This is a genomic window from Anaeromyxobacter terrae, assembly GCF_022690685.1.
GTDB classification, from domain to species: Bacteria; Myxococcota; Myxococcia; order Myxococcales; family Anaeromyxobacteraceae; genus Anaeromyxobacter; species Anaeromyxobacter terrae.
This window is the reverse complement of record NZ_JALCYY010000017.1, coordinates 1-56,853: the sequence shown is the minus strand read 5'-3', so window position 1 is coordinate 56,853 and position 56,853 is coordinate 1. Positions and strand designations below refer to the sequence as shown.

Here is a 56,853-nt window from a genome sequence, read left to right as displayed (position 1 = left end):
GTGCTCTCGGCGGGCGCGCGGGTCGGGCTCACCTTCCTCGGCCGCAGCTTCCCGGCGCGCGAGGAGCTGCCGAGCCAGACCTTCTTCACCGTGACGCCCGGGCTCGTGGGCGGCGCCGCCTGGCGCCTCACGCCGCGCCTCGCCGCCCTCGCGCGCCTGCGGGTCTCGTACCTCTTCTACAACGTCGACGAGAACCGGAGCCTCGGGTTCGTCGAGGGGATGCTGGGGGTGGAATATGCGCTCGGTGAATAGGGCGATCGTTCCCGCGCTGTGCCTCGGGCTCTGCGCCGCCTGCGGCGACTACTCGACCGAGGACCTCCGCTTCCTCGCCGCCGTGCCGAGCCGCGCCGACCTGCGCGTGGAGGTCCCGGCGGACGCGCAGGCCAGCGCCGGCGCCTCGGCGCAGGTCGCCGCCTGCCCCACGCGCCCCGCCGCCACGTGGCTGCGCGCGAAGCCCGAGTCGGACCGGCTGAACGGCGCGATCGAGTTCCTGCTCGGACTCGTGGACGTCGTCCGGAAGGAGCCGCCGTCGTGGCGGCAGGTGGACGCCCGCGGCTGGGGGCCGTTCCCGGACGATCGCCACCCGGGCCGCGAGCTCCGGGTGACGATCCTGCGGCAGTTCCCGAACGGCGCCGAGGCGCCGCCCACGTTCGCGTACGCGTTCGACGCCCGCGTCACGTCCGGCGGCGCCTGGACCACGGTGCTCGCCGGCTCGTTCGAGGGCGCGTCCGCCTCGAGGGGGAAGGGGACGCTCGGGCTCGACTTCGACGCGCTCTGGACGCTCGGCATGGCCGACGCGACCACGCCGCGCGGACGGATGGGGGTGGAGTACGACCGGTCCGCCGATCCGGTGACGATCGGCCTCGTGCTCGACCAGGACGGCTTCGGGCTCGCGCAGTTCGGCTACCGCTTCGAGGGTTACGCGGACCGCAGCGGCAAGTTCACGTACGCGTTCCGGAACGCCCAGGGCGACCTGCTCGTGGTGACCGCCTCGTTCGACGCCGCGTCGGCGGGCCGCGCCGCGGTCGGCTTCCGCACCGTGGGCGGGGTGACGGGCGGCTTCCGCGAGTGCTGGGACCCCACCGCCTGCCTCGTCTACGTGGACGACCCCGCCGCGTTCAGCTGCGGCGGCGCCTTGCCCTGCTCGCTGGGCGACGTCTCGGCGTGTCCGGCCGTGCCCTCGCCGCCGTTCTGATCGCGAGGGCGAGCGTCAGCCTCGATCCGAGACGGTGAGATAGACCATCGTCTGGTTCAGGAGCTGGTACGCGATCTCGCCGAAGGTGGCGGGGCCGACGATGTCTCCCGTGGTCCTGCCCTCCAGCGACGAGTTGACGAAGTTCACGACGCAGTTGCACGAGAGCGCGACACGCTCGGCGATCCCGGTGGGGAGCGCCGAGACGAACGCGTCCACGTAGTCCTCGACCGGCCGGGCGTGGTGGTAGCGGACCCCGGCGAACACCGGAGCGTAGAACCGGACCTCGCCCCGCGCTCGATCGACGGCCTGGAAGCTCACGTTGATCGCCGCGCCGAAGTAGTCGGCGACGAGGGGCAGGCGCGCGTCGAGGCCCGCCTCCTCGACATACTCGGCGAAGTTGCGCTCCCGGCCGTCGATCTCCGCGGTGCTCGCGGAGAAGCCGGTCGCCGGGAAGGTGATGGCGGGCCCGGTCCCCTTCTCGAAGATGTTGAGGATCGCCACCTCCGCGCGCACGCCCGGGGGGAAGGCGACGTGCATCACGACGGCCTGGTCCTCCAGCGCCTCGGCCGTGGTGCCGTCGAACACCTTGGGCCGCGTCTTGCCGAGCTCGGAGAGGTCGACCCCCGAGATCCAGCCGAAGAGCGGGGCGGTGGCGAACTTCTCGTACCTGGGCGCGTTCATCGCGAAGGCGAGGTGCACGCGGCTCGCGTACGGGGCGATGACGACGCCCATCGCGCTTGGCGGCAGCTCGGAATACACCCGCGCGATCCCGGTCTCGTCGTAGCGGCGGATCCCCGCGTACTCCGAGCGCGCGGGGATCCTGTCGACGAAGACGCGCCGGCGGTCCACCACGCCGCCTTCCTCGCTCATGAAGTACGGGATGGTCCCCGCGATCCACTTCCCCCGGGGCAGCAGGCTGAGCCTGCCCTCGTCGCCGGCGAGCAGCAGCGTCTCCCCGCCGCGGATCAGCGCCGCGACCTCGTCCACCTCGAGGAGATGCCGTTGCACCACCTCGACCATATACCCGAAGCAGCGGCGGGAGCCGTCGCGGTCCCCGCGCCCTCTCTCCGCCCGAGGGCGGGTGCGCCGGCTGCCGGACGGAGCGTCCGGGCGCGCGGTCGCGCGGCACGCGCGTCGCGGCCGCCCCGGCGCAGGAGCGAGAGGCGGACGGAGGCACGGCAGCAGACATGAGCCTGCTCGCTCAGCAGCTCCGGCTCAGCGCGATCGAGGCGGAGGTGAGCCGCTTCCAGCGGTTCGCCAACGACGCCCCGATCGGCATCCTCTTCATCAGCAGAGACGCCACCGTTCAGTTCGCGAACGACGAGTACCTCCGCATCGTCGGCCGTTCGCGGGCGGAGTTCGAGGCCGAGCGGTTCCGGGTCGGTGCCGCCCGGCCGCCCGAGTGGTTGCATCCCGAGCTCGCCGGGCGGCACGAGAGCGAGTGCGTCCGGCCCGACGGTACACGGGTCCCGATCCTCGTCGGCCTCTCGATCCAGCAGGATGGCGTCGCCGCGTTCGTCGTCGACCTCACCTCCGAGAAGGCGGCGGAGCGCGCGCGACAGGAGAGCGAGGAGCGCCTTCGCGCGATCGCCGAGCAGCTCGCGGAGGCGGACCGGCGCAAGGACGAGTTCTTCAGGATCCTGTCGCACGAGCTCCGCAACCCCCTCGCGCCCATCCGGAACGCGCTGCACCTCCTCGGCCGCGCGCCGGACGACCCCGTGCGTTCCGCGCGGGCTCGCGCGGTCATGGAGCGCCAGATCGGGCATCTCTCGCGCATCGTCGACGACCTGCTCGACGTCTCGCGGATCACGCACGGGCGCATCCAGCTCCGCCGCGAGCCGCTGGATCTCGCGCGGGTGGTCCACGACGCGGTCGAGGACCACCGCGCCGGGTTCGACGCGATCGGTGTCGCCCTCGTCCTGCAGCTGCCGCCAGGGCCGGTCGCGGTGGAGGGCGACGAGACGAGGATCGCGCAGGTCGTGGGAAACCTGCTCGCCAACTCGGCGAAGTTCACGCCGCGCGGCGGCGCGGTCACGGTGCGCGTCGAAGAAGGGCCCGGGCGCGCCGCGCTCCTCCAGGTCTGCGACACGGGGGAGGGGATCGAGGCGGACGTCCTCCCGCGGCTGTTCGAGCCGTTCTCGCAGGCCGACCGCAGCCTCGCACGCTCCCGCGGCGGGCTCGGCCTCGGGCTCAGCGTCGTGAAGCGCCTCGTCGAGCTGCACGGCGGGACGGTCGCCGCCACGAGCGCCGGCAAGGGGGCAGGGACGGAGGTCGCGGTGCGCCTGCCGCTCGCCGCGGCGCCGCGCGCGCCCGCGCCGCGGGAGGCGCCCGGTGTCGCGGCGTGCGCCGCGCACGTGCTCATCGTCGAGGACAACGCGGACGCGGCGGAGACGTTGCGCGACGCACTCGAGCTCGAGGGGGTGGTCGTCACGGTCGCGCCCGACGGCGAAGCAGGGCTCGCGGCCGCCCGGCGGCGGCCGCCGGACCTCGTCATCTGCGACATCGGGCTCCCGGGTGAGCTCGACGGCTACGGCGTCGCGCGCGCGGTCCGCGCCGATCCCGCCCTGCGCCACCTGCCGCTCGTGGCGCTGACCGGCTACGCCGGCCCGGAGGATCGGGCGCGGGCGCGGGAGGCCGGCTTCGACCAGCACCTGGGCAAGCCCACCTCGCTCGGCGACCTGCTCGGCGCGATCCGCTCGCTCATCCGCGCGTGATCGCGCGCGGCGTCGCGTCCGCAGGGCTCGGCGCCACTCGCGGCTCACCGCCCTCACTCATTACTACCCGGAAAGTTGCCAGGTCCGATCGGACGCTGCCGCGGCGGTGATCGCGACCACGCAAGTTGAGGGAGCGATCGGAGTTATTGCAGCGGAAACCATGGCAGCCGCAGGGTATTCTTTGAATCGCTCCGAGTCGGAGCGCGCGGCGGGCCTCACTGGGATGTCCAAGATCCGGATGAAGAGAGATCGAGCCGTGGTGCTGATCGCTGAAAGCGTCGCATTCCTTTCAGACGGCGACGAGAGATCCTTCTTCGGATGGGTCGAGAGCGTCCCTGGCGTGAAGAGCGTGCAAGGTCGCGGCCGAGCCTTGCTGATCACTTTCGCGGGCAAGCGCCTGCCCGACGAGTCTTTACGTGAAGTGATTGCCCTGTTCTTCCGTTATGGCGTCGAGATGACTCAGCTTGCCGACCTGCTCACTGAAGGGAATAGAGCGTGGTTTGCGAACCCAAAAGCCTACTGGTACCGCAACGTCTTCAAGGGGCGTGTTCGGGCCCGCCGTGCGGATGCTGATTGACCGGTCGGGGAGGCATGGCTGGCGAGCGTAGCCGTGGCAGCGACCCTCCGTGCACTCACGGAGGACGTCGCCATTGGGCGTAGGCGAGCACCGGAACGTCCTGAGTGCGTTGCGGCCGCGAGCCGATAGGACGCGGGCATGAAGCGGTCGCGCCGCTGGCGTATCCGTCCGGCGATGCCTTCGGTCGCAGTCTCCCCCGCTAACGCCCGCGCCGCTCGCAGAAGCTCGCGTGGAAGCGGCCGATCCGCTCCACCACCGCCTCGAGCTTGTCGACGGGCGGCAGGATGGTGGTCCGGAAGTGCCAGGTGCCGGCCTGCTGGCCGAAGCCGGAGCCGGGCACCACGCAGATGCCGGTCTCCTCGAGCAGGGCGAGGCACCACTCGTCGTCGGTCGCGCCCTCGGGCAGGGTGATCCGCGGGAACGCGTACATCGCGCCCGCCACCCGGTTGCACGAGATCCCCGCGATGCGGTTGAGGCCGCGCTCCACGAGCCCGGCGCGGCGGCGGAGGCTCTCGAGGACCTCGCCCCGCTCGCGCACGAACGTCGCGTGGGACGGCTCGCCCGGCCGCGGCGGCCGCACGAGCAGGTAGGTCACGATCTGCCCCACCGTGTTCGCGCACAGCGCGATCGACTGCAGCTTCGTGATCTCGTCCATCACCGGCGCGGGGACGTTGCGGCACTCGAGGTAGCCGCCGCGGTGCCCGCACTCGCCCAGATAGCCCTTCGAGACGGAGTGGAAGCTGAAGAGCGAGACGTCGCGCAGGCCGAGCCGCTCCAGCACGCTCGCGAACGAGACGAACCGGTCGCCGGGGAGGTAGACGTTGGCCTGGTAGACCTCGTCGGCCAGCACCGCGAGCCCGCGCTCGCGCGCGAAGCGGAGCACGCCCTCGACGTTCTTCTCGTCGAGCACCGCGCCGGTCGGGTTGCCCGGGTTGATGACGCAGATGGCCCGCGGGCGGATCCCGCGCGCCCGGGCCTCGTCGTACGCGCGCTCGAGGTCGCCGAGCGAGAGCCCCCAGTCCGCGCTCTCGTCGAGCGGGTAGGGCACCGCCGCACCGCCGTAGAGCGTGAGGGTCGCCGAGTAGAGCGGGTACTGCGGGGTGGGGATGAGCGCGCCGTCGCGGCCGTCGGCGATGAGGAGCCGGAGCACCGACTGGACGCCCTTGCTCGCGCCGTCGGTGAGGAAGATCGCCTCGGGATCCGAGGCGATGCCGTCGCGCGCGCGGATGAAGTCCGCCACCGCCTCGCGCACGAAGCGTAAGCCCTTGCTCTCGGTGTACGCGCCCAGGCCGTGCTGGGAGGCGCGCAGCACCTCGCGGGCGACCTCGACGGCGTCGGCAGGGAAGGTCCCGGCGGGCACGCGCTCGAGGAGCTCCGGGTACTCCGCGAGCGCCAGCACCTGACGAACCCACGAGAGCGGCCGCTGCCCGAGGGCCTGCGGGTTCCCGATGTTGCAGTAGATGACCTCGCGGCCCTGGCGCTCGAGCTCCTGCGCGCGGGCGACGATCGGGCCTCGGACGGCGTACTGCGCCTCGCGCACCACCGGCGCGACGTCTTCGATTCGGACGACCATGCCGGCGCAGGATACGACGCCCCGGCCGGAGCCGCGAGCCCACGGGCGCTCGCCGACGGCGTGCGCCGGGAAAAGGCTGGATGACAGCGCTTCTCGTGCGGCGGGAGCTCGTGCTCCGGCCGGCAGTCGGTACGGCGAGCGCGCGGGGCGGCGCCCGACCCGGCGATCCTCCCGCGACGCGCGTCGCGATGCGTCATGCCGGCGGGCCGATGAGCACAATTTGGTCCCGGAGCAGGATTCCCCAAAATTCCGCGACCTTCTGCCGCAGCCGGCGAGAGCATTCGTGGACGGCACTAGGGGCGATCCCGGAGACCCTCCATGAACCTGTCTCGACGCCAGTTTCTCAAGCTCACCACGTCGGGGATCGGGGCCACGAGCCTCGGCGCGCTCGGGTTCGCCCCCGACCGCGTCCTCGCCGACGTTCGCAACTTCAAGCTCGCCTCGACGACGCAGACGCGGAACACCTGCCCGTACTGCTCGGTCAGCTGCGGCGTCATCATGTACGGCCTCGGCGATCGGTCGAAGAACGCGCACCTCAAGCTCGTGCACATCGAGGGTGATCCGGATCACCCCGTGAACCGCGGCACGCTCTGTCCGAAGGGCGCGAGCCTCATCGACTTCGTGAACAGCCCGCACCGGCTCAAGTTCCCCGAGTACCGCGCGCCCGGCGCCAGCGAATGGCAGCGCGTCACCTGGGAGTGGGCGCTCGACCGCATCGCGCGCCTCATGAAGGACGATCGCGACAAGAACTTCGTCGCGAAGAACGCCGCGGGCGTGACGGTGAATCGCTGGACCACCGTCGGGTTGCTGGCGGCGAGCGCCTCGTCCAACGAGACGGGCTACCTCACGCACAAGATCTTCCGGTCCATGGGCATGACCGCCATGGATAACCAAGCACGTGTTTGACACGGCCCCACGGTGGCCGGTCTGGCCCCCTCGTTTGGCCGTGGCGCGATGACGAACCACTGGGCGGACATCAAGAACGCCAACGTCATCGTCGTGATGGGCGGCAACCCCGCGGAGGCGCACCCCTGCGGCTTCAAGTGGGTGACGGAGGCGAAGGCGCACAACAAGGCGCGGCTCATCGTGATCGATCCGCGCTTCACCCGGACGGCCGCCGTCGCCGATCAGTTCGTCCAGATCCGCCCCGGGACCGACATCGCGTTCCTGGGCGGCGTCATGAACTACCTGCTCTCGAACGACGCCATCCAGCACGAGTACGTGAAGTCGTACACGAACGCGGCGTTCATCGTGCGCGCCGACTTCCACTTCGACGACGGGCTCTTCTCCGGCTACGACGAGGCCGGCCGCAAGTACGACAAGTCGACCTGGGTGTACGAGCTCGGGCCGGACGGCTACGCCAAGGTGGATCCCACGCTCCAGGATCCGCGCTGCGTCTACCAGCTCCTCAAGAAGCACTACTCCCGCTACACGCCGGAGGTCGTCTCCTCGATCACGGGCGCCAGGAAGGAGGAGTTCCTCGAGGTCTGCAAGACGATCGCGTCCACCGCGCCCGCCGACCGGACCATGACGAGCCTCTACGCGCTCGGCTGGACCCAGCACACCGTCGGGACCCAGAACATCCGCGCGATGGCGATGATCCAGCTCCTCCTCGGCAACGTGGGGATGGCGGGGGGCGGCGTGAACGCGCTGCGCGGCCACTCGAACATCCAGGGGCTCACGGACGTGGGAGTCCTCTCCGACCTGCTCCCCGGCTACCTGACGGTGCCGAAGGAGGCGGACAAGGACGTGGACACCTACCTCGCCGCGCGCACGCTGAAGCCGCTGCGTCCGGGGCAGATGAGCTACTGGCAGAACTACCCCAAGTTCTTCGTGTCGCTGCAGAAGGCGTGGTGGGGAGGCGCCGCGACGAAGGACAACCAGTGGGCCTACGAGTACCTGCCGAAGCTGGACAAGGTCTACGACATCCTCACCGTCTTCGAGCTCATGCACCAGGGGAAGGTGAACGGCTACATCTGCCAGGGCTTCAACATCCTCGCCTCGGCGCCGCACAAGGCGAAAAACCTCGAGGCGCTCTCGAAGCTCAAGTTCCTCGTGGTGATCGACCCGCTCGTCACCGAGACCTCCACGTTCTGGAGGAACGCGGGCGAGCTCAACCCGGTGGACCCCGCGAAGATCGAGACGGAGGTGTTCCGCCTGCCGTCCGGCTGCTTCGCCGAGGAGGACGGCTCGCTGACGAACTCGGGCCGCTGGCTGCAGTGGCACTACAAGGGCGCGGAGCCGCCGGGCGATGCGAAGACGGATCTCGAGATCCTCGGCGAGCTCTTCCACCGGATCCGGACCCTCTACGCGAAAGAGGGCGGCGCGTTCCCGGACCCCATGGTGAAGCTGGCCTGGCCGTACGCGGTCGCGAGCCGACCGTCGGCCGAGGAGCTCGCGCGCGAGTACAACGGCTGGGCGCTGGCCGACCTCCCCGATCCGAAGGACAAGACGAAGATCGTGGTCAAGCGCGGTGACCAGCTCACCACGTTCGGCCAGCTCACCGACGACGGCTCCACCGCGGCGGGCTGCTGGATCTACACGGGCAGCTACACCGACAAGAACAACATGGCGCGCCGGGAGACCGCCGATCCCAGCGGGCTCGGGCTCACGCCCTCGTGGGCGTGGTCGTGGCCGGCCAACCGGCGGGTCCTCTACAACGGCGCATCGTGCGATCCCACGGGCAAGCCCTGGGATCCGCGCCGCGCGCTCGTGAAGTGGAACGGCGAGAAGTGGGTCGGCCCCGACGTGCCCGACTTCAAGGTGGACCAGCCTCCCGCATCCGAGTCGGGGATGGCGCCGTTCATCATGAACCCGGAGGGCGTCGGGCGCCTGTTCGGCGCGGACAAGCTGACCGACGGCCCGTTCCCGGAGCACTACGAGCCCTTCGAGAGCCCACTCGCGAAGAACCCGCTCCACGAGCGGGCCGTCGCGAGCACGAACCCTGCGGCGCGCATCTTCGCGGGGGACAAGGCGGCGCTCGGCACCTCGGAGAAGTTCCCGTACGCCGCGACGACGTACCGGCTCACCGAGCACTTCCACTTCTGGACGAAGCACGCGCGCATCCCGGCCATCCTCCAACCCGAGCAGTTCGTGGAGATCGGGGAGGCGCTCGCGAAGGAGAAGGGGATCCGCGACGGGGAGCGGATCCGCGTGCGCTCGAACCGCGGCGAGATCGTGGCGAAGGCGGTGGTGACGAAGCGGATCCGGCCGCTCACGGTGGCGGGGAGGACGATCCACACGGTGGGCATCCCCATCCACTGGGGGTTCGAGGGGCTCACCAAACCCGGGTACCTCGCCAACACGCTCACGCCCGCGGTGGGAGACGCGAACGTCCAGACCCCCGAGTTCAAGGCGTTCACGGTGAACGTCGAGAAGCTCGGGGTGGCGTGAGGAGGCGGCCATGGCGCTCGAATCGCTCGACATCCGCCGCCGTTCCGCGAGCCAGACGCGGGCTCCCGACGTGCGCAAGCACACCGAGGTCGCGAAGCTCATCGACATCTCGCGCTGCATCGGCTGCAAGGCCTGCCAGGCCGCGTGCATGGAGTGGAACGACCTCCGCGACGAGGTCGGCCTCACGAACGGCACGTACAACAACCCCATCGAGCTCACCGACCGCTCCTGGACGGTGATGCGCTTCTACGAGGAGGAGCTCGCGGACAAGGGCCTGCAGTGGCTCATCGTGAAGGACGGGTGCCTCCACTGCGCGGACCCCGGCTGCCTGAAGGCGTGTCCCGCGCCGGGCGCGATCGTGCAGTACTCGAACGGCATCGTCGACTTCCAGCAGGACAACTGCATCGGCTGTGGCTACTGCCAGACCGGCTGCCCGTTCAACATCCCGCGCTACGGCGTGACGGACGGCAAGGCCTACAAGTGCACGCTCTGCTCCGACCGCGTCGGGGTCGGGCTCGAGCCGGCCTGCATCAAGACCTGTCCGACCCAGGCGCTCAGCTTCGGGACGAAGGAGGACATGATCGACATCGCGAACGCGCGGCTCGTGGATCTGAAGGAGCGCGGCTTCGACAAGGCGGCCGTGTACGATCCCTCGGGGGTGGGCGGGACGCACGTCGTATACGTGATGCCGCACGGCGATCCGGCGCTGTACCGGATGCCGCGCGAGGCGAGCATCTCGCCGCTCGTCGGCCTCTGGCGCAGCGGCTTCGCCCGTACGCTCGGCGTGCTCACGATGGTGTCCGTCGTGGTCGCCGGATTCTTCCACTGGATGAAGGTCGGGCCGGTCGATCCGGACGCCCTGCCGCCGCGCGAGGGGGAGTAGGCCATGGCGAACGAGACGCAGCGTTCCGTGACGTCCACGCCCGTGGGGGCCCGGCCTCCCGAGCGGGCCCCGCGCCACGAGTTCGCGACGACGCGCCCGCCGGACGCGGTGCAGCGCTACTCCACCGGCGAGCGGCTCACGCACTGGGCGGTGGCGCTCGCGTATACCGTGCTGTTCCTCTCCGGCCTCGCGCTGTTCCACCCGTTCTTCTACTGGATCTCGTTCCTGTTCGGGACGCCGACGTTCATGCGGATCCTGCACCCGTTCATCGGCGTCGCGCTCGGGATCCTGTTCTTCGCGTACGCGGCGCGGCTCTGGCGCGAGAACCTGTTCTCCGCCGCGGATCGGCTCTGGCTGCGCCGCATGTTCGCGTACATGAACGGGCGCGAGGAGGCGCGCGTAGAGGGCAAGTACAACGCCGGGCAGAAGGCGATGTACTGGTCGATGATCATCATGGTCGTCGGCCTGCTCGTGACCGGCATCTTCATCTGGCGCCCGTACATCGCCCCGGCGGTCCCGCTCCTCGGCCGGCGCATCGCGGCGGTGATCCACGTGATCTTCGCCTTCATCATGTTCGTCGGGATCGGGATCCACATCTACGCGGCGGTCTGGACGCGCGGATCGATGCGGGCCATGACGCAGGGCTGGGTCTCGCGCCGCTGGGCCCGCTACCACCACCCCGGCTGGTACGACAGGGTCGCGCGCAAGGAGACGGTGCGTTGAGCTCCACCGCGCTCCCGATCACGCCGGGCGATGCGCCGCCGCCGCTCCGGCTGCCGGAGCCGGCGCTCGTCTTCCGCACCCGGGCCGAGCGCCTCGAGGCGCTCGCGAAGGATCACGCCGCGGGCGACTGGCTCCGGTTCCTCGCCCGTATCGCGCGCGGCCAGGACCGGGCGCTGCGGGAGGTCCGCCCGGGCGCGGCGCCTCGTCCGGCGGGCGGAGGCGGATCGCCGCTCGCGGAGGCCGCCGCGCGGCGCGATCCGTCGTGGCGCGCCATGCTCCGCGTCGTGCTGGCTTCCGCGCGAGACGGCGCGCTCCCGGCCGCGGCCGCCGACGCGATCGCCCGGCTCGAGGCCGCGCCGCCCGACGTGATCGAGGCGCTCGCGGACGACCTGCTCGCCGGCGCGCCGGCCGACCTCGCCGCGGCGCCGTTCGTGGGCGGGGCGCTCCAGGCGCACCTCACCCGCCTCGCCGCCGCGGTCGAGCCGACGGCGGTCGCGCCGGGCGGCGCCGCCTGCCCGGTCTGCGGCGGGACCCCGGTCGCGAGCGTGGTCCTCGGCGACGCGCGCGTACGCTACGTCGTGTGCGGCCTCTGCAGCGCGGAGTGGCACCTGCCCCGCGCCCAGTGCGCGGTGTGCCGCGAGGCGGGAAAGCTCTCGTATCTCAGCGTCGAGGACGGCCCGCGCGGCGTCGCCGCCGAGGCGTGCGAGGGCTGTCGCGCCTACCTCAAGGTCTTCGATCTCGCCGAGGCGCACGGCGCGGACGTGGTGGCCGACGACGCCGCGTCGCTGGTGCTCGATCTCCTCGTGGGCGAGCGCGGGTTCCTGCGCGCGGGGGCGAACCCGCTCGCGCCGGGCGGCGAGCGAGCCTGACCCGCGGCGGAGTCCTGCCTTGCGGCCGAGCGGGCTGGCGTCGCGCGCCGCCGGTCGTCACCTTTTCCGGAGGGAGGAGAAGTCATGCAGCTCAGGACGATCGCGCTCGCGGCGGTGCTCCTCGCAGGGCCCGCGGCGGCGCAGGAGACGAAGTCGCAGTCGCAGCAGAAGTCCGAGACGAAGCAGCAGGAGCAGCCGGGAGAGGAGAAGGCGAAGGGCGCGAAGGACGCCGACACCCAGAAGGCGGAGCCCGGGAGCATGAAGGGCTACGGCTACGGGACGCCGTCCGGCGTGGAGACGGAGAGCACGGGCCAGGCCTCCGCCCAGAAGCGCAAGACGCCGAAGACGCCGCAGCAGGAGGAGGGCGCGAGCGTGACCCAGCCGCACGCGCGCGCAGAGCAGCCGATCCTCAGCGGGGAGATCGTGAGCACCGGGAAGAACCGGCTCACGATCCAGGCGCCCGACGGGATGCGGGACATCCAGGTCACCGGCAAGACCGAGGTGCGCGGCGCGGGGCGGAAGAGCGTCGCGCAGCTGAAGCGCGGCGACCAGGTCCGCGTGTCGTTCGATCCAAAGGCGGGCGTCTCCGTCGCGAAGCGGATCGAGGTCCGCGAGGACGGTGCGGCCCGGAGCGGCAAGGGCGCGGAGCTCACGCCGCCGCCGGGGAGCTCGACGCCTCCCGGCTCGACGACGACGCCGAGCGGGACGCCGGCGGGGCCGGCGCCCGGGACCTCGACCCAGGGCGGAACGACCGCGCCGGGCGGCGAGGGGCGGAAGTAGAGGGGCCTCGGCCCACCGAGGCAGCGATCCGGGAGGGGACGCGGCGCAGGCGTCCCCTCCTCGAAGAGCGCAGCTTTGGTCAGAGGTCGAGCTGGCCGTCGTCCACGAGCCGGCAGACCGCCTCGATGTCGCAATGCAGCTCGCGGTCCTCGTCGAGCCGGGGGACGACCGCCCGGATCCGGCGGTGCGCCTCCGCCACCTTCACGGAGGGCCGGAGCGGCGCGCGCAGATCGATGGCCTGCGCCGCGACGAGCAGCTCGATCGCGAGGCAGGTCCGGACGTTCTCGACGACCTGCCTCGCCTTGAGCGCCGCGGTCATGCCCATGGAGACGTGATCCTCGCGCCCGGCCGACGAGGGGATCGAGTCCACCGAGGCGGGGTGGGCGAGGACCTTGTTCTCCGAGACGAGCGCGGCGCTCGTGACCTGGGCGATCATGAACCCGGAGTTGAGGCCGTGCCGCGGCGCGAGGAAGGGAGGCAGCCCCGAGAGCGAGGGGTTCACGAGCTGCTCGACGCGCCGCTCGGAGATCGCCGCGAGGTGCGAGGCGGCCACGGCGAGGACGTCGAGCGCGAGCGCGACCGGCTGGCCGTGGAAGTTGCCGCCGGAGACGATCTCGCCCGAGTCCGGGAAGACGAGCGGGTTGTCCGTCGCCGCGTTCACCTCGGCCGCGAGCGTGGCGCGGCAGAAGCCGATCCCGTCGCGCGCCGCGCCGTGCACCTGCGGCATGCAGCGGAGCGAGTAGGGGTCCTGCACCTTGTGGCAGCCCGGCCCCTGGTGCGAGGCGTTGAGCTCGGATCCCGCGAGCAGCTCGCGCAGCCGCGCCGCCGCCGCGATCTGGCCCGGCTGGCCGCGCACCGCCTGGATCTCGGGCGCGAAGGGCCGATGCGAGCCGAGCAGCCCCTCGAGCGTCATCGCGCCGGCGAGGTCGGCGAGCGCCGCGAGCCGCTCGGCGCGGAGCACCGCGAGCGACCCCAGCGCCGCCATCGCCTGCGTCCCGTTCACGAGCGCGAGGCCCTCCTTCGCCTGAAGCACGGCGGGCGCGAGCCCCACCCGGCGCAGCGCCTCGCGCGAGGGCACGCGCTCTGCGAAGGCGCCAGGGTGGGGGAGCGGGGGCCTGGGGGGCGCAGCGTCATCGCGCCCCCCAGCAAGAAGGAACGCCTCGCCCTCGCCGATGAGCAGCAGCGCGAGGTGCGCGAGCGGCGCGAGGTCGCCGGACGCGCCCACCGAGCCGCGCTCCGGCACGACCGGCACGACGCCGCGATCGAGGAGCGCGAGCAGGAGATCGAGCGTCTCCTCGCGGATCCCGGAGACTCCCTTCGCGAGCACGTTCGCGCGGAGCAGCATGAGGGCCCGCGCCTCGACGATCGGGAGCGGCGCGCCGACGCCGGCCGCGTGGGAGAGGACGAGGTTCCGCTGGAGCCGCTCCAGGTCGGCGCGGTCGATGCGCACCTCCGCGAGCGTCCCGAACCCGGTGTTGATGCCGTAGTGCGGCTCGCCGTCCTCGAGCCGCGCCTCGACGAGCGCGCGGGCGCGCCGGACCCGCTCGCGCGCGTCGGGGGAGAGCTCCGCCCGCGCCCGGCCGAGGGCGACCGCCTGGACCTCCTCCAGCGTGAGGGTGTCGCCGTCGAGGAGGACGTGCTGCAGGACCCTGCCGCCGCTCGCGCCATGGCTCATGGAGGGCTTCCCTACACGGTGGGGACGCGCTTGTCCCGGCGACGGTCGGCGGACGCCCCCTGCGTGGCGCGTCCGGGACGCGAGGGGAGGGTGGGTGCGCGCGGACCGCACATCGGCGCGGCTCTTGCTCGGGCGCGGTGCATGGCCCGCCGGATCGCGCTGCTCCTCGCCCTCGCCGCCGCGCTCGCGGCCGCGCCGCTGCGAGATCTGCTCGAGACTCCGGCCGTCCCGACCCCCTGCGTGCCCTCCGGCCGCGGCCGGTTCCCGCGCCACTGGGTGGGCTGCGCCGCGGACCTCGGGGCCGCCCGGCCGCTCGCCTCCGAGGAGCGGCTCGCGCTCGGGGCCCGGGTGGATCCGAACCGCGCCTCCGCCCGCGAGCTCGCCTTCGTCCCCGGCCTCTCCCGGCGGCTCGCCGCCGAGGTGGTCGCCGACCGAGAGCGGAACGGCCCGTACCCGGACGTCGAGTCGCTCCTGCGCGTGCGCGGGGTCGGGCCGGGGCGGCTCGCCCAGGCGCGAGAGGCGCTCGTCGTGGAGCCGTAGCGACCTGGCGGGGAGCTGGGGTACCCTGTCGCGCGCCGACGGGAGGATTTGCTTTGGTCATCCGCTGTGAACGCTGCTCGACGCTGTACGAGCTCGACGAGACGCTGCTCGCGCCCGACGGCTCCCCGGTCCAGTGCACTCGCTGCGATCACGTGTTCACGGCGCGCCCACCCGCGCCGGAGGCCGCCGAGACGCGGGCGGCATCGGTCGGGCCCGCGCTCACTCCCGCCGAGCTCGAGCTCGCCGTCGCGCCCGCCTCGGGCGCAACGCTCGATCCGCCGACGCCCGACTCCGTCGCGGCGGGCGCCGTGCCGCCGCCGTCTTCGCGGGCCGAGTCGTCCGGGCCTCGCGCGCCCGCGCAAGACCCGCGGTACGCGCGCGGCACGAGCCCGGCCGTCTACCGCCCCACGCCGGGCCCCACCTCCGTGCGCGCCCACCCCGTCCTGCGCCGCGACACGGTCGGCGCCTTCGAGTCGCGGCTCCGCTGGAGCGCGCGCCTGCGCTGGCTCGTGCCCGCCGTGGCCCTCGGCCTCGTCGTGCTCGCCGCGGGTGGCTTCTTCCTCCTGCGCGGCCGCGTCGCTCCGGGCGCGGCGGGCGCTCGCGCCGAGGGGCTCGCGCTCCTCGCCCTCGACGACACCCACAGCCTCGACGAGGCGGTCGCGCGCCTCGACGACGCCCTCCGGCGCGCCCCGAGGCTGCACGCGGCGATCGCGGATCGCGCGCTCGTCCAGGCGATGCAGGCGACCGCGGTCGCGGAGCGCTCGCGAGCGCTCGCGGCGGCGCGCGGCGCGCGGCAGGTCGAGCGCGAGCGGCTCCTGCGCGAGCAGCCCCCGGGCTGGGAGGAGGCGGAGCGCGCCGCCTCGGGTGCCGCGAGCAAGCTCGAGGCGGAGGTTCGCGCCCTCGACGAGCGCGCGCGTTCGCTCGTGGCGTCGGCCCGCAGCGCGCTCACGCCGCTCGAGGCGGAGCTGCGGGGCGATCCCGCGCTCGTGCGCGCGCTCGCGGCCGTCCACCTCGCCGCCGGTGAGCGCGCCGCCGCGCTCGCGCTCGCGCGCACCGCGGGCACCGCTGACGATCGCGACCCGTGGATCGAGCTCGTCGACGCGGCGCTCGACGCGACGGAGGCGCACCGGGCGGCGCAGGAGCGGGCGGTCGTGAAGCTGACCGCGCTCTCGGCGCGGAGCCCCGAGCTCCTGCGCGCGCGCCACCTGCTCGCCGTCACGCAGGCGGCGCTCGGCCGGACCGACGAGGCGCGCGGCACCCTCGATCGCCTCCTCGCCGCGAACCCGCGGCACGAGTCGGCGCGCGCGCTCCGCGATTCGCTCTCCACGCGGCCGCCCGCCGCGTCGCCCGGGGAGTCACCCCCTGGGAACGTCACGCCACCGGCGAGGAAGACGATTGCCCAGCGGCCCCCCGCCGCGACCCCGGGCCCAGCCACGCCGGCACCGCCCGATGGGGCGAGCGGAGCGCAGGCTCCCGTGCCCCCCCAGGCGGGCGCCTCGCCGGCCGCCCCCTCGCTGGGCGGCGCACCCGCGACCGCGCGGGGACTGGCGCCGAGCGCCCTCATGCCCGCGAGCATCCCCGACGTCGCCCCAACCTCCGGGATGCCCCAGATCGCGCCCCCCGGCGCGAGCGACGGCTCCCGGCACCCCGCGCGCGAGCCCGCGCTGCACGAGGAGTCGGTCGGCGGGGGCTAGCGCCCCGAGCAGGTCCGCGGGCGTGGCGCGCAGGTTGCTCCTGTCCACGCCCGATGGCGACCCTCCTCTGGCTCAGCCTCGGTCTCGTCGCGTTCAGCTACCTCGGCTACTTCCTCGTGCTCCTCGTCTGGGACGGCGCGCGCGACGCGTTGTCGGCGCTGCGCTTCGTCGCGGGCGGCGAGGACCGGCGCGCTCGGCGCGAGACCGACGCATGGCCGCGCGTCTCGATCGTCTTCTCCGCGTTCGACGAGGAGAAGTGCATCCGGCACAAGATCGAGAACTGCCTCGCGCTCGACTACCCGGCGGACCGGCTCGAGATCGTGGTCGGCTGCGACGGCTGCACCGATCGCACCGCCGAGATCGCGCGCGGGGCGGGGGGCGATCGCGTGACCGTCCACGAGCTCACGCCGCGCGCCGGCAAGCCCGCCGCGATCTCGAAGCTCGTCCCGGCCGCGCGCGGCGACATCGTCGTCCTCACCGACGCCAACGTCATGGTCGAGCCGGGCGCGCTGCGCGCGCTCGTGCGCCGCTTCCGCGACCCCGCCGTCGGCGCCGTGGTCGGGCGGCTGCGGCTCTACAACCCGACCCGCGCCGAGTTCGAGGAGAGCCTCTACTGGAAGTACGAGACGGTCCTCAAGTACTACGAAGGAAAGCACGGCGCCGTGCTGGGCGCGAACGGCGGCCTCTACGCGATCCGCCGCATCCTGTTCAGCCCGATCCGGGCGGACACGATCATCGACGACTTCGTCATCCCGGTGCGGATCGCGGTGCGCGGGTGGAAGGTGCCTTACGAGCCCGACGCGGTCGCGCACGAGGAGACGACCGAGGACGCCGGGCGCGAGTTCGTGCGGCGCGCGCGCATCGGCGCGGGCGACTGGCAGGCCCTCGCGCGCGTGCCGGACCTCCTCGACCCGCGCACCGGGTTCCTGTTCTTCTCGTTCGTCTCGCACAAGCTCCTGCGCTGGGCGACGCCGTTCCTCCTCGCGGTGGCGCTCGTCCTGTCCGTACCGCTCGCGGCGCAGCCCGGCGCCTGGCTCTACCGCGCGCTGCTCCTCGGCCAGCTCCTCTTCTACGGCCTCGCGCTCGCGGGCCCGCGCGCGGCGACGGGCAGGCTCCGCCGCGTCGCGTCGCTCGCGCACTACTTCGTCACGATGAACGCCGCGCTGGCGGTCGGGCTCTGGCGGTTCGTGCGCGGCACGCAGCGCGCCACGTGGGAGCGCACCGAGCGGGTGGCGCCGCCTCCTGGGGTCCGCGCCGCGTAGCGCGCTCGACGGCGGTTCCCGATTCGCGCTCACCCCCGGCGGCGCCCCGGCGGGCTCGCTCCGCTCGTTGACCCTTGCCGGATCCTGCGCGGCCGTTTAGAGAGCCGGAGGCATGGCCACCGCGCCCGAGCTCCTCGTCATCGGCCTCCTCCACACCCTCGACCCGGCGCGGCCCGCGGCGCAGGCGGCGCTCGTGCGAGACGGGCGCTTCGCGTGCGTCGGCACGGTCGAGGCGTGCGCGGCCCGCGCCGCACCGGACGCCCGGCGGATCGAGGTCGGGAGCGCGGTGCCGGGCCTCGTGGACGCGCACGGTCACGTGATGGGGCTCGGGCGGGCCGAGCTCGAGGTGAGCTGCTCGGGCGTCGCGAGCGAGGACGCGTGCGTCGCTCGCGCGGCGGAGCGAGCGCGGGCGCTGCCGAAGGGGAGCTGGATCCGCGGACGGGGCTGGGATCAGAACCGCTGGCCAGGGCAGGCGTTCCCGACCGAGGCGAGGCTCTCGCGCGCCGTCCCGGATCACCCGGTCTTCCTCGTCCGCGTCGACGGCCACGCGGGGTGGGCGAACGCCGCGGCGCTCGCCGCGGCGGGGATCGGGCCGGACACGCGGGACCCGCCCGGAGGGAGGCTCGTCCGCGACGCGCGCGGCCACCCCAGCGGCGTCCTCGTGGACGCCGCGATGGACCTCGTGCTGAAGCGGATCCCGGCGCCGTCGCCCGCCGAGATCGCGGAGGCGCTCCGGCGCGGGCTCGACGCGCTCGTCCGGCTCGGCATCACCGCCGCGCACGACGCAGGCGTGACGCCCGACGTGCTCGACGTGTACCGGCGGCTCGCGGCGGAGGACCGGCTCCCGATCCGCGTATACGCCATGATCGAGGGGGAGGGACCCCCGTCGAGCCTGGTCGCCCAGATGGCGCGCTGGAAGGCGACGCCGGAGGTGGGGCGGCTCACGGTGCGCGCCGTGAAGATCTACGCGGACGGCGCGCTGGGCAGCCGGGGGGCGGCGCTGCACGAGGACTACGCGGACGATCCCGGCAACCGCGGCCTCTTCCTCACCGCGCCCGAGCTCCTGCGCGAGAAGATCCGCGCGGTCGTCCAGGCCGGCTTCCAGCCGGCCATCCACGCCATCGGCGATCGCGGCATCGCCGAGACCCTCGCGGCCATCGAGGGCGCGGGCGAGCGCGGGGCGGTGCGCGCGGTCCGGCCGCGGATCGAGCACCTCCAGATCCTGCGGCTCGCCGACGTGCCGCGGCTCGCAGCCGCCGGCGTCATCGCGTCGATGCAGCCCTCGCACGCGACGAGCGACGCGCCCTGGGTCCCCGCCCGGCTCGGCGTCGCCAGCCCGCGGCTCGCCGGCGCCTACGCCTGGAGCACGGTGCTGCGCGCCGGCGTGCCGCTCGCGTTCGGCTCGGACTTCCCCATCGAGAGCCCCGACGTGCGGCTGGGCCTCGCCGCGGCCGAGACGCGCCTCGCCGCAGGCGCGGCCGCGCCGTTCCTGCCGGAGGAGCGGATCGGCCGCGAGGAGGCGCTGCGGGCGTTCACCTCGGGCGCGGCCTACGCGGCCTTCGCCGAGGGGCGCCGCGGGATGATCCGCGAGGGGTACGACGCGGATCTCACCGCCTTCGCGGGCGACGTGCTCGCGGTGCCGGCGAGCGCGCTCCCGGGGCTCGAGGTGACGCACACGGTGGTCGGGGGCCGGGTTGCGTTCGAGCGCTGAACGACGGGCGCGGATCGCGGGCACCCGCGGCGTCGCTCGCGTGGTCGCGAATCGCGGTCGGCCGTCCACGGCCGCCGCGCTCACCGCGGCGTCGCGTACCCCACGAGCAGCCGGCCGGTGGTGACGCGCCCGGCGCCGACGACGAGCACGTCGTTCAGCGCCTTGCCGGCCTCGGTGCGCGCCTTCCACGGGCTCGACGCGGTGAGGCGCAGGCGCGCGACGCCGCGCGCGGTCCGGTGCAGGAAGACGACCGTGCCGTCGTCGGCCACGCGCTCGACGAGGCCGACGTGCTCGACCGGTCCGCCGGGGCGGTCGGAGAGGAACAGGAGGTCGCCGGGGCGGGCGTTGCCGCGCCGGACCCCGCCACGGGCCTTCGCCGCGGCGTGGAGGGCGCTCGCGTCGCCGTCGGGGAGGGCGACGCCTCCCTCCGCCAGGGCGGCCCGGACGAGCGCATCACAGCCGTCGCCGTGGTCGGCGCCACCGATCACGATGGCGCTCGCTCCGAGGAGGCTCGCGGCGGCTTCGAGCGCGCGCGGGATGGAGACCTCGGTGGCGACGCGGGGCGCCCTCACGCGAGGAAGTCCGGTCTCCGGACCGGCTCCCGTGAGGGAGCCGGTCCGGATTCCGGGGGCGGGCGGGGGCAGGGGATCGCGCCGCGCCGCGAGCTTTCCTCCGGCGCAGCCCGTCACGAGGAGGGCCAGCGCGAGGAGACTTCCGCGGCTCGGCGACATCGAGGTCGATGGTACGCACGCGACGTCGCACGTCCAATTTTCTCCTCCGGAGGCGAGCGCGTGCGGGCAGGATCGTCCGGGGGGCACAGCCCCGCCGGAGGCCGCATGACCCGAGTCGTCGCGCTGCTCGTCCCGTTCCTGCTCGCCGCGTGCGCGACCGCCCCCCGCTCGGAGGCGCGGCGCTGCGAGGCCGCCGCGGATCGCGTCGACGCGCTCCTGCGGGCCGGGCTCGAGGTCTACGTCGAGGGCCTGAGACGCTTCGCGGCCGCGCGCGATCCGGAGCTCTCCACCGCCGCCGCCGAGGAGCGCGTGAAGGCGCGCTCGGACGCGTGGGCGCGCGCGCACCGCGAGGCGCTCGTGCGCGACTGCCGCGACTGGCCCGAGGAGCGGTACCGCTGCGTGATGGCCGCTCCGGACGCCGCCGCGCTGAACGGCTGCGGGCTCGAGGATGTCGTCCGAGGCTACACCGACGAGGTCGTCTCCGACTTCGCGACGAGGCCGTTCGAGCGACCCGGCCCGGAGCGGGACCGCTAATCCCGCGCTCGCCTCATCGCGCGCAGCCCGACGATGAAGACGAGGAAGCCCATCGCCAGGAAGAGCAGCATCCGCCCCAGGGCCGCCTTGAGGTAGCCCGGCGAGAGCGCCTCGGTGAAGATGCGGACCTCGCCGTCGGTGGGGAGGTTCACCCCGAAGCGCTTCTGCAGGAAGTCGCGGGTGAATGTGCCCGGGACGAAGCCGCCCTCGAGGGCCCCGGCCTCGCAGGGGACGTCGCCCACGCGCTGCACGACGAACGGCGCGCCGCCGCCCCGCGGCGCGGCGAGGAAGAAGGTGTAGCTCTTGCTCACCGCGCGCGTGTCGCAGCGCGGCTCCGCGTCCTCGAGCCGCACCCAGCGCTCCGCCGGCGCTTCCGCCACCTTCACCACGAGCGGCGCGGCCGCGGCGCGCGACAGCGCGAGGCCGATGTTCGCCGCGAGCCAGCCCGTGCCCAGGGTCCAGATCGCGCCGGCGGCGACGAGGAGGGTGCTCGCGAGCTTCCCCATGGGTGCGAGGCATACCACGGCTGCGCTCGTTCGACGGGGCGCCGAGCGCGGGGAACTGAAAAGGGGAGAGACCTCTCGGCCTCTCCCCCTCGTGCACCGCCGCGGTCGTTCATCGACCGCGCGACGCCTGCGTTACTTCTGGTGGCACTTCGTGCAGAAGTCGCCCGTGCCGCCGCGGAGGAAGTTGCCCCCGGTGGGCTGGACGTGCGGATCGTGGCAGCTCCCGCACTCGAGCTGGTCGGCGGTCGCGCCGAAGAACACGAACCCGGCCGTCTTCGCGGCCGTGAGCGAGACGAGCGCGGCGAGGCCGCCGCCGGCCGAGGCGTACGTGATCGACACGGGGTGATCGTTGCCGAGCTCCGTCCCGACGTTCGTGCCGCCCGTCGCGCCGCCGTTGATCGTGTACGCGGTCGCGAGCGTCTGGCCGTTGTGCTGGGTCGTGACCGCCGACGCCGTGCCGTCGTGGCAGCTCAGGCAGAGCTGCGAGTTCGAGCCGACGGTCTTGGCCACGCCGCCGTCCGTGTAGCTCGTCCGGACCGCCTTCGCCCAGAGGGGCGCGTCGGTGACGGCCGTGTTGGAGTGGTGCGGCATGTGGCAGTACTGGCAGGCGCTCGACGCCGTGTTGCCCGCGAGCTTGAGGAGGTCGTGCGGCGTGCCCGTGATGGCCGCCGAGGCGGTGGTCGCGAAGAGCGCCAGGCCGAGAACGATAGCCTTCTTCATGTGAGGGACAGTCCTTTCGTGTTGCCGTGCCCCTGCGCACGGCCGGGCGGGCACAGGTGCAAGAGCAGGGCCCGCACGGGACCTGGGATAGCTGGGTCCTTTCGCGGCCGTACATCGCCGACGGTGGGGGAGTACCCCCAGCCGCCGACGAAAGGTCAACGGGTGCATTGACCTCAGGTCAATTCCCGCCTGTGTCCCTGCGCGCTGGCGCGCAGAAGATGGTTCACAGCGAGTAACCGAGAGGCGCGGTGGTGTACTGGCTCGACCCTGGGTCCGCCTCGCCCTCGGCGGTGGCGCGCGCTGGTGGTCGGGCCGCCGCTAACGCGGCGCGTCGGCTGCGCCCGCCACCACCGACGAGTCCTGCGCCGCGGTGTTGACGAGCCGGTAGTGGTTCACGCGGTTGCCGGTGTAGTCGGCCACGAAGATGTCGTTTCCAGAGCTCACGGCGACGCCGGTCGGGAGCTCCATGAACTCCACGCGACCGCCGCGACCGCCGTACTCGAGCAGCACCCGGTGCTGCGCGTTGAAGATCTGCACGGTGGCGTTCTGCCCGTCCGCGGCGTGCAGGTTGCCGAACGCGTCGAACGCGATCCCCTTCACCTTGCCGAACGAGCCCGGTGCGCTCCCCAGCGTCCCGAACGCGGTCACGAGCTCGCCCGCCGGGTCGAACACCTGGACGCGGGAGTTGAGCGTGTCGGAGACGTACAGGTTGCCGCCTGCGTCCACGGCCGCGTGCGACGGGAACAGGAAGCGTCCTGGCGCGGAGCCCGGCCCGCCGATCGTCCTGAGGTGGCGGCCATCGAGCGCAAAGACCTCGACGAGGTGCCGCTCCGACTCGCGGCTCCCACCCTCGACGACATACAGGAGGCCGCGGGTGCGGTCGATGGCGAGCCCCGTCGGGCGCTCGAGCAGCCCGCGGCCGATCTCGCGCAGGAACGCGCCGCCGGCCGCGTAGACGAGGACCGTCCGCTGGGCGGCGTCGGCGACGAACAGGTCCCCCGCCGCATCCACCGCGAGCCCGAACGGCTGCGCGGGGCGGTGCCCGTCCGCGCTGGCGACCCCCCGGACCGAGCGCTCCACGAGATCGAGCTCCACCACGGACCCGGCCATCGGGCAGGAGACGTACAGCCTGCGATCGTCCGGCGAGAGCGCGAGCGCCATCGGGTTCTTGAGCGAGATCTCGTCCCCTCGGCCGAAGAGCGCGCGGCGGGCCTTCGACCAGAACGAGCGCGAGAACCCCTCCGTGCCGGAGATCGTCTCCACGTACTCGATGCGCGCCTTGTCGGGGGGCGGCGGCCAGACCCGGGTGTCCGCATTCCGCTGCGCGCCCGCGCTGCCGGTCGCCGCGGCGTGGTGGGCCGCGGCGAGCGCCGCGCGGCGCCGAGCGGCGCCCGCGAGCGCGGCGGGGGGGAGAGAAGGGGACGCGGTGCGGGTGCTCATGATCGTCTCGCCTGTGTGCGGGGCCCCGAGGGGCGGACCCGGGAAGCCGGTGATCTCACGCGCCAGCGGCTCGCGCAAATCGCGGACGCCACCGTCGGGCGTGGTCAGTACGTGGTCCGGTCGTGCTCCCTGCCGTGGCATCGCAGCGCGCAGCTCCCCGTGCGCGGGCCGCGGCGCTCGTACTCGCGCCGTCCGCCCGGGCCCGGGCCCACCACCGACAGGTCGAAGTCGACGAGGTGGGCGTTCGCCGTGTCGGTGCCGGAGGTGCGCGCGACGCCGTGCGCCGCGTGGCAGGCGGCGCAGGCCGCGCGCCCATCCACGACGTGCCGGCGGTGCGGGAAGGCGGAGCGCGACGAGAGGAGGACCTCGCGATCGTGGCACTTGTAGCAGAGCGCGTACGCCGCGGCGCTCTCGACGGTCCCGTCGGCGGTGGAGTAGCTGCGCTCGAGCAGGTGCGGGTAGACGGAGCCGTGCGGCCCGCGGGGCCCGCTCCCGCCCGCCCCGGGGCCGGAGCTCGAGGCGTGGCAGTCGGTGCAGTAGACGAGGCTCGTCTCGTCGTACGGAGGGAGGAGCCCGGGGACCTCGGGGTTGCGGCCCGGCGCGGCGACCGGGTGGAACGAGGGCGCGGAGGGGTCGAACACGAGCCGGAGGTTCGGCTCGGGGCGCGCGCGCCGCACCGCGCCCGGCGCGTCGGCCTGGTTCGCGCTGTCGGCGTGGCACTTGAAGCAGACCTCGTACTGGAAGCGCGCCGGCGTCACCGGTCGGCCGGCGAGGTCGATGCCCCACACGCCGGCCAGCGCGCCGCCGGCGAGGGGGGCAGCCGTGCGCTGCCCGTTCGCCTCGTGCGGATCGTGGCAGTCCACGCACACGGCGTGGCGGGGCGCGGCGGCGGACGTCTCGGGCAGCCGAGGGCCCGGGCCGCTCGGGCCCTCCGCGGCGTCGTGCTGGCGGCCGCCGTCGATCGCGTGGGAGTAGGGCTTCGCCGCGTCGAGGGCGACGTCGAGCCGCGCGACCGCGCCGCCGTGGCAGCGGAGGCACAGGGCATCGTCGCGCTCGACGTCGCCGCGGGCGACCAGTCCGCCGCGGGCGTCGCCGCCGTGAGAGCGGTGGCAGGCCATGCACGCGGCCTCGGCGACGGAGGCGTAGCCCGTCGCGGCGCGCTCGGCGGGCGGGAGCGCCGCGGGCGAGGAGGCGTGGCTCGACGCGCCCGACGACACGTGGCACGTGGCGCAGAGCTGGGCCCCCGCCGTCGGCTTGACGAGGAACTTGCCCTCTGCGGAACCCCCATACTCCGCGTGAGGGTCGTGGCAGGCGGTGCACTGCAGCTCGCCGTTCCTGTCGAGGCGCACCGCGTCGTGCGGCGCGGGCCGGTGCGTGGACGCCGCCGGCGCCGGAGCGAAGGAGATCGGGTGCGTGCGCCGCAGGTCGGTGCCGAGGTTCGACCGTCGCGTCGACGGGATGACGCCGCCCGGCGCGGCGCCGTTCATCGCGATGAGCTCGGAGGTGGTCCGGCCGATCGCGATCGTGCCGTCGTGGCAGGAGAGGCACACGCGCGACGCGCCGGAGGGCGCGCCGGGCCGGGCCCGCATCGTGCCGCTCGCGTAGGGCCGGTGCCCGGCGCCGGGATCCGGCCGGCTCGACAGCGCCTCGCGGCTCCCCTGGTGGGGCACGTGGCAGAAGATGCAGACGCGCGTCTCCTGCTCCGCCTTGATGGGCCCCGGTCCGGTGACGGAGAGGTCGTGCTTCGAGCCGGCGACGCGGCCTGGGGCCGCGAGCGCGGGCGAGGCGGCGAGGAGCGCGACGGCGACGAGGAGCCTCATGGTGCCTCTCCGATGAGCTCGAAGACCTGGACGCGGCCATTCAGGCTGTCCGCGACGAGCAGGCGGTTCCCCGCGACCGCGAGCCCCGCGGGGTGGACGAACCGGCCCGGCCCCTCGCCGCTCGCGCCCAGGGCGTACTCGAGCGCGCCCGCAGGCGAGAAGACGAGGACCACGTCGCGCTGGGCGTCGCTCACGTAGACACGCCCCTCGCGATCCACCGCGATCCCCTTGGGCCTGGCGAGCGCTCCGCCCTCGTCGCCGGCCTCTCCGAACGCGCCCAGCCAGCGCCCGTCCGGCGAGAACCGCGAGATGCGGAAGTTGAGCGCGTCCACGACGAGCAGGGTGCCGTCAGGCGCCACCGCCACCGCGGTCGGGAAGCTGAGCTGCCCGTCGCCCGCGCCGCGTCCGCCCATGCGGGCGACGACCTCGCCTGCCGCGGAGAGCGCGACCACCTCGTGGCGCGGCGGATCGGCCACGTAGATCCGGTCCGCCGTCGCGGCGACCCCGGTCGGCCGCTCGAGCCGTCCGGCGCCGAGCTCGGCGCAGCGCCCGTCGGGCGAGATCCTCACGACGACGGCGGCGCCCGCGTCGGCGACGAGGAGCTCTCCCGAGGGCGCGCGGGCGAGCGCGAACGGCGCGCTCCACGCGCGGCCCTTGCACTCCACGGTCCGCTGCGTCCCCCGGCCCCCCACGCGCACCACGCGGGCGAGGTCAGGGTCGGCGACGAGGGTCTCCTCGCCGTCGACGGCGAGCACGCCGAACGGGCGGCGCAGGCCCGCGTCCGGCGCGCGGCGCTCGAGGCCGAGGACGGCGTCGAGGGCGCGGCGCCAGGCGGGGGCGATGGGCGCCTGTGCCTGCGGGTCCGGGAGCAGCCGCGCGAGCCGCGCGCGCGGGGCGGCGGGCCCCTCGGGCCAGCGAAGGTCGGGGAGCTGGCTGGGCGCGGCGCGCGGGGCATGGGCGCAGGCGAGCGCGGCGCAGGCGGCGAGGGCGCCGAGGCGTGCGGCGGCGGGCGTCACGGGAAGCGTCCGCCGAACGTGCGGCTCGCGCGCACGAAGAGGTCGTTGCGGCGGCGCGTCGTGGAGCCGGCCTCGGCGAAGGTGTAGGTCTCCTCGACCGAGAACGTCACGAGCCCGATCCGGTAGGAGAGGCCCCCGCCGACGTTCGTCTCCCGCTGATCCGCATACTCGGGCCCCGAGACGGCGGCGTGGCGGATGCGGCCTGTGAGCCGCAGCCGCTCGGCGAGCTCGCTCCCGATGATGAGCATCGCGTAGCGCGAGTGGGTGTCGAACTCGGGCGGCAGGAACAGGCCGTCGCCGCGGATCCCCTGCAGCGCGCCAGAGACGCCGTCGAGCACGCCCGCGTCGAGGGTGACCTCGTGGCGGCGCCAGGTCGCGCCGGCGCGCAGGAGGACGTCGCGCGTCGAGCTCGCCCCGAAGAGCTTCAGGTCCTGGCGCGTGGCCGAGGCGGTGAGCGCGAGCCGGGTCGAGACGCTCGAGAAGCTGCGCGCGCCTTCGACGAGCAGGGACTGGCGCAGGCCCCAGCCCAGCACGGCGTCCAGGTTGGAGCGATGGTCGATCGCGTAGTCGATCCCGTACCGGACGACGTCCCAGGCCCCGTCGAGCCGGGCCCGCGCGTGCGCGCCGTACCCGAGCTCGCTCCCGCCCGCCGCGGGCTCCAGGAGGCCCAGCGTCGGACCGGCCTCGAGCAGCAGGCTGCGCGCCTCGCCCCGGGCGCGCCAGCGGAGCACCGCTCCCGCCATCTGCCCTGCGGCCGTCTCCTCCACCGCGGCGAGCCGGTCCTGCGTGAGCGCCAGGCTCGCCGTCCACGCCGACTCCCAGCGCGGCGAGTGCGTCACCTCGTGATAGGCGGTGACGGACTGCTGGATCCGCTCGCGATCGAGGAGCGCGGGCGCGGAGAGGCTCACATGCGTGTACGCGTAGTGGGCCGACCCGCGGCTGGCCTCGCCGGTCCAGCGCGCCCCCGACCGCACGAGGTCGCCCTCGTAGCGCGGGTTCACGGCGTCGACGTTGCCGGGGAGCCGGAGGTCGTAGCGGACGGAGGCGAAGCCCTCGACGGCGCCGCCGAGGGACGTGGACGCGTTCGCGTCCACCTCGTGCGTCGTGTAGTCCTGGATCGCGAGGTCCCCCTCGTTCCAGCGGCCGCGGTAGTCCACGCGGGCCGAGTACGGCCCGGGACCGTGCTGCGTGCTCACCTCGACGAGGCGCGTGGTCTCCGCCCGCTCGACGCCCGCGGCGTCGACGCTGTTGCTGTCGCGCTGGAAGGCGCCGAGCGACAGCATCGGCAGGACGTGATCGGCGTAGCGCGCCCTCGCGCCGTAGCCGGACTCCACCCGCGTGCCGGTGACCGCCGCGGCCGCGGCCGAGGTCGTGAAGTCGATGACCCGGCGGTACGCCTCGGCGGACGCGCCGAGCCGGCTCTCGCGCGTCTCGAAGAGCGATGCGGAGCCCTCGTAGGTGAGCGTCCCGTCGGTGCTCTCGTCCCCGCCGGCCCCCCGGCGCAGCCGGTCGTACTCGAGGCCGCCGCGCAGGCGCAGGGCGTCGGGCGCGAACAGGTAGCCGCTCGCGGACGCGGCGCCGTCGAGGTTCAGGACGGGCACGAACCCGTGCTGCCCGTCGATCCAGCCGTCGGTCCGGTCGTAGCGGAGCCCCAGGCGGCCGCTGTAGTCGAAGGCGAGGCCGCGCGCGGGGCCGATCGCGATCGCGAGCAGGAGCCCGATGGCGGCGCGGTTGGAGTTCATCGGGCGGCGCCTCCGGAGGAGCGCAGAGGCTCGAGCTCGACGGCACGCGGCGCCTCGCCTGGGAGGTAGAGCGACGCGCAGAGCTCGATCCCGGGCTGCATGCTCCGCCGCAGCGCCGCGACGAGCTCGTCCACGGTCACGGGGCCCTCGAGGACGAGCTGGGTGACGATCTGCGCGGTCGACGGCGCGTGGGGCACGAGGGTCCGTGGAGCGCTCGGACCCTTCGCGCGGCCTCGGCTGCACTCCCACACGTAGATCGGCCTCCCGTCGCGCGCGGACAGCGCGGCGATCTCGCGGATCCGATCGCGGTCGGACGCGGAGACGGGCGCGAGCGGGAGCGTGAAGGTGATCACGCGACCCTGCGCGGTGATGCGCTCGATGGGGACGTCGCTCGTCAGGGCGCGCACCGTGACCGCGCGCGTCGTCGCCGGCGTGGCGTGGGACGGGACGTTGGAGACGCGCGCCGGCGCCGGCGCCTCGACGGGCGCCGGCCGCGACGACGCCGCCGCAGGCGCGCCGGGGCTCGCGGCCGCCGCTCGGGCGGGCGCAGGGGAGGGCGCGATCGCTCCCGGGGTGGCCCGCGGCGAAGCCACCGCGACGGAGCGCGCCGGCGAAGGCGAGGGCTGGACGGCGGGCGCGGGCCCGCGCGACGCGCGGCGTTCCCGTGTCGTCGCGGTGCGCTTCGCGGGGTGCGAGCCCGCCTCGGCGACCGCCGTGGCGTGCTCCTCGTGAAGCTGCGCGACCGCAGGGGCGAGCCGCGGCTCCTCCCGATCCAGGCGCGGGCTCGACGGCGCGATGCGCTCGGCGGCGGGCGCGGAGGCGTCCGTCGTGCGGGCCGGCGCCGCGGCGCTGCTCTCCGCGACGGGGGCCGGCGCCGCGGCGCGCGCCGGGGCGGGAGCGGTCTCGTGCTCGGGCGACGCGGCGGCGACGGGCTCGGCGGGCGTGGAGGAGATCGTCGGGCGCGTCGGCGCCGCGGCGCTGCTCTGCTCGATGGGGGCCGCCCCCGCGGCGTGCGTGCGCGCGGGAGCGGGCTCGCGCTCGGGCGCGGCAACGGGAACGACCGGCCCGGAGGGCTTCGAGGCCAGGGCGGTGCGGCTCGGCGCCGGGGGGCTGGTCTTCTCGGTCGGAGCCGGTGCCGGTGCCGCCTCCTGCGTGGGGGCGGGAGCGGGCTCGCGCTCGCGCTCGGGCGCGGCAACGGGGGCGGCCGGCTCTGAGGGCTTCGAGGCCAGGACGGTGCGGCTCGGCGCCGGGGGACTGGTCTTCTCGGCCGTTGCCGGTGCCGGTGCCGCCTCCTGCGTGGGGGCGGGAGCGGGCTCGCGCTCGGGCGCGGCAACGGGGGCGACCGGCTCGGAGGGCTTCGAGGCCAGGGCGGTGCGGCTCGGCGCCGGGGCGCTGCTCTTCCCGACCTGGGTTGGAGCCACGGACTCCGTGGCAGGAACGGTTTCGCGGTCCGCGTCGGCAGCGACCGGTGCGGCGGGTGCCGAGGCGACCGTCGCGCGGGCCGGCGTGGGCGCGCTCGTCTCAGCGTCCGGTGCCGGCGACGCATCGTGCGCGGCGGTGGGAACGGCCTCGCGCTCCGGCGTGGCGGCGACGCGCTCTGCGGAGGCGACGGCCGCGCGAGACGGTGCCGCGGGGCTGCGCTTCTCGACCGGAGCCGGCGGGTCGGCGTGCGCGGCGGCGGGAGCGGGCTCGCGCTCCGGCGACGTGGCAGCGGCGGGCTCGGCGGGTGCCGGGCCGGCGGCCGCGCGAGACGGCGCCGCATTGCCGCTCTTCGCGAGCGGCATCGTGGACACGGACTGCTGCGCCGTCGCGCGGGCTGTGGCGCTCGCCGGTGTGGCCGTGCCGGTGGGGGAGGGTGCTGCGGGCGCGGGCGCGGCGGGTGCGGTCGGGTCGGCTGCGACGGGGCCAGCGGCAGCGGAAGCCTGAGCACCGGTGAGGGCCCGGGGCCCCGCGCCGGCGCGGCCCAGCTTGAGCCGGAACCGCGGCCGGGGCTCGACGAACGTCGGCGGCGCCGACGGCGAGTCGACCGCCGGCGGCGCGGGCACGACGGCGGGGGCAGGCGGCCGCTCGCGCGGCGGCGAGCCCAGGGCGACGCCGAGGCTCACGCGCAGCCCGTCGTCCGACGGCAGGTAGTTGAGCGCGAGCTGGAGCGCGATCGTCGGCCGCACGCCCACGCGGAGCGCCGCCCCGAAGTTCGGGCCGCGGGGCCCGCCGAGGGCCTCGAAGATGGCCTCCAGCCGTTCGAACGGGGACACGGCGAGCGCGGCGCCCCCGGTCACGCCCGGCGCGTCGAGGCGCCCACGCTCCCCCTCGAGCCCGGCGAACGCGGCGAGCCGCACCGGAGCCGTCGGCGAGGTGGACGCGACGAGGCGCGCTCCGGCCACCGGGCCCGCGTTGAAGCGGTCCAGCGTGAGGCCGAGGGCGAGGCTCGGGACCCGCAGCGAGGAGCTCGAGAGGAGCTTCAGCTTCGCCGCGGCTCCGAAGGTCGGGCGTGCCGGGATCGGATCGCCGGGCTGGCCCCACTCGCGGACGGCGAGGCCGAGATCGAGCCGCGCCCCCACGCCCATGACGAGCGACGCGGGCAGCGGTCCGGAGCGGCCGGGCTGGCCCGTCACGCGATCGAAGCGGAGCTCCGCCCCGAGGGCCCCACGGCCCGTGCCCATGACCTCGGCATCCGGGACGTCGAGCAGCCCCAGCTCACCCGCCCGCGTCGGCGAGGGGAGCGCGACGGCGCGCGCGGACGCGAGCAGGACGAGGCCGGCGACGGCGGATCGGGAGCGCACGCGGACGCGGTCCTCTCAGCGTGCGCCCGCGCCGGCCGCCAGGGCAGCTCGATCGACGGAGATCGGGATCTCGGCGCGCAGCCGCTCGAGCCGCGCGCGGACCCGCGCCATGCGCCGCTCGGCGTCCTCGCCCCTGGACGCGGGCCGCAGGAGCCGCTGCGCCGCGGCGGCAGCGAGCACGCCGCGCTCGGTCATCGCGAGGCGCTCACGAACCTCCGGAGCGGCGGCGACGCCGCGCTCGACCGCCGCGTGCTCGAGCAGGCGCGCGTCCACCTCGCGCCACGCGGCGTCGATCTTGACCTGCGCGCCGGACACGTGGCGCCCCGCGCCCCGCTCCGCGAGCGAGCGCAGGGCCACGAGGATGTCGCGATACCTGAGGGGCTGGCCGAGGACCGTCGCGATGACGCGGCCGTCGGCGGCGGCCGCGGGCTCGCGCGCCTCGGTGGAGCGCAGGAACGCCTCGTCCACGGTGACCTTCGCGTGGGCGCGCAGGTTCTCGGCGACGTGCTGCCGCGCCGGCCCGAGCACCTGCTGCCGCGCGCGCGCGCGGAGCGCGCCGCGCCGGGCCTGGTAGGCCGCCGCGTCGCCCACGTCGAGCGAGACGACCTTCGCGATCGCGAGCCCCTCCGGCACCTCGACCGGGCCGACGACCGCGCCGGCCCTGGCCTGGAAGACCGCGCTCGCGAGCGCGGGCGAGAGCTGCGAGCGCATGAGGAGCGGCGCATCGGCGTCGCCCGGCGTCACCTGCGCGACGGCGGCCCGCCGGGCCTCCTCCGCGAGCGCGCCGCCCGCCCGGAGGCGCGCGGCGGCCTCCGTCGCGGCGGTCCGCTCTCCGTAGAAGAGCAGCTGGAGGCGCGCGAAGTCGGCGGTCGCGTGGAACGCGGCCTGGAGCTCGGCCTCGGGCGGGTCCAGCGCGTCGCCGAGGGACCGCTCCACGAAGGCGTCTCCGACGATGCGGCGCCGCTCCGAGTCGAGGCGCGCCTTCAGCTCGGGCGCGCGGTCGAGGCCCTCGCGGCGGGCGTCCTCCGCGAGGAGCACCTCGTCCACGAGGCTCGCGACGACGTCGTCCGGCCGCGAGGGCTGGCCGAGGGTGCGGAGCGCGTCGGCCCGCTCCTCGTAGGCGGCGCGCGACAGCGGGACCTCGCCGACCTTGCCGATCACCTCGCCTCCGGCGAGCGCGGCGACGGCGAGACAGAGGAAGGGGATCGCGCTCACCGGGGGGCTCCCGAGGGCGAGGGTGGGGCCGCGCCGGGCTCCGGCGCGCCCGGCTTGCGTCGCGCTCGCGAGACGACGTTCTGCAGCTCCGGGTGCTCGCCCGACTTGTCCCCGTGGCAGCCATCGCAGGACTGCATGGGCGTCTTCCCGACGTAGAAGAGCTTCGCGTTGTCCGAGCCGTGCGGCGCGTGACAGCTCGCGCAGCTGAAGCCGCGACCGGGACGGCGGGGGTCGAGGAGGTCGCCGCCCACCGGGTGAGGCGGGCCGGAGAGCGCCGCCACGTGCCGGCCGTCCTGCTGGTCCGGGTGGCACGAGCCGCAGAGCGCGTTGACGCGGTCGGCGAGCAGCGCGGCGTTCGCCGAGCCGTGCGGATCGTGGCAGGCCGTGCACCCGTAGCGCTCGAGCGCCGCGTGCTTCACGGAACCCGTGTCCACGGGCGCGTGACAGGCCTCGCACACGGCCTTGCCGGCGCCGCCCTTGAGCGCGCGCGGGAACTTGCCGCCGTGGGGATCGTGACAGTCGCCGCAGCCGTCCGCGGCGGGAGGGTGGACGACCGCGCGGCCGGTCAGGTCGTCCTGATGGCAGCCGAAGCAGAGCTCCTTGTCGGTCTTCCGGGCGAGCAGCTTCTTCTGCTCGGACGCGTGCGGGTCGTGACAGGCGGTGCAGTCGCCGAGGGTCACCGCGCCGTGCGGGAACGGCGTGCCGTCCTTCCGGTCGTGACACTCGTAGCAGAGCTCGACCGGACGCTTCTTGAGGAGCTTCGGGAGCTCGCCGGAGTGACCCGTCTCGTGGCACGCGCCGCACTCCCCGGCGTCGAGCGCGGGGTGCACGTTCGGCTTCGACAGGTCGAGGCGCGCCGAGCGCCCGGGCGTGCCCTTCCCGGACGGCGCGCGCACGTCGTGGCAGCGCAGGCACGCGGCTCGATCCTGGGCGGCGCGCAGCGCGTTCGGTCGATCGCTGCCGTGCGGATCGTGGCACTCGAGGCAGCGACCCTCCGCGACCGGAGCGTGCCTCACGGACTTCGGGAGCAGCGCCTTCGCGTCGTGGCAGCCGAAGCAGAGCTCCTCGCGCGGCGCCTTGAGGAGGCCGGCGTGGTCGGAGGCGTGCGCGGCGTGGCAGTCCAGGCAGCTTCCGTCGCGGAGCGCTGTGTGGACGGACTTGGTCTTGTCCTTGCGCTCGTGGCAGTCGTAGCAGAGGTCCGGGGCCGCCTTGGCGAGGGCCCAGTGCGACGCGGTCCTCGCGCCGCACTTGCCCGGCTGGGAGGGCACCGGCGCGTGGCAGTCCCGGCAGTCGGCGGCCTGCATCGCGCCGTGGACCACCGGCTTCTGGACGACGAGCGCGTGGCAGCCCGTGCAGCGCTCCGGAGCCGCTGGATCGGCGGTTGGCGGAGTCTGCGAGGCGTCGATGCCCTGGGCGAGCGAGCCGAGGGGCGCGGCGCAGAGGAGCGCGCTCGCGAGGATCGCAGCCGGCGCCCACGCCGCGCCGACGCGGAGGGACGATGCGCGACGCTGGGTGAGTCTGTCGGACACGGTTGCGGCTCTCCGGTCACCGAGAGGAGGTCGCGGGGCCGGGCTGCAATCGGGGTGCCGTGAGGCCCCCGGTTGGGGCTTGATGGGTGTCAGGCTGCCGTGTGGCGTGCTGCGCTCGAACGCGCAGTCCGAGGCTGTACCTCAATCACGGTGCGTGATGTTCGCCGGAAAGACGCGCTTGGCGAGCACGGATCGCGGCAAAAGGGCGCACTCGCCGGTCGGCCTCAAACCTCGCGACGGGTGGGGCGAGGGACCCCCTGGGTGTGCCGGCACTCCCGACTTCGCGTGGCGGCTGATGGAGTGATCGAAGGGAGGCGATAGACCGATCTCCGGGGTGCATGCGTTACGAGCCCGCAGGAGGCCTCTCGCATGCGCAACCTCGCGCTCGTCGCCCTCGTGTTCCCCGCCCTCGCCGCCGCATCCACCGTGAAGCCCGCGTCTCGCATCGACGCGGTCACCGTCTACCGTCAGTCCGCCCGCGTGACCCGGGTCGCCCGCTTCGAGCTGCCGGCCGGCGCGAGCCGCGTCGTGCTGGAGGGGCTCCCGGACGAGCTCGACGACGACTCGATCCGGGTGGAAGGGAAGGGCGCCGCCCGGGCGCGCGTGTTCGGCGTGAGCGTCGAGCGGGTGACCGCGCAGGCGGCGGTGACGGCGGAGGCGCGCGCGGTGGAGGAGCGGATCGAGCGGCTCCAGGACGACGACCGCGCGCTCGAGGACGCGAGCCGCGCCGCCCAGGCGCGCGCGAAGTTCGTCGAGTCGCTCCGCTCGACCTACTCCGAGGAGCGCGCCAAGAACCTCGCGGTCCGCGGCGTCTCGGCCCGCGAGTGGGCGGAGCTCGCCGGTCACGTCGAGCGCGAGCTCGCGGACGCCGCCGCGCGGGTGCGCAAGGCGGAGGCCGGGCGGCGCGAGCTCGCCCGGAAGCTCGCGCAGGCGCGCGCGGAGCTCGAGAAGGTGCAGTCGAAGCGCGCCCGGACCACGAAGGCGGTCGGCGTCGAGCTGGAGGCGGAGCGGGACGGCGCGCTCGAGCTCGCGGTCTCGTACGCGGTCGGCTCCGCAGGCTGGACGCCGATCTGGGACGCCCGGCTCGAGCCGGAGCGCGCGACGATGGAGCTCACCTTCCTCGGCTCGGTGTGGCAGCGCACCGGTGAGGACTGGTCCGAGGTGAAGCTCGTCGTCTCCACGGCGGAGCCCGCGCGCGGCGTGTACGTCCCCGAGCTCGAGCCCGTCTACCTGACGGAGCGCCGGGACGTGCACACCCTCGGCGTGGCGCGGCGCTCGCAAGCGAGCGCCCCGGCGGCCGCGAAGAGCGCGTTCGCGCAGGAGCCGGAGCAGGACGTCGCCGAGGGCGAGCCCCAGGAGGTCGAGCTCGCGGCCGCGTCGGTCGAGCAGGGGCTCCTCTCCGCCGCGTTCACGGCGCCGCGGCGCGAGTCCGTGGACGGCGCGGGGCAGGCCCGCAAGATCGCGCTGCAGCGCTTCCCGCTGCGCGCTGAGCTCGTCCGCATCGCCGCGCCGCGCCGCGAGGCCGCGACGTTCCTCACGGCCAAGGCGGTGAACGAGACCGGCTTCCCGCTCCTTCCCGGCCTCGCCGGCATCTACGTGGGCGACGAGTTCGTCGGCCGGGCGCCCGTCGCCCTCACCCCGCCCGGCGGCGAGCTCGAGCTCGCCTTCGGCGTGGACGGCCGGGTCGAGGTGGAGCGCAAGGTGCTCGAGCGGAAGCGGCTCACGGCCGGCCTCCTCTCCAAGGAGGACGTCCAGCGCTACCGCGTCCGCATCGAGGTGAAGAACCGTTACGCGACCCCGGTCGCGGTGAGGCTCCTCGACCTCGTCCCGGTGAGCCGCGACGAGCGGATCAAGGTGGCGATCCTCGACGGCACCACCGCGCCGACGCGGGAGGATCCCGAGCGCCCCGGCGTGCGCATCCACGAGCTCGCCCTCGGCGCCCGCGAGGCGAAGGTCGTCGAGCTCCGCTACGAGGTGCGCACTCCGCGAGGCCTCGCGATCGCGGGGCTCGACTAGAGACGCAAGGCGCTGCGCTGCACCCGCGCCCCGTCCTCGGTGCCGGCGAACCCGCCCTCGGGGAGCTCCTGCCACGGGCCCGCGCCGATGGGCTCGCTCGCCACCGCGAAGACGTGGCGCGGGGCGGCGGCGGACGCGACGTGGAGCGTCCGCCCGTGCCGGCACGCGGCGAGCAGCCGGCCGTCGGAGACGACGAGGTTGAGCGAGGTCGGCTTCGGCGAGGGCTCGGCGTCGGCGATGCGGAGGACGGTCTCGGTCGTGTCGGCGAGGGCCCGTCGGACGAGGGAGAGGTCCGCCGCGCGCGGGGTGCCGAGCGCGCGGAGGCGGGAGACGAAGAGGTAGAAGACCCGCTCGCTGTCGGTGTCGCCGCGGATCTCCTGGCGCAGGTCGGGATCGATCTCCGCCTCGATGGCCGACCGGACCGCGGGGACCTCGCGGTAGCGCGCCACCGTGCCGTTGTGGGCGAAGAGCCAGCGGTCGAACAGGAACGGGTGCGTGTTCTCGCGGAGCACCGGGCCGACGCTCGCCTCGCGCACGTGCGCGATCACGACCGCGGAGCGGACCTCCCGGCCGGCGACGACGAACGACTCGTCGGCGTGGGCGGGCAGGATGCCGCGCCGGACGTGCGGCGCCCCGTCGACGTACCAGCCGATGCCCCAGCCGTGCGGATGGCGGTGCGACTGGAAGCGGAGCGCATTCTCCGCGCTGCAGAGCGGCTCGCAGACGTCGAAGTCGGGGTGAGCGTGCTGGCCGAAGAGGCGGCACATCGCGGTCTCGAAACCTAGCAGCGGGCGAGCGCGCGCGCCAATCGGAGGTCGCGCTGGCACCCGGCCCGGCGAGCATCCGCTCGCCGGGGTAGAGGCGGCGAGGGCCGTTCAGGCGCGTCTTCCGCTCTCCCCCTCGCGCACCGCCGCGCCCACGAGGTGCGCGAGCCGGAGCGGCTCGGGGACGGCGCCCCGGTCGGTGATCTGCGCCAGCGCCTCGGCCGTGGCGGCGGGCTCCGCTCCCCGCACCTGGAAGACGAACCCTCCGAGCCGGTGCACCGGGCCGGCGCGCGCGAGGAGCGCGAGGCGGCGCTCGGGCCGCGGCAGGCGGCGGATCGCGCGCTCCATCGCGGGGACGTCCGGAAGTCGACGCATGACCGCGGCGCACGGGCGGCCGAGCCGCGCCGCGAGCGCCTCGAGATCCACGAGGTTCATCCCGCCGAAGCCGAGGCCGTCGAGGAGGACGAGGTGGAGCTGGGGGAGGAACTTCCCGCCCACGAGCAGCGCGGCGATGGCCTCGGTCGCGTTCCAGCCGTCCTGGCGCACGCGGCCCCAGACGAGCCCCTCGAAGCGCGTCCCCGCGCAGACGACGCCCGCGAGCCCGACGTCGCCGCCGCGGCGCCGCGCGAACGGCGCGTCGTCGAAGCCGATCGCGCGCAGCGTCCGGCCCTTTGGCGGGAAGCGCGTCATCATCAAAGCGCGGCCTCGACCGGCTCGCCGAAGAGGTCCGGTTCGTCGCGGGCGAGGTCGAAGAACGTGACGCGCACGGTGCGGCCGCGCACCTCCAGGAGCGCCGCCGTGCGCGGCAGCGAGAAGCGGCGCGGTCCCGCGCTGCCCGGGTTCACGAACAGCGTGTCGCCCACGCGCGCGACGCCGGGGCGGTGCGAGTGGCCGTGGACCACGAGCTCGGGCCGGTGGCGCGCGAGGAGCGGGCGCGCCGGGGGCTTCGGCCGCTCGCGCGCGCCGAGATCGTGCACGAGGAGCAGCGTGAGCGCGCCCACCTCGACGAGCGCCGTCTCCGGCAGGCGCCCGAGCGCGGGCAGCCCCTCGTCGTTGTTCCCGCGCACCGCCTTCACCGGCGCGATCTCCCGGAGCACGTCCAGGATCCGCGGCTTCACGATGTCGCCGGCGTGGAGGACGAGCTCGACCCCACCGAAGACGTCGCCGAGCCTGGGATCGACGAGCCCGTGCGTGTCCGAGACGAGGCCGATCCGCATACGCTCAGCGGCAATCGACCGCCGCCCCCGCAGCGGCGGTGTGGACGACCCGCCCGCGCTTCACCACGACGAGGGCGTGGTTCACCGCCATGTGCCAGGCGAGGTGCTCGGGCGAGCCGCAGCCCCACAGCACGAGGTCGGCGTCGGCGCCGGGCCGGAGGCGCCCCGCGTCCGGGCGGCGGAGGGCCCGCGCCCCCCCGGCGGTGAAGGCGACGAGCGCCTCCGCCGGGCTGAGCCCGAGCTGCAGGCACGCGAGCGAGAGCGCGAGCCCGACGTTCTCGCTCATGGCGCTGCCCGGGTTGAGGTTCGTCGCGAGGGCGACGCGGACGCCGGCGGAGAGGAGCTTGCGCGCCGGCGCGTAGCGGCTCGAGCCGAGGAAGAGGGTGGAGAGCGGGAGGAGCCCCGCCACGACGTCGGCGCGGGCGAGGGCGGCGATCCCCTCGTCGTCGATCTCCTCGAGGTGATCCGCGCTCGCGCAGGAGAGCTCGGCCGCGAGGCGGGAGCCGCCCGAGGCGGTCAGCTGGTCGGCGTGCACGTGCGGAACGAGCCCGTGGCGCGCGCCCGCCGCGAGGACGCGGCGCGCCTCGTCGAGCGTGAACGCGCCCTCCTCCGCGAAGACGTCCACGTGCTCCGCGAGCTTCTCGCGCGCGGCGCGCGGCACGAGCACCTCGCACAGCTCGCGCACGAACGCGTCCCGGTCTCCCGCGCGCTCGGGCGGGACCGCGTGGGCGAGCAGCGTCGGGACGATCGTCACCTCGGCCCAGAGCGCGTGCGCGAGGTCGTGGATGACGCGCAGGAGCCTGAGCTCGTCCTCCGTCGAGAGCCCGTAGCCGCTCTTCACCTCGACGGTGGTGACGCCCTGGGCGAGGAGGCGGCGGGCGCGGGCCATCGCGGTCTCGAGCAGCGCCGCGTCGGAGGCCGCGCGCGTGGCCCGCGTCGTCGCCGCGATGCCGCCGCCGGAGAGCGCGACCGAGAGGTAGCTCTTGCCCGAGCAGCGCAGCGCGAACTCACCGGCCCGCTCGCCCGCGAAGACGAGGTGCGTGTGCGCGTCCACGAGCCCCGGGGTGACGAGCCCGCCGGCGGCGTCGATCACCTGCGCACCCTCGACGTCGACCACCGCCTCGAGCCCGCGCTCCGGTCCGACGAAGGCGATGCGCCGGTCGTCCACCGCGACGGCGGCGCCGGGGATGAGGCCTGGGTCGGAGGCGCCGGCGTCGCAGGTGGCGACGACCGCGTTGCGGACGACGAGGGAGGCCTTGGGGCGGAGCGGTTTGCGAGGGGGCACGCGCGGGAGGGAAGGTCGGGGTCGGGGTCGGGGTGCGGGCGAGGGGTCGAGGTCGGGGTCGGGGTCGGGGTCGAGGTCGGGGTCAGGCCAGTGCCAGGGTCAGGGCCAGGGCCAGGGCCTGGGTCGAGGTCGAGGTCGAGGTCGAGGTCGAGGTCGAGGTCGAGGTCGAGGTCGACCTCGCCGGCCCGCCGCCGCTCACGGGATCTTCACCCCCCGTTCTCTCGCCACCTCCCTCGCCTCCTCATACCCCGCATCCGCGTGGCGGAGCACGCCCATCGCCGGATCGCTCCGGAGCACCCGCTCGACCCGGCGCCCTGCCGCCTCCGTGCCGTCGGCGACCACCACCTGCCCGGCGTGCAGGGACCAGCCGATCCCCACGCCTCCGCCGTGGTGGAAGCTCACCCACGAGGCGCCGTTCACCGCGTTCACGAGCGCGTTCAGGATCGGCCAGTCGGCGATCGCGTCGGAGCCGTCCTTCATCGCCTCGGTCTCGCGGTTCGGCGAGGCGACCGAGCCGCAGTCGAGGTGGTCGCGCCCGATGACGATCGGCGCCTTCACCTCGCCGCGCCGGACGAGGTCGTTGAAGACGCGCCCCGCCCGATCCCGCTCGCCGTAGCCGAGCCAGCAGATCCGCGCCGGGAGCCCCTGGAACTTCACCTTGCGGGCGGCGAGGTCGAGCCAGCGGCGGAGGCCCTCGTTCTCCGGGAAGAGGGCGGCGACCGCCGCGTCGGTGCGGGCGATGTCGGCCGGATCGCCGGAGAGCGCCACCCAGCGGAACGGCCCCTTGCCCTCGCAGAACATCGGCCGGATGTAGGCGGGCACGAAGCCTGGATAGGCGAAGGCGTCCGCGAGCCCGGCCTCGCGCGCGCCCGCGCGGAGGTTGTTGCCGTAGTCGAAGACGTGGCTCCCGGCGGCGCGCATGGCGAGCATCGCCTCGACCTGGCGCGCCATCGACTCCTTCGCGCGGCGGACGTAGCCCTCGGGATCGCGCCGCCGGAGCGCCGGCGCGTCCGCGAGCGGCAGGTCCGCGGGGACGTAGCCGTTCAGGGGATCGTGCGCGGAGGTCTGATCGGTGACGAGGTCCGGGGCGATGCCGCGCCGAGCGAGCTCCGCGTACACCGTCGCGGCGTTCCCCACGAGCCCGATGGAGAGCGGCCGTCGCGCGCGCCGCGCCTCCTCGAGCCTCCGGAGCGCGTCGTCGAGATCGTCCGAGCGCGCGTCGAGGTAGCCGCCCTGGAGGCGCTTCTCGATCCGCGCGGGATCCACGTCGACGCCGAGGAACGCCGCTCCGAGCATCGTCGCCGCGAGCGGCTGCGCGCCGCCCATCCCGCCGAGCCCGCCCGAGAGGACGAGCCGGCCGGCGAGATCGTCCGTGCCGAAGTGCGTCCGCCCGGCCTGCGCGAACGTCTCGTAGGTGCCCTGCAGGATCCCCTGCGTCCCGATGTAGATCCAGGACCCCGCGGTCATCTGGCCGTACATGATGAGGCCGCGCTTCTCGAGGTCCCAGAAGTGCTCCCAGGTGGCGAAGCGCGGGACGAGGTTCGAGTTGGCGATGAGCACGCGCGGCGCGTCGGGGTGCGTGCCGAGGACGCCGACCGGCTTGCCGCTCTGGACGAGCAGCGTCTCGTCGTCTCCGAGCGCGCGCAGGCTCGCGACGATCCGCCGGTAGCTGTCCCAGTCGCGCGCCGCCTTGCCCGTCCCGCCGTACACGACGAGGTCCTCGGGTCGCTCGGCCACCTCGGGATCGAGGTTGTTCATCAGCATGCGCAGGGCGGCCTCCTGCACCCAGCCCTTGCAGGAGAGTCCCGTCCCCCGTGCCGCGCGGATCGCCTCCATCGGTGCACCTCCGGGCCCGAAGCCTCACCCGCCGTCCGCCTGGCCGCACCGCCAAAAACGGGGGCCGCGGACGATCTCCCGAGCCGGGCGTTGGTTTACACTGCCGCGCCCGACCCCATGAACGATCAGCTCTTCATCTCGGCCCTGAAGCTCCTGCCGAAGAACGCCGTCTCCCGTCTCGCCGGCGCGGTCACGCGCTGGAACGCGCCCGCGCCGGTGCGGCTCGCCGCCATGAGGGCCTTCGCCGCGCGCTACGGCATCGATCTCACGGAGTGCCCGGATCTCGAGGTGTACCGGACGTTCGGCGAGTTCTTCGCGCGCCCGCTCCGGCCCGGGCTCCGCCCCATCGCCCCCGGCGACGCGGTCGTCGTCTCGCCGGTGGACGGCGCCGTCTCCGAGGCCGGCACCTCGACCGGCGGGCGGCTCGTCCAGGCGAAGGGGATCGACTACTCCGTGGGCGCGCTCGTCGCCGACGAGGCGCTCGCCGAGCGGCTCCAGGGCGGCGCCTACACCACCATCTATCTCTCGCCGCGCGACTACCACCGCATCCACTTCCCGCTCGGCGGCAGGATCACCGGCTGGCGCTACGTGCCGGGCCAGCTCTGGCCCGTGAACCCGGCGTCGGTCCGGAGCGTGCCGGGACTGTTCACCGTGAACGAGCGGCTCGTCACGATCCTCGAGACGCCGCTCGGGGCGTGCGCGGTCGTCGCGGTGGGCGCGACGGTCGTCGGCCGGGTGCGCGCCTACTACGACCCCACGGTCCCGGTGACGAACCTCCCCGCCGCGACGGCCGCCGCGCGCGACTACGCGTCGCCGCTGCCGGTCGAGAAGGGCGGCGAGCTCGGCGCGTTCGAGATGGGCTCGACCGTCATCCTGCTCTTCGAGCCGGGGCGCGTGCGCCTCGACGCCCGCCTCGTGGCGGGCGCGCGGGTGCGCGTCGGGGAGCCGATCGGCGGGCCGGCGTGACCCAATTCTGGTAGAGAGACGCGGCGATGGCGACGAAGATCAACGGGGTCAAGGGGATGAACGACCTCCTGCCCGGCCAGGCGGCGCGCTGGCAGGAGATGGAGGCGGTCGCGCGCGAGGTGTTCGCGCTCTACGGGTACCGCGAGGTGCGGACCCCGGTCGTGGAGCCCGCGCAGCTGTTCGCGCGCGGCGTCGGCGAGGCGACCGACATCGTGAAGAAGGAGATGTACGTCTTCGAGGACAAGGGCGAGGACCTGCTCGCGCTGCGCCCCGAGGGCACCGCCGGCACGGTGCGCGCGTTCATCGAGCACGGCGCGTTCGTCGAGGGCCCGCAGAAGTGGTTCTACATGGGCCCGATGTTCCGCCGCGAGCGGCCGCAGAAGGGCCGCTACCGCCAGTTCCACCAGATCGGCTGCGAGGCGTTCGGCGTCGCCGAGCCGTTCATCGACGCCGAGCAGATCGCGCTCCTCGACGACTACTTCGCGCGCCTCGGCGTCCGCGCCGAGCTGAAGCTCAACACCGTCGGTGACGGCAGCTGCCGCCCGGCCTACCTCCAGGATCTGCGCGCGTACCTCGCCTCGCGCAAGGGCGAGCTCTGCCCGGACTGCAACGAGCGGATGGAGCGGAACCCGCTGCGCGTCCTCGATTGCAAGGTCGAGAGCTGCCAGCCGGTGCTCGCCGAGGCGCCGCGGCTCCTCGAGCGGCTCTGCCCCGAGTGCGCCGCGCACTTCGACGCGGTGAGGAGCGGGCTCGACGCGCTCGGCGTCCGCTACACCGTGGACACGCGCCTCGTGCGCGGCCTCGACTACTACGTCCGCACCGCCTACGAGTTCACCTCGGACGCCCTCGGCTCGCAGTCCGCCGTGGCGGGCGGCGGTCGCTACGACGGACTCGTCGAGACGCTGGGGGGGCCGCCCACGCCCGGCATCGGCTTCGCGCTCGGCCAGGAGCGGCTCGCGATGATCCTGGAGAAGGCCGGCCGCGCCGCGCCCGAGCGCAAGCCGGTCGTCTTCTTCGTCTCCGCGGACGCCGACGGCGCGCGCGAGGCACTCCGGCGCGCCGCGGAGCTTCGCCGCGCCGGGATCGCCTGCGAGCTCGACCCCCGCGGCGGGAAGATGAAGGCGCAGTTCAAGCAGGCGGAGCGGGTCGGTGCGCGCTACGCGCTCGTCCTCGGCGGCAACGAGGTCGCGACCGGGCAGGCGAAGCTGAAGGACCTCGCGACGCGCGAGGAGACGCCGGTCGCGCTCGCGGAGCTCGTCGCGCGGGTGAGGTGATCCGCCTCCTCGTCATCGCCGGGCCGACCGCGTCGGGGAAGACCGCGCTCGCGGTCGCGCTCGCGCGCCGCCTCGACGGCGAGATCGTGAACGCGGACTCGCAGCAGGTCTACCGCGGGCTCGACGTCGGCACCGCGAAGCCGACCCCCGCCGAGCGCGCCGCGGTGCCCCACCACCTGCTCGACGTGGTGGACGCGGGGGAGGGGATGGACGCGGCGCGCTTCGCCGCGCTCGCCGACGCCGCCATCGCGGACATCGCCGCCCGCGGCCGGTTGCCGATCGTCGCCGGCGGCACCGGGCTCTACCTGCGCGCCCTGCTCCACGGCGTCGTCGCGGCGCCCGGCCGCGATCCCGCGCTCCGCGCTCGCCTCGAGGAGGAGGCCCTGCGGCTCGGCCGCCCCGCGCTGCACGCGCGGCTCGCCGCGATCGATCCCGAGGCGGCGGCGCGGATCCGCCCGAACGACCTCGTGCGGATCGTGCGCGCGCTCGAGATCGCCGCGGGCGGGCGGAGGCCGTCGGAGCTCCACGCGGAGCACGCGTTCCAGCCGGACCGCTACGCGGCGCTCCTCCTCGCGCTCGATCCGCCGCGCGCGGCGCTCCACGCGCGGATCGACGCGCGCGTCGCGGAGATCTTCGCGGGCGGACTCCTCGACGAGGCGCGCGCGCTCGCGGCGCGGACGGGCGGCGCGCTGCCGCCGAGGCTCCCCATCGGCTACGCCGAGGCCCTCGCGTGCGTGCGCGGGGAGCTCGAGCTCGCGGAGGCGATCCGGCGCGTGCAGGTGGCGCACCGCCGCTACGCGCGCCGGCAGGTCATCTGGCTCCGCCGCGAGCGCGGCGTCGAGTGGATCGCGCCGCCCGTCGACGTCGAGGCCTTGGCGCGGCGCGTCGAAAACGGCTGAGAATCCCGGCGCCTCGACCGTGCGCTCCGGCCACCTCGTGCTATAAGGCGCGTCGTGACGAAGCCAGCCCATGCCCTCGACTTCGAGCGCCCGATCATCGCGCTCGAGTCCAAGATCGCCGAGCTGAAGGAGCTGTCCGGCGGCGCCCGCGTCGACTTCTCCGACGAGATCCAGAAGCTCGAGAAGAAGGCGAAGCGGCTCCAGGCCGAGATCTTCAGCGACCTCTCGCCCTGGCAGACCGTCCAGCTCGCGCGCCATCCGAACCGGCCGTACACGCTCGACTACCTGGGCCGTCTGTTCACGGACTTCTTCGAGCTCGAGGGCGACCGGCGCTTCGCGGCGGATCGCGCGATCGTGGCCGGGTTCGCCCGCTTCGACGGCGAGCCGGTGCTCGTGATGGGGCACCAGAAGGGCCGCGGCACGAAGGAGAACATGCTGCGGAACTTCGGGATGCCGCGCCCCGAGGGCTACCGCAAGGCGCGGCGGCTCTTCGATCTCGCCGAGCGCTTCCGCCGCCCGGTCCTCATCTTCATCGACACGCCCGGCGCGTACCCCGGCATCGGCGCGGAGGAGCGCGGCCAGGCCGAGGCCATCGCGACGAACCTCGAGGTGATGTCGTCGCTCTCGGTCCCGTCGATCTCCGTCGTCATCGGCGAGGGCGCATCCGGCGGCGCGCTCGGCCTCGGCGTGACGAACCGCATCCTGATGCTGCAGTACGCCTGGTACAACGTCATCTCGCCCGAGAGCTGCAGCTCGATCCTCTACCGCGACTCGACGCAGGGGAAGAAGTCCGCCGAGGCGCTGAAGCTCACCGCGAAGGACCTCGCCGGCTTCGGCATCACCGACGAGATCGTCGCCGAGCCCGAGGGCGGAGCGCACCGCGATCACGACCTCGTCGCCGAGAACGTGCGCGTGGCGATCCGCCGCCACCTCGCCGACCTGAAGAAGCTGTCCCCGGACCAGCTCGTCGTCGATCGCTACAAGAAGTTCCGGGCGATGGGCGTGTTCACCGCCGAGGAGTAGCGCGGGGCCTTCGCGAGCGCCGGGGCCGTCGGGTATAACCGTCGCCCCATGCCTCTCGTCCCGCCCCACGTCGCCTCGCTCACGCCGTACGTCCCCGGGAAGCCCATCGAGGAGGTCGAGCGGGAGTACGGCGTCTCGAACGTCGCGAAGCTCGCCTCCAACGAGAACGCGCTCGGCCCCTCGCCCCTCGCGCTGGCGGCAGCCCGCGAGGCGTGCGCGAAGGTGCACCTCTACCCGGACGGCTCCGCCTACGAGCTCCGGAACGCCATCGCCGCGAAGCTCGGCGTCCCGTCCGAGGAGGTGATGGTCGGGAACGGCTCGAACGAGCTCATCGAGCTGCTCGTCCGGACCTTCGTGCTCGACGGCGAGGAGGTCCTGACGAGCGCGCAGAGCTTCGTCGCCTACAAGCTCGCCGCGCAGGAGCACGGCCGCACGCTCGTCGAGGCGCCGATGAAGGCGCGCTTCCACTACGACCTCGACGCGCTCCGCAAGCTCCTCTCCCGCCGCACCAAGGTCGTGTTCCTCGCGAACCCGGACAACCCGACGGGCACCTGGTTCACCGAGGCGGAGCTCACCCCGTTCCTCGACGCGGTGCCGAAGGACACGCTCGTCGTGCTCGACGAGGCGTACGTCGAGTACGTTGACGCCCCGGGGTTCCAGGACGGGCTCGCGCTCCGCCGGAAGTATCCGAACGTCGTGGTGCTCCGGACCTTCTCCAAGATCTACGGCCTCGCCGGCATGCGCGTCGGATACGGGCTCGCGCGGCCCGAGGTGGTCGAGTACGTGGACCGCGTGCGCCCGCCGTTCAACACGAGCCTCGTCGCCCAGGCGGCCGCCGCCGCGGCGCTCCGGGACGACGCGCACGTCGCGCGGAGCCGCGCGCTCGTCCTCGAGGAGCGGCCCTTCCTCGCGAACGGCCTCGCGGGGCTCGGCGCGACCGTCGTGCCGTCGCAGGGCAACTTCGTCCTCGCCGACTTCCCCGGCCGGGCGGGCAAGGATCTCTTCGAGGCGCTGCTGCGCGAGGGAGTCATCGCGCGCCCGGTGGCGGGCTACGGGTTCCCAGGCGCGCTCCGGATCACGGTGGGGCTCCGGCGGGAGAACGAGCGGTGCCTCGCGGCGCTCGGGAGGATCCTCGCAGCGTGATCGCCGGCCGGCCGTTCATCGTCGCGATCGACGGGCCCGCCGGGGCAGGGAAGTCCACCGCGGCGCGCCGCGTGGCGTCCCGCCTCGGCTTCGCCATGGTCGACACGGGCGCGATCTACCGTACCGTCGCGCTCGCCGCGACGCGCCGGGGGATCGCGTTCGAGGACGACGCGGCGCTCGGGGCGCTCCTGCCCGAGCTCGAGATCCACTTCGCCCCCTCGCCGGGCGGCGGCCAGCGCGTCCTGCTCGGCGCGGACGACGTCTCGGTCGAGATCCGCACGCCTCCCATGTCCATCGGGGCGAGCGACGTGTCGGCGCGGCCGGTCGTTCGCGCGGGGCTCCTCGGGCTGCAGCGCCGCCTCGCCTGCGCGCCGGAGAACCGGGGCGCCGTGCTCGAGGGCCGCGACATCGGGACGGTGGTGTTCCCCGACGCCGACGTGAAGTTCTTCCTCACCGCCTCCGCGGAGGAGCGCGCGCGCCGGCGCCACGCGGAGCTCGCCGCGAAGGGCGACGCGTCGACCTACGACGAGGTGCTGGCGGACCAGCTGCGGCGCGACAAGAACGACTCGGAGCGCGCCATCGCGCCGCTCAGGCCCGCCGAGGACGCGCGGGTCGTCGACACGAGCGGCGTCCCGCTCGAGGCGGTGGTGGACGCGCTGGTGCGCGCGGTCGAGGAGCGGCTCCAGGCGGAGGGGCGGGGCGGAGCGTGAGCGAGGAGCGCAGGTACGGGCCGAAGGAGTGCGGGAGCTGCCGGCTCTGGCGGCCCATCCTGGAGGATGCCCGCGGACCCATCGGCCCATGCCGCCTCGGCGTCCGCACCGGGGACTTCCCGGGCACCGCGCCCGCCTGCGAGCGCTACCTCTCCCGCGACGCCGCCATCCCCGCCGCGCCGCTCTCCACGCCGACCCGGCGCCGCGCGACGCGCCCGTCGAGCCCGCTCGTTCACCGCGGCGCGGACGCGGCGGCGCCGGTCGAGCGCGCGCCGCTCGCGCCCGCCGCGGCTCACCTCCATCCCGTCCCGCAGTCCGCGCCGCCGTCCCCCTTGCCCGAGGAGCTGACCGACATGACCCGCGAGGAGTTCGCCGAGGCGATCCGCGAGGCGCTGCGCGAGGAGGGGGCCGACGTCCGGCTCGCGCCGCGCTGGGAGGGCGGCACCGTGCTCCTCAAGCCCGGCGACGCGCAGACGCAGGCGAAGGAGATCCCCCTCGACAGCCTGTTCCACAAGATCGTGATGATCCGCGACCGGCTGCGCGTGCTCGAGCAGAAGGTCAACGCGAACGACAAGCTCTCGGACGCGGAGAAGATCGAGCTGCAGCAGTACGTGACGCGCTGCTACGGCTCGCTCACGACCTTCAACGTCCTCTTCCGAGACGAGCGCGACAAGTTCGTCGGGGACAAGGGAGAGAAGGGCTAGACGGCCGATCGCGAATCGGCGAGCGAGGCGAGCCCGCCGGGGCGCCCGCCGCGATGGCGGCGAAGCCGCCCGCGGTGGCGCAGGGCACCCGGCGAGCGGGGGCGGGGCGCAGCCCCGGGCTGGACGACGGCCGGCTACTCCGGGCCGTCTCGCCGCGTGTCCGGATCGTACCTGCCGTAGTGATCGCAGGACGGCCGCAGGAGATCCGTGTCGCCCGGGGTCGCGAGCGAGCGCCGCTGCCCGCTCTTCGCGGCGCTCGCGCGGACGTAGCTCGCCTCGTACGCGGAAGCGTCCCGATCGCCCGCGGCCTTCGCCGAGTCCCAGGCGCGCCGGTAGGCGTCGCGCGCGCGTTCGAGCTCCCCCGCGCGCTCGAACGCCGCCCCGAGCGCGTGCTGCGCGCGGAACGACGAAGGATAGAGCTCGACGGTCCGGCGCAGCGTGCGGAGGGCGCCGTCCCCGTCGCCTTCCGAGAGGAGCTGCAGGCCCGCGAGCGCGAGCGCGCGCTCCGGAGGCGGGACCGCGAACCCGAGCCGCTGCGACAGCGCGCGGTAATGGGCCTCGACCGCCGCGGCGCCGCCGCGGGGGCCGACGGCCTCGGGGGCGACGGGCATCGACCATCCGTCGAAGGCCTCCTTCAGCCCCGCGTAGTAGGTCGCGAACGGCGTCGTCGCGTGATCCTCGCCCGCGAGGTGGAGCGCCTTCGCGCGGACGGCGCCCGCGCCGGCGAGGAGCCGCTTCAGCTCCTCGAAGCGCGAGTCGGAGAGCCGACCTTCATCACCGACCGTGAAGACGATCGTCCCGGAGAGCCCGTCCTTGCGCGCGAGCGCCTCGCGCACGCGCCTCGCCGGGAGGTCGCCGTCCCAGGTGAGCGCCGGGCTCGCGGCGATGGCCGCCTGGAACACGCCGGGCCGCGCCGTCATCGCGTGGAGCGCGAAGAGTCCGCCGAACGAGTGGCCGGCCAGGATGCGGAAGCGCTCCGTCCGGTAGCTCTTCTCCACCCAGGGCACGAGGTCCTGCACGACGAAGGCGAGGAACTTGTCGGCGCCACCGCTCGTCTCGTAGGCGACCGCTTCCCCCCCGTCCTCCACGAGCTTCCCGCGCGTGGGCGTCAGGTCCCGCACGCGGTCGGGGTGGGAGAGGCCCACCAGGATCACCTCCGGCATGCGACCGGTGCTCGCGAGGAAGCGTGCCGTCGTGGCGAGGAGCGGCAAGGTGCGCTCGCCGTCCGTGAAGTAGACGACGGGGTACCGGCGCTCGCCATGCGCGTAGCCCGGCGGCGTGAGCACGTAGACCGTGCGCTCCTCGCCGAGCGCCGGAGACTTCAGCGTCACCACGCGAACCGAGAGGTCCTGCGCGAGCGCAGGCGCGGCGGCGGCGAGGAGGGCGGCGGCGAGGAGCTTCATGGAGGTGCCTCCGGGGAGGTGAGGGTCGGGGGAGGACACCCGGCGCGGGGCCGCCCGGGCGAGAGGCCGAGCCTCCCACATCGGAGGCTCGGGGGCTGGGTTCGTGACGCTCGGTGCAGGAACCAGGCGCCTCGGGAAGGGCGCCCGGCCCTCCTGCGCCTGCGACCGGAAGCGTGCTTGACGCCCACCTGGGGCTCTCGGTATTACGACGCACGAAATCGTGCGAATGGCGCCGCGCCGGAAAAGGAAGATCGCATGCGCTCGCAGTCCATCCTGGTCCTCCTGCTCGCAGCGCTCGTCCCCGCCGGCGCACGGGCGCACGAGGTGCTCCACGACGTCGATCGCGGGCGCGCGGTGGCGGTCAGGGTGTACGAGTCGGACGGCGAGGTGCTCGCGAACGCGCCGTTCGAGGTGTTCTCGCCGTCGGCGCCCGGCGCCGCGTACCTGGCCGGTCGGACGGATCGAGCCGGCTGGCTCGCGTTCGTCCCCGATGCGCCCGGCCCGTGGCGGGTGAAGGTGGTGGAGGCCACGGGGCACGGGCTCGACACCACGATCGACGTCGCGCGATCCGGCGCGACCACCCAGGCCGGAACGCCGGCGGCAGGGAGCGCCGGGTTCGTGCTGCGGCCGCTCCTCGGCGCGGCGGTCATCGCGGCCGTGTTCGCCGGGCTCGTCCTCCTCGCGCGGCGCAGGTCCGCGAATCGCTAGCGATGCACGTCCCCGACGGCTTCGTCTCCCCGCAGATCACGCTCCCGGCCCTGGCCGTCTCGGCGCCGCTGTGGGCGTGGGCGGCGCGCCGTCACTTCGGCCGCTCGGCCGCCGACTCGCTCCCGGTGGTCGGCGCGCTCACGGCCGTCGCGTTCGTCGTCCAGTCGATCATGATCCCGCTCCCGGGCGGCACCTCCACGCACCTCCTGGGCGTGACGCTCCTCGCGCTCCTCCACGGGCCGCTCGTCGCGTTCGTGTGCGAGTCGCTCGTTCTCGTGGTGCAGGCGCTCTTCTTCGGCGCGGGCGGCTTCACCGTGCTCGGCGTGAACGCGCTCGCCATGGGGCTCCTCGGCCCGCTCGCCGGCTGGCTCGTGTACCTCGCCGCGCGGCGGCTCTCGGGGCGGGCCGCCGCGTTCCTCGCCGCGTGGGTCGCCGTGCAGGTCTCCTCGCTCGCGGTGGCGCTCGTGCTCGGGCTGCAGCACCGGCTCTCGGCGGACTACTTCCCGACCCCGCTGCCGGTGACCCTCGCGGCGATGATGATCCCGAGCCTCGCCGTCACCGGGCCGGCGGAGGGGCTATACACGCTGTTCGCGCTGTCGGTGCTGCGGAGGGCGAAGATCCGTGAAGCCCTCTGAGCCCCGGCGCAGCCAGCTCCTCCTCGCCCTGTGGGCGGCGTCGGTCTTCGGCCTGTCGGCGCTGACCGGCCTCCGCTCGCTCGGGCTCGCGACGCTCGTCGCGCTGCTGCTCCTCCACCGGGGCGCGCTCCGCGCGGCGAGGCGCGTCCTGCGCTCGGTCGTGCCGGTCACGGCCCTGCTGTCGCTCGCGTCGGCGGGCTGGCTCCGGCTCGTCGCCGGGCGCTGGCCGGACGCGGGGCCGTTCGCGGCGCTCGCGCTCCGCGCCGCCCTCATCGCCTTCGTGACCTTCTCCGCGCTCGCGCGGATGGATCTCTTCCGGGCGCTCGCGCCGTTCCCGACGGCGAGCCGGCTCCTCGTCCTCACGCTCGCGCAGGTGCACGCGCTCCGGCTCGTGGCGACGGAGTCGCTCCTCGGGCTGAAGAGCCGCATGCTGCGCCGCCCCGGGCCGCTGGATGTCGTCCGCGGGGCCGGGGGGCTCACCGCCGCGCTCCTCACGCTCTCCATGAAGAACGCGCGCGACGTCTCCGACGCCATGCGCTCACGGGGGTTCTAGTGCCCTTCGAGCTCCGCCACGTGACCCTGGAGCTCTCCGGTCGCGCGGTCCTGCGCGACGTCTCGCTCTCCGTCGCGCCGGGCGAGCGGGTCGTCCTCCTGGGAGTGAACGGCTGCGGGAAGACCACGCTCCTCCGGGCGCTCGACGGCCTCGCCTTCCCGGCCACGGGCGAGATCCGCTACGGCGGCAGCGCGCTGTCGGCGCGGGCGCTCGACGACGCCGCCTTCCGGCGCCGGTTCCGGAGCGAGGTCGGGCTCCTCTTCCAGAACGTGGACGCGATGCTGTTCAACCCGACCGTGGCGGACGAGCTCGCGTTCGGACCGCGCCAGCTCGGGGTCCCCGACGTGGACGCGCGCGTGCGGCGCTGGGCGGAGGCGCTCGACCTCGTGCCGTTCCTGGACCGCGCGCCGTTCGAGCTCTCCGGCGGAGAGAAGAAGCGCGTTGCGCTCGCCGCGATCCTCGCGCTCGATCCGAAGGTGCTGCTCCTCGACGAGGCCACCGCAAACCTCGACCCCGCCGCCGCCGCGCGCGTGGTGGAGCTCCTCGCCGGGCTCGACGTGACGACCCTCGCCACCACCCACAACCTGTCGGTCGTCGAGGAGCTGGGGGAGCGGGCGATCCTGCTCGACCGGGCCGGCGGCGGGATCCTCTTCGACGGCGCCCCGAGCGACCTGCTCCGCGACGAGGCGCTCCTCGTGCGCAGCGGGCTCGCGCACCGGCACGCCCACCGGCACGGCTCCGCCGAGCACGCGCACTTCCACGTGCACGACGCCGAGTAGCGGGGAGGGGTGGTGCCGGGAGGGACGGGGGCCAGGCGGGCTGGCCACGGCGGAGAGGGGCGTTATATAGAGCGCCGCGTGGAAGTGAAGATCGCCAAGACCGCCGGTTTCTGCTGGGGCGTCCGTCGCACCGTCGACAAGGTGATGGAGGTCGCCGACCAGTCCTCGGGGCCCGTCGTGACGCTGGGGCCCATCATCCACAACCCGCAGGCGGTGGCGCGCTTCCGCGAGAAGGGCGTCGGCACCGTCAACGCCGTCGGCGAGGTGGCCGACGGGACGACCGTCGTGGTCCGCACCCACGGCGCGGTGAAGGAGGAGCTCGAGCGCGCCGACGGACGCGGCCTCGAGGTGGTGGACGGCACCTGCCCGTACGTGAAGTACCCGCAGGCGATGGCCCAGCGGCTCAGCGCCGAGGGGTACCACGTCGTGATCGTGGGGGACGCGAACCACGCCGAGATCAAGGGCGTCGTCTCCTTCAGCGAGGGGCCGTGCACGGTGGTGAAGCCGGGCGGTCCCATCCCGGAGATCCCGGCGAAGAAGGTCGCGGTCATCGCGCAGACCACCTGCATCGGCGCGGACTTCGAGGCGGTCGTGGGCGCGCTCGCCCTCCGGCACAAGGAGGTCCGGGCGGTGAACACGATCTGCAACGACACCGAGGAGCGGCAGGCGGACGCCCGCTCGCTCGCCCGCGAGGTCGACGCGGTGGTGGTCGTCGGCGGCAAGAACAGCGCGAACACGCGCCACCTCGCCGAGATCTGCAGGGAGATCCAGGGGCGCACCTGGCACGTGGAGACGGAGGCCGAGCTCCGGCCGGAGTGGTTCGAGGGCTGCCGGGTGGTCGGGCTCTCGGCCGGCGCCTCGACGCCCGACTGGGTGGTCGAGGGCGTGGCGAGCTGGCTGCGCGCCCTCCGCCCTCAGGGCGCGCCTTGACCGCCTGATCTCGGGCGTGTAGCGTGCGCCTTCCAAGATTCCCGATGTACGCCGGGGTATGCCCGGCGCGCGGCGCGCCTTCGATCCCCGGGGCGTCGGCCGCGACACGAACCAGGGGGCTTGCTGTGGTTGACGCCGGGGCGGTCCTGAGCCGCTCACCCAGAGTCGCAGGTCCGGCGTGATCCCGACAAAGGTTGGTCCTTACCGAATGGAGAATCAGACTCCCCGTACGCCCGAAATCGAGACCGAGGACTTCGCGACGCTCTTCGCGCAGAGCGAGGCGCAGGCCGGTCCCATCGAGGAGGGCAAGGTCGTTTCCGGCACCGTCATCGCGCTCTCGAAGGACTATGCCGTCATCGACATCGGCTACAAGTCCGAGGGCCAGGTGCCGATGTCCGAGTTCGTCTCGGCGCCCGGCGGCGAGCCCGCCGTCAAGGTCGGCGACAAGGTCGAGGTGCTCGTCGAGTCCCGGGAGAACGACACCGGGATGGTCGTCCTCTCCAAGGAGAAGGCCGACAAGATGCGCATCTGGGACGAGATCTCCGCCGCGTGCGAGCGCGACGAGCTCGTCGAGGGCGTGATCGTCGGACGCGTGAAGGGCGGCCTCTCCGTCGACATCGGCGTGAAGGCGTTCCTCCCCGGCTCGCAGGTCGACATCCGGCCGGTCCGGAACCTCGACAAGCTCATCGGCGAGAAGTTCAAGTTCAAGGTCATCAAGTTCAACAAGAAGCGCGGCAACATCGTCCTGTCGCGCCGGGTCCTCCTCGAGAAGGAGCGCGAGGAGCTCAAGAAGGAGACCCTGAAGAACTTGAAGGAGGGCGCGATCCTCAAGGGCCAGGTGAAGAACCTGACCGACTACGGCGCCTTCATCGACCTCGGCGGCATCGACGGCCTCCTCCACGTCACCGACATGAGCTGGGGCCGCATCGGCCACCCGTCGGAGATGTTCGAGGTCGGCCAGGAGGTCCGCGTCGTCGTCCTCAAGTTCGACCCTGCCTCCGAGCGCGTCAGCCTGGGCCTCAAGCAGATCCAGGAGGACCCGTGGCACCGCGCCGACGAGAAGTATCCGGTCGGCACGCGCGTCAAGGGCAAGGTCGTCTCGCTCACCGACTACGGCGCGTTCATCGAGCTCGAGCAGGGCGTCGAGGGCCTCGTCCACGTCAGCGAGATGAGCTGGACGAAGCGCGTGAAGCACCCCTCGAAGCTCGTCAACCAGGGCGATCAGGTCGAGGCGGTCGTGCTCGACATCGACCCGAAGGCGAAGCGGATCAGCCTCGGCATGAAGCAGATCGAGGCGAACCCGTGGACGCTCCTCGAGGACAAGTATCCGATCGGCACGACGATCCGCGGCGAGGTCCGCAACGTCACCGACTTCGGCGTGTTCGTCGGCGTCGAGGAGGGCATCGACGGCCTCGTGCACGTGTCCGACATCTCGTGGACCGAGCGCATCAAGCACCCGGGCGACAAGTTCAAGAAGGGTGACGTGGTCGAGGCGGTGGTGCTCAACATCGACGTCGAGAACGAGCGCTTCAGCCTCGGCATCAAGCAGGCCCACGTCGACCCGTGGACGACGCTCTCCGAGCGCCACCCGGTGGGCTCGCGCGTGAAGGGCAAGGTCACGAAGGTCACCGACTTCGGCGCGTTCGTCGAGATCGAGCCGGGCATCGAGGGCCTCGTCCACGTCTCCGAGATGAAGGACGAGCGCGTCGAGAACCCGCGCGACGTCGTGACCGAGGGCCAGGAGGTCGACGTCAAGGTCATCGACATGGACCTCCACGAGCGCAAGGTCGCGCTGTCGATCAAGCAGCTCAACCGCGACGGCGGCGAGGACGATTACCGCGAGTACCTGCGCCGTCAGGGCGACGGGCGCGCGCGCCTCGGCGACCTCATGGAGAAGTTCAACCGCCGGAAGTAGTCGAAGCGCGGCGGCAGGTCTTTCATGGCGGCGCGCCCTCACGGGCGCGCCGCTCGTCTTTTGCCCGCGGGGTGCCGCCTGGACCGCCCGCGTGAGCAGGTACGCGGCCGATCAGCGCGCCCCCGCGTGCCGCGCCCCACGCCCGCGCGATCTGTTGCGGCGCCGAGGTCCGCGTGCTTACCTGACCGACCATGAGCACGAACGACCCGAACGAGCCCCTGCCCACGACGCCGATCGGTTCCGCTCCTCCGGCTGCGCCGCCGGCGGGCCCGACGCAGTGGGGCGCGCCCCCGGCGCCGCCTCCGGGGTGGGGCGGCGGGGGTGGAGCCGGCTGGGGACCGACGCCCCCGTCGATGCCGCCGCCACCGCCGCCGCGGCGCGACCGGCTCGCCATCGGGATCGTGGCCTTCATCTTCGGCGGCCTGTTCCTCGTGTTCTTCGGGTTCCTCTTCCTCGCCTACAGCGTGGTGAAGGGCGAGTCGCCGTCCATCGCGACCGGCCCGCGCATCGCGATCATCGAGGTGAAGGGAGCGATCTCCACGGGACCGGGCGCGGCGGACGCCGACCGGATCCTGAAGCAGATCCGGAAGGTCGCGCAGGACGACGGGCTCAAGGCGGTGGTCGTCCGGATCGACTCTCCCGGCGGCGCGGTCGCGCCCTCGCAGGAGATCCACGACGAGGTGAAGAAGCTCGCGCAGAAGAAGACCGTCGTCTGCTCGATGGGGAACCTCGCCGCGTCGGGCGGGTTCTACATCGCCGTCGCGTGCCCGAAGGTCGTCGCCGAGCCCGGCACGCTCACGGGCTCGATCGGCGTCATCACCCAGTTCCCCAAGGTGAAGGGGCTGCTCGATCGCTGGGACGTGAAGATGGAGACGGTGAAGAGCGGCGCCCTGAAGGACGCGGGGAACCCGTTCTCCGAGATGACCGCCGAGGAGCGCGCCTACTGGCAGTCGCTCATCGACCAGGTCTACGCCCAGTTCGTCCGCGCCGTCGCGAAGGGGCGCGGCCTCGAGGAGTCCGCCGTCCGGAAGTTCGCCGACGGGCGCGTCATCACCGGGGAGCAGGCGAAGGCGCTGAAGCTCGTCGACGCGCTCGGCAACTTCTACGACGCGGTCGAGCTCGCGAAGACGGAGGCGAAGCTCTCCGGCGAGCCGCACCTCGTCTACCCGGCGGACGAGCGGGCCGCGTTCCTCGAGCAGCTCATGGGCAGCGCGGCCGGCGCCGCCGCCGACGCGGTCGCCGCGCGCATCCAGAAGGGCGCCTCCGCCGCCCAGGAGCCCGGGGTCTACTTCCTCGCGCGCTGAGGTCGAGAACCGACATGGAACAGCCGCTCTGGGCGCCCTGGCGGATGGAGTTCATCCGCGCCGAGAAGCCGACGGGCTGCATCTTCTGCGACTTCCCCGCCGCGCCGGAGGCGCGCGACCGGGAGAACCTCGTCGTGCACCGGAGCGCGCACGCGTTCACCTGCCTGAACCGCTTCCCGTACAACTCGGGCCACGTGATGGTGATCCCCCGCGCCCACGTCGCCGATCTCGGCGCGCTCGCGCGGGACGCGTGGGCGGACCTGCAGGACGAGCTGCGCCGCGCCGTCGAGGTCGTGCGCGCGGTGTACCGGCCGGACGGGATGAACGTCGGGATGAACCTCGGCCGCCCCGCCGGCGCGGGGATCGCCGACCACCTGCACTGGCACGTGGTCCCGCGCTGGACGGGCGACAACAACTTCATGCCCGTGCTCGCGGACCAGCGGGTCGTGGTCGAGGCGCTCGACGCCGCGTGGGAGCGGCTCCACGCCGGCTTCGCCGGCGTCCGCTAGCGCCCGTGACCGACGCCTGGGTCGCCATCGCCGCGGTGTCGTTCGCTGCGGTCGCCGTCCTCCTGTGGGACCGGCTGCGCCGCCGCCGCGACGAGGCCCAGGCGTATCTGAAGGGCGTCCGCTCGGTGATCTCCGGCGATCCGGACGCAGCCATCGAGGCGCTCTCCGACGCCGCCCGCCTCGGCAGCCCGGAGGCCGTCGAGACCTACCTCGCGCTCGGCCACCTGTTCCGGCGCACCGGCGATCTCTCGCGCGCGGTCCGGCTCCACCGGAACATGCTGCTCGGGCCCGCGCTCGATCCCGCACGCCGCGCCGAGGTCGAGCGGGAGCTCGCCGAGGACTACCGGCGGAGCGGGATGCTCGCCGAGGCGGCGGAGATCTACCGCAAGCTCGGGCCGACGGACCGCGCGGCGGGGGAGGGGCTCCGGGACGTGCTCGTCGACGCCGGGGATCTCCGGGGCGCGGTCGCGGCGCAGCGCGCGCTCGCGATCGAGGGGGCCGATCCCGTCCTCGCACACCTCCTCGCGGCGGCCGCCCGCGAGGCGCTCCCGGGCGCGCCGGCCGAGGCGGCGGCGCTCGCCGCGGAGGGGCTCCGCGCCGACCCGGAGAGCGCGGACGCACACCTCGCCGCGGGCGAGGTCGCGGGCGCCGCGGG

The 56,853-nt window shown here is 74.2% G+C and carries 49 protein-coding genes and 1 pseudogene (1 of these 50 only partly in view); 31 read left to right on the top strand and 19 right to left on the bottom strand.

What is annotated here, in order from left to right; all coding sequences use genetic code 11:
- Together MNY62_RS09900 and MNY62_RS09895 are read left to right on the top strand one after the other, a co-directional pair.
- Positions 1–252, top strand: the final stretch of a protein-coding gene (locus MNY62_RS09900) for a caspase family protein (RefSeq protein ID WP_242343989.1). Its footprint begins 1,332 nt before the window's first position; the window shows 252 of its 1,584 coding nt (coding positions 1,333–1,584); its start codon lies beyond the left edge, outside the window; the stop codon is at positions 250–252.
- Positions 245–1,195, top strand: coding sequence for a hypothetical protein (locus tag MNY62_RS09895; protein ID WP_242343988.1), 951 nt, complete (start codon positions 245–247; stop codon positions 1,193–1,195). Before MNY62_RS09900 ends, MNY62_RS09895 begins: the two co-directional genes overlap by 8 nt.
- Before the next feature lie 15 nt (positions 1,196–1,210).
- Here the strand turns inward: MNY62_RS09895 and MNY62_RS09890 are convergent, their stop codons facing one another.
- A complete protein-coding gene (locus MNY62_RS09890) occupies positions 1,211–2,203 on the bottom strand; it encodes a DUF6976 family protein (protein ID WP_242343987.1) in 993 nt (330 codons plus the stop codon).
- A gap of 179 nt (positions 2,204–2,382) precedes the next feature.
- On the opposite strand from MNY62_RS09890, the gene MNY62_RS09885 reads away from it, so the two are divergent.
- Positions 2,383–3,909 carry a hybrid sensor histidine kinase/response regulator gene (locus MNY62_RS09885; RefSeq protein WP_242343986.1) on the top strand — a complete coding sequence of 509 codons (1,527 nt, stop codon included), beginning with the start codon at positions 2,383–2,385 and terminating at the stop codon, positions 3,907–3,909.
- A 106-nt stretch (positions 3,910–4,015) separates the two neighbouring features.
- Positions 4,016–4,486, top strand: coding sequence for a hypothetical protein (locus MNY62_RS09880; RefSeq protein WP_242343985.1), 471 nt, complete (start codon positions 4,016–4,018; stop codon positions 4,484–4,486).
- A 199-nt stretch (positions 4,487–4,685) separates the two neighbouring features.
- Here the strand turns inward: MNY62_RS09880 and MNY62_RS09875 are convergent, their stop codons facing one another.
- Positions 4,686–6,059 (bottom strand): aminotransferase class I/II-fold pyridoxal phosphate-dependent enzyme, encoded by a 1,374-nt coding sequence (locus tag MNY62_RS09875; protein WP_242343984.1) that lies wholly within the window; start codon positions 6,057–6,059, stop codon positions 4,686–4,688.
- Between the two features lie 318 nt (positions 6,060–6,377).
- Between MNY62_RS09875 and fdnG the strand changes: the two genes are divergently transcribed.
- The 5 genes from fdnG to MNY62_RS09850 all read left to right on the top strand — a co-directional run bounded on the left by fdnG (position 6,378) and on the right by MNY62_RS09850 (position 12,707).
- Entirely contained in the window at positions 6,378–9,452 is a 3,075-nt protein-coding gene (gene fdnG, locus MNY62_RS09870; RefSeq protein ID WP_242343983.1) for a formate dehydrogenase-N subunit alpha, read from the top strand.
- A gap of 10 nt (positions 9,453–9,462) precedes the next feature.
- Positions 9,463–10,335, top strand: a complete 873-nt coding sequence (gene fdxH / locus MNY62_RS09865) for a formate dehydrogenase subunit beta (protein ID WP_242343982.1) — start codon at positions 9,463–9,465, stop codon at positions 10,333–10,335.
- A 3-nt stretch (positions 10,336–10,338) separates the two neighbouring features.
- Positions 10,339–11,058 carry a formate dehydrogenase subunit gamma gene (locus tag MNY62_RS09860; protein ID WP_242343981.1) on the top strand — a complete coding sequence of 240 codons (720 nt, stop codon included), beginning with the start codon at positions 10,339–10,341 and terminating at the stop codon, positions 11,056–11,058.
- On the top strand, positions 11,055–11,927 hold the full coding sequence (gene fdhE / locus MNY62_RS09855) for a formate dehydrogenase accessory protein FdhE (protein WP_242343980.1): 873 nt from the start codon (positions 11,055–11,057) through the stop codon (positions 11,925–11,927). The genes MNY62_RS09860 and fdhE overlap by 4 nt, the downstream gene beginning before the upstream one ends.
- An 84-nt stretch (positions 11,928–12,011) precedes the next feature.
- Positions 12,012–12,707, top strand: a complete 696-nt coding sequence (locus MNY62_RS09850) for a hypothetical protein (RefSeq protein ID WP_242343979.1) — start codon at positions 12,012–12,014, stop codon at positions 12,705–12,707.
- Between the two features lie 79 nt (positions 12,708–12,786).
- Here MNY62_RS09850 and hutH read toward each other — a convergent pair whose 3' ends face one another.
- Positions 12,787–14,382, bottom strand: coding sequence for a histidine ammonia-lyase (gene hutH / locus MNY62_RS09845; RefSeq protein WP_242343978.1), 1,596 nt, complete (start codon positions 14,380–14,382; stop codon positions 12,787–12,789).
- Positions 14,383–14,523: 141 nt separating this feature from the next.
- Here hutH and MNY62_RS09840 point away from each other — a divergent pair, with 141 nt between their 5' ends.
- From MNY62_RS09840 to MNY62_RS09825, 4 genes are all read left to right on the top strand, one after another.
- A complete protein-coding gene (locus MNY62_RS09840; protein ID WP_242343977.1) occupies positions 14,524–14,922 on the top strand; it encodes a ComEA family DNA-binding protein in 399 nt (132 codons plus the stop codon).
- A gap of 53 nt (positions 14,923–14,975) precedes the next feature.
- A complete protein-coding gene (locus MNY62_RS09835) occupies positions 14,976–16,616 on the top strand; it encodes a zinc-ribbon domain-containing protein (protein ID WP_242343976.1) in 1,641 nt (546 codons plus the stop codon).
- Positions 16,617–16,669: 53 nt separating this feature from the next.
- The gene (locus tag MNY62_RS09830) at positions 16,670–17,878 is read left to right on the top strand and encodes a glycosyltransferase family 2 protein (protein ID WP_242343975.1); all 1,209 of its coding nucleotides are present in this window, start codon (positions 16,670–16,672) and stop codon (positions 17,876–17,878) included.
- 112 nt (positions 17,879–17,990) lie between these two features.
- Complete coding sequence (locus MNY62_RS09825; RefSeq protein ID WP_242343974.1) at positions 17,991–19,589, top strand: amidohydrolase; 1,599 nt, start codon at positions 17,991–17,993, stop codon at positions 19,587–19,589.
- Positions 19,590–19,669: 80 nt separating this feature from the next.
- Here the strand turns inward: MNY62_RS09825 and MNY62_RS09820 are convergent, their stop codons facing one another.
- Complete coding sequence (locus MNY62_RS09820; protein WP_242343973.1) at positions 19,670–20,161, bottom strand: CHAP domain-containing protein; 492 nt, start codon at positions 20,159–20,161, stop codon at positions 19,670–19,672.
- A gap of 264 nt (positions 20,162–20,425) precedes the next feature.
- On the opposite strand from MNY62_RS09820, the gene MNY62_RS09815 reads away from it, so the two are divergent.
- Positions 20,426–20,854, top strand: coding sequence for a hypothetical protein (locus tag MNY62_RS09815; protein WP_242343972.1), 429 nt, complete (start codon positions 20,426–20,428; stop codon positions 20,852–20,854).
- Here the strand turns inward: MNY62_RS09815 and MNY62_RS09810 are convergent.
- From MNY62_RS09810 to MNY62_RS09770, 9 genes are all read right to left on the bottom strand, one after another.
- Complete coding sequence (locus MNY62_RS09810; protein WP_242343971.1) at positions 20,851–21,360, bottom strand: hypothetical protein; 510 nt, start codon at positions 21,358–21,360, stop codon at positions 20,851–20,853. The two genes, MNY62_RS09815 and MNY62_RS09810, sit on opposite strands and share 4 nt — an antisense overlap.
- A gap of 132 nt (positions 21,361–21,492) precedes the next feature.
- The gene (locus MNY62_RS09805; protein WP_242343970.1) at positions 21,493–22,080 is read right to left on the bottom strand and encodes a cytochrome c3 family protein; all 588 of its coding nucleotides are present in this window, start codon (positions 22,078–22,080) and stop codon (positions 21,493–21,495) included.
- Positions 22,081–22,398: 318 nt separating this feature from the next.
- Positions 22,399–23,520, bottom strand: coding sequence for an NHL repeat-containing protein (locus MNY62_RS09800; protein ID WP_242343969.1), 1,122 nt, complete (start codon positions 23,518–23,520; stop codon positions 22,399–22,401).
- A 104-nt stretch (positions 23,521–23,624) separates the two neighbouring features.
- On the bottom strand, positions 23,625–25,340 hold the full coding sequence (locus tag MNY62_RS09795; protein WP_242343968.1) for a cytochrome c3 family protein: 1,716 nt from the start codon (positions 25,338–25,340) through the stop codon (positions 23,625–23,627).
- Positions 25,337–26,356, bottom strand: coding sequence for a 6-bladed beta-propeller (locus MNY62_RS09790; protein ID WP_242343967.1), 1,020 nt, complete (start codon positions 26,354–26,356; stop codon positions 25,337–25,339). Before MNY62_RS09790 ends, MNY62_RS09795 begins: the two co-directional genes overlap by 4 nt.
- Positions 26,353–28,098, bottom strand: coding sequence for a hypothetical protein (locus tag MNY62_RS09785; RefSeq protein WP_242343966.1), 1,746 nt, complete (start codon positions 28,096–28,098; stop codon positions 26,353–26,355). The genes MNY62_RS09790 and MNY62_RS09785 overlap by 4 nt, the downstream gene beginning before the upstream one ends.
- Positions 28,095–30,881 carry a hypothetical protein gene (locus MNY62_RS09780; RefSeq protein ID WP_242343965.1) on the bottom strand — a complete coding sequence of 929 codons (2,787 nt, stop codon included), beginning with the start codon at positions 30,879–30,881 and terminating at the stop codon, positions 28,095–28,097. The genes MNY62_RS09785 and MNY62_RS09780 overlap by 4 nt, the downstream gene beginning before the upstream one ends.
- A 15-nt stretch (positions 30,882–30,896) precedes the next feature.
- Positions 30,897–32,096 (bottom strand): peptidyl-prolyl cis-trans isomerase, encoded by a 1,200-nt coding sequence (locus MNY62_RS09775; RefSeq protein ID WP_242343964.1) that lies wholly within the window; start codon positions 32,094–32,096, stop codon positions 30,897–30,899.
- Positions 32,093–33,625 (bottom strand): cytochrome c3 family protein, encoded by a 1,533-nt coding sequence (locus tag MNY62_RS09770; RefSeq protein WP_242343963.1) that lies wholly within the window; start codon positions 33,623–33,625, stop codon positions 32,093–32,095. Before MNY62_RS09770 ends, MNY62_RS09775 begins: the two co-directional genes overlap by 4 nt.
- A gap of 369 nt (positions 33,626–33,994) precedes the next feature.
- On the opposite strand from MNY62_RS09770, the gene MNY62_RS09765 reads away from it, so the two are divergent.
- Positions 33,995–35,641, top strand: coding sequence for a mucoidy inhibitor MuiA family protein (locus tag MNY62_RS09765; protein WP_242343962.1), 1,647 nt, complete (start codon positions 33,995–33,997; stop codon positions 35,639–35,641).
- Here the strand turns inward: MNY62_RS09765 and MNY62_RS09760 are convergent.
- The 5 genes from MNY62_RS09760 to hutU form a co-directional block, all read right to left on the bottom strand.
- Complete coding sequence (locus tag MNY62_RS09760; RefSeq protein WP_242343961.1) at positions 35,638–36,408, bottom strand: class II glutamine amidotransferase; 771 nt, start codon at positions 36,406–36,408, stop codon at positions 35,638–35,640. The genes MNY62_RS09765 and MNY62_RS09760 overlap by 4 nt on opposite strands.
- Before the next feature lie 108 nt (positions 36,409–36,516).
- Positions 36,517–37,098, bottom strand: coding sequence for an endonuclease dU (locus MNY62_RS09755; RefSeq protein ID WP_242343960.1), 582 nt, complete (start codon positions 37,096–37,098; stop codon positions 36,517–36,519).
- Entirely contained in the window at positions 37,098–37,622 is a 525-nt protein-coding gene (locus tag MNY62_RS09750) for a metallophosphoesterase family protein (RefSeq protein WP_242343959.1), read from the bottom strand. The genes MNY62_RS09755 and MNY62_RS09750 overlap by 1 nt, the downstream gene beginning before the upstream one ends.
- A gap of 4 nt (positions 37,623–37,626) precedes the next feature.
- On the bottom strand, positions 37,627–38,907 hold the full coding sequence (hutI, locus tag MNY62_RS09745) for an imidazolonepropionase (protein WP_242343958.1): 1,281 nt from the start codon (positions 38,905–38,907) through the stop codon (positions 37,627–37,629).
- A gap of 195 nt (positions 38,908–39,102) precedes the next feature.
- Positions 39,103–40,743, bottom strand: a complete 1,641-nt coding sequence (hutU, locus tag MNY62_RS09740; RefSeq protein ID WP_242343957.1) for a urocanate hydratase — start codon at positions 40,741–40,743, stop codon at positions 39,103–39,105.
- Between the two features lie 117 nt (positions 40,744–40,860).
- Between hutU and asd the strand changes: the two genes are divergently transcribed.
- Genes asd through MNY62_RS09705 form a run of 7 tightly spaced genes read left to right on the top strand, consistent with a single transcriptional unit; the run spans position 40,861 to position 47,462 of the window.
- Complete coding sequence (gene asd, locus MNY62_RS09735) at positions 40,861–41,709, top strand: archaetidylserine decarboxylase (RefSeq protein WP_242343956.1); 849 nt, start codon at positions 40,861–40,863, stop codon at positions 41,707–41,709.
- Between the two features lie 26 nt (positions 41,710–41,735).
- Positions 41,736–42,983 carry a histidine--tRNA ligase gene (gene hisS, locus MNY62_RS09730; RefSeq protein WP_242343955.1) on the top strand — a complete coding sequence of 416 codons (1,248 nt, stop codon included), beginning with the start codon at positions 41,736–41,738 and terminating at the stop codon, positions 42,981–42,983.
- Positions 42,983–43,882, top strand: a complete 900-nt coding sequence (miaA, locus tag MNY62_RS09725; protein ID WP_242344023.1) for a tRNA (adenosine(37)-N6)-dimethylallyltransferase MiaA — start codon at positions 42,983–42,985, stop codon at positions 43,880–43,882. Before hisS ends, miaA begins: the two co-directional genes overlap by 1 nt.
- Positions 43,883–43,936: 54 nt before the next feature.
- Complete coding sequence (locus MNY62_RS09720; RefSeq protein ID WP_242343954.1) at positions 43,937–44,905, top strand: acetyl-CoA carboxylase carboxyltransferase subunit alpha; 969 nt, start codon at positions 43,937–43,939, stop codon at positions 44,903–44,905.
- Between the two features lie 48 nt (positions 44,906–44,953).
- Positions 44,954–46,048 (top strand): histidinol-phosphate transaminase, encoded by a 1,095-nt coding sequence (hisC, locus tag MNY62_RS09715; protein WP_242343953.1) that lies wholly within the window; start codon positions 44,954–44,956, stop codon positions 46,046–46,048.
- The gene (gene cmk, locus MNY62_RS09710) at positions 46,048–46,758 is read left to right on the top strand and encodes a (d)CMP kinase (protein ID WP_242344022.1); all 711 of its coding nucleotides are present in this window, start codon (positions 46,048–46,050) and stop codon (positions 46,756–46,758) included. The genes hisC and cmk overlap by 1 nt, the downstream gene beginning before the upstream one ends.
- Positions 46,755–47,462, top strand: coding sequence for a hypothetical protein (locus tag MNY62_RS09705; RefSeq protein WP_242343952.1), 708 nt, complete (start codon positions 46,755–46,757; stop codon positions 47,460–47,462). The genes cmk and MNY62_RS09705 overlap by 4 nt, the downstream gene beginning before the upstream one ends.
- Positions 47,463–47,596: 134 nt before the next feature.
- Here the strand turns inward: MNY62_RS09705 and MNY62_RS09700 are convergent, their stop codons facing one another.
- Positions 47,597–48,865 carry an alpha/beta hydrolase-fold protein gene (locus MNY62_RS09700; protein WP_242343951.1) on the bottom strand — a complete coding sequence of 423 codons (1,269 nt, stop codon included), beginning with the start codon at positions 48,863–48,865 and terminating at the stop codon, positions 47,597–47,599.
- A 255-nt stretch (positions 48,866–49,120) separates the two neighbouring features.
- On the opposite strand from MNY62_RS09700, the gene MNY62_RS09695 reads away from it, so the two are divergent.
- The 9 genes and pseudogenes from MNY62_RS09695 to MNY62_RS09655 form a co-directional block, all read left to right on the top strand.
- Positions 49,121–49,573, top strand: a complete 453-nt coding sequence (locus MNY62_RS09695) for a hypothetical protein (RefSeq protein WP_242343950.1) — start codon at positions 49,121–49,123, stop codon at positions 49,571–49,573.
- Between the two features lie 2 nt (positions 49,574–49,575).
- On the top strand, positions 49,576–50,208 hold the full coding sequence (locus MNY62_RS09690; protein ID WP_242343949.1) for an energy-coupling factor ABC transporter permease: 633 nt from the start codon (positions 49,576–49,578) through the stop codon (positions 50,206–50,208).
- A complete protein-coding gene (locus MNY62_RS09685; RefSeq protein WP_242343948.1) occupies positions 50,195–50,761 on the top strand; it encodes a hypothetical protein in 567 nt (188 codons plus the stop codon). Before MNY62_RS09690 ends, MNY62_RS09685 begins: the two co-directional genes overlap by 14 nt.
- A complete protein-coding gene (locus MNY62_RS09680) occupies positions 50,761–51,540 on the top strand; it encodes an energy-coupling factor ABC transporter ATP-binding protein (RefSeq protein ID WP_242343947.1) in 780 nt (259 codons plus the stop codon). The genes MNY62_RS09685 and MNY62_RS09680 overlap by 1 nt, the downstream gene beginning before the upstream one ends.
- A 78-nt stretch (positions 51,541–51,618) precedes the next feature.
- On the top strand, positions 51,619–52,470 hold the full coding sequence (gene ispH, locus MNY62_RS09675; protein WP_242343946.1) for a 4-hydroxy-3-methylbut-2-enyl diphosphate reductase: 852 nt from the start codon (positions 51,619–51,621) through the stop codon (positions 52,468–52,470).
- A 208-nt stretch (positions 52,471–52,678) separates the two neighbouring features.
- Positions 52,679–54,385 carry a 30S ribosomal protein S1 gene (locus tag MNY62_RS09670; protein WP_242343945.1) on the top strand — a complete coding sequence of 569 codons (1,707 nt, stop codon included), beginning with the start codon at positions 52,679–52,681 and terminating at the stop codon, positions 54,383–54,385.
- A 353-nt stretch (positions 54,386–54,738) separates the two neighbouring features.
- Positions 54,739–55,689, top strand: a complete 951-nt coding sequence (sppA, locus tag MNY62_RS09665; RefSeq protein WP_242343944.1) for a signal peptide peptidase SppA — start codon at positions 54,739–54,741, stop codon at positions 55,687–55,689.
- 14 nt (positions 55,690–55,703) lie between these two features.
- Positions 55,704–56,198, top strand: coding sequence for an HIT family protein (locus MNY62_RS09660; RefSeq protein ID WP_242343943.1), 495 nt, complete (start codon positions 55,704–55,706; stop codon positions 56,196–56,198).
- A gap of 5 nt (positions 56,199–56,203) precedes the next feature.
- A pseudogene (locus MNY62_RS09655) lies at positions 56,204–56,853 on the top strand (tetratricopeptide repeat protein); the annotation flags it as partial.

Excerpts from the sequence above, each read along its gene's own strand:
- MNY62_RS09885 (WP_242343986.1), top strand. The coding sequence starts at position 2,383 with ATGAGCCTGCTCGCTCAGCAGCTCCGGCTCAGCGCGATCGAGGCGGAG.
- MNY62_RS09875 (WP_242343984.1), bottom strand. The coding sequence starts at position 6,059 with ATGGTCGTCCGAATCGAAGACGTCGCGCCGGTGGTGCGCGAGGCGCAG.
- fdxH (WP_242343982.1), top strand. The coding sequence starts at position 9,463 with ATGGCGCTCGAATCGCTCGACATCCGCCGCCGTTCCGCGAGCCAGACG.
- MNY62_RS09860 (WP_242343981.1), top strand. The coding sequence starts at position 10,339 with ATGGCGAACGAGACGCAGCGTTCCGTGACGTCCACGCCCGTGGGGGCC.
- MNY62_RS09850 (WP_242343979.1), top strand. The coding sequence starts at position 12,012 with ATGCAGCTCAGGACGATCGCGCTCGCGGCGGTGCTCCTCGCAGGGCCC.
- hutH (WP_242343978.1), bottom strand. The coding sequence starts at position 14,382 with ATGAGCCATGGCGCGAGCGGCGGCAGGGTCCTGCAGCACGTCCTCCTC.
- MNY62_RS09840 (WP_242343977.1), top strand. The coding sequence starts at position 14,524 with ATGGCCCGCCGGATCGCGCTGCTCCTCGCCCTCGCCGCCGCGCTCGCG.
- MNY62_RS09830 (WP_242343975.1), top strand. The coding sequence starts at position 16,670 with ATGGCGACCCTCCTCTGGCTCAGCCTCGGTCTCGTCGCGTTCAGCTAC.
- MNY62_RS09825 (WP_242343974.1), top strand. The coding sequence starts at position 17,991 with ATGGCCACCGCGCCCGAGCTCCTCGTCATCGGCCTCCTCCACACCCTC.
- MNY62_RS09815 (WP_242343972.1), top strand. The coding sequence starts at position 20,426 with ATGACCCGAGTCGTCGCGCTGCTCGTCCCGTTCCTGCTCGCCGCGTGC.
- MNY62_RS09810 (WP_242343971.1), bottom strand. The coding sequence starts at position 21,360 with ATGGGGAAGCTCGCGAGCACCCTCCTCGTCGCCGCCGGCGCGATCTGG.
- MNY62_RS09805 (WP_242343970.1), bottom strand. The coding sequence starts at position 22,080 with ATGAAGAAGGCTATCGTTCTCGGCCTGGCGCTCTTCGCGACCACCGCC.
- MNY62_RS09800 (WP_242343969.1), bottom strand. The coding sequence starts at position 23,520 with ATGAGCACCCGCACCGCGTCCCCTTCTCTCCCCCCCGCCGCGCTCGCG.
- MNY62_RS09795 (WP_242343968.1), bottom strand. The coding sequence starts at position 25,340 with ATGAGGCTCCTCGTCGCCGTCGCGCTCCTCGCCGCCTCGCCCGCGCTC.
- MNY62_RS09785 (WP_242343966.1), bottom strand. The coding sequence starts at position 28,098 with ATGAACTCCAACCGCGCCGCCATCGGGCTCCTGCTCGCGATCGCGATC.
- MNY62_RS09765 (WP_242343962.1), top strand. The coding sequence starts at position 33,995 with ATGCGCAACCTCGCGCTCGTCGCCCTCGTGTTCCCCGCCCTCGCCGCC.
- MNY62_RS09760 (WP_242343961.1), bottom strand. The coding sequence starts at position 36,408 with ATGTGCCGCCTCTTCGGCCAGCACGCTCACCCCGACTTCGACGTCTGC.
- MNY62_RS09755 (WP_242343960.1), bottom strand. The coding sequence starts at position 37,098 with ATGATGACGCGCTTCCCGCCAAAGGGCCGGACGCTGCGCGCGATCGGC.
- MNY62_RS09750 (WP_242343959.1), bottom strand. The coding sequence starts at position 37,622 with ATGCGGATCGGCCTCGTCTCGGACACGCACGGGCTCGTCGATCCCAGG.
- hutU (WP_242343957.1), bottom strand. The coding sequence starts at position 40,743 with ATGGAGGCGATCCGCGCGGCACGGGGGACGGGACTCTCCTGCAAGGGC.
- asd (WP_242343956.1), top strand. The coding sequence starts at position 40,861 with ATGAACGATCAGCTCTTCATCTCGGCCCTGAAGCTCCTGCCGAAGAAC.
- hisS (WP_242343955.1), top strand. The coding sequence starts at position 41,736 with ATGGCGACGAAGATCAACGGGGTCAAGGGGATGAACGACCTCCTGCCC.
- hisC (WP_242343953.1), top strand. The coding sequence starts at position 44,954 with ATGCCTCTCGTCCCGCCCCACGTCGCCTCGCTCACGCCGTACGTCCCC.
- MNY62_RS09700 (WP_242343951.1), bottom strand. The coding sequence starts at position 48,865 with ATGAAGCTCCTCGCCGCCGCCCTCCTCGCCGCCGCCGCGCCTGCGCTC.
- MNY62_RS09695 (WP_242343950.1), top strand. The coding sequence starts at position 49,121 with ATGCGCTCGCAGTCCATCCTGGTCCTCCTGCTCGCAGCGCTCGTCCCC.
- MNY62_RS09690 (WP_242343949.1), top strand. The coding sequence starts at position 49,576 with ATGCACGTCCCCGACGGCTTCGTCTCCCCGCAGATCACGCTCCCGGCC.
- MNY62_RS09670 (WP_242343945.1), top strand. The coding sequence starts at position 52,679 with ATGGAGAATCAGACTCCCCGTACGCCCGAAATCGAGACCGAGGACTTC.
- sppA (WP_242343944.1), top strand. The coding sequence starts at position 54,739 with ATGCCGCCGCCACCGCCGCCGCGGCGCGACCGGCTCGCCATCGGGATC.
- MNY62_RS09660 (WP_242343943.1), top strand. The coding sequence starts at position 55,704 with ATGGAACAGCCGCTCTGGGCGCCCTGGCGGATGGAGTTCATCCGCGCC.